Here is a 57,671-nt window from a genome sequence, read left to right as displayed (position 1 = left end):
AGTTGGCTCTATGAATTTAGGAGTGAAAGCGCACTTTACAAGTCCTAATTTTGCGATGAATTTCTTTGGCTTTGGAAATGAAACACCAAATTATGAAGCCGATGATAATGATGGTTTTGAGGCCGATTTAGATTATAATCGTGTAAAAATTAGATTGCTTAAAGTAGCGCCTTCCTTAATTTGGCGTGGGCGTTTTGGAGCGAGTTTTGAAATTGGTGCTTCGTATGAATATAACGAAGTTGAAAAAACCGAGGGACGATTCATTAATTTAGTTTTAAATGAAATAATTGAAGAGGGTGCTAGTTTTTATGGAATGAATGTGAAATATCAATATTCAAATTCAGATAATGAGGCGTTTCCAACTTTAGGCTTGCATGTGGCTTTAGAAACGGGTTTTAAAAATAATGTAGATAGCTCTAAAGGTTTCGGTTACATCATACCAGAATTGGGTTTCGATTATAAGTTGCTACCAAGTGGCCAACTCGTATTGGCAAGTAAGCTTAAAGCACATATTAATTTGGGTAATGATTTTGAGTTTTATCAAGCGGCCAATATAGGGGCAAACAATGGATTAAGAGGTTATAGAAATGAACGCTTTACAGGTAAAAGTGCCTTTGTGCAAAGCACAGATTTACGCTTAAATTTACGTAAGGTGAAAACAGGTTTGTTGCCATTAAATATTGGTTTGTATGGCGGTGTTGATTATGGAAGGGTCTGGGTTGAAAATGAAGATTCAAATATATGGAATACGGCCGTTGGTGGTGGTGTTTTTGCAAATGCTGCTAATATGATTACGGGAAATTTTTCTGCATTTCACAGTAAAGATGGGCTGCTTTTAGCCTTTAAATTGGGCTTCGGGTTTTAGTGGTCTCGCATAAATTAATTAATTTCAATGTTTTAAATGAGAATACTGGCTTTCATTTTTGTGATTCTTTTTAGTGTTAATAGTGCTTTTTCACAACCGTCAGATGCGGTAACAACCTCGGGAGATGTGTTGTTGTTTGCGATGCCTGTTGTTGCTTTTGGATCGACCTTGGTTTTTAATGATAAGGAAGGTTCTTGGCAGTTTTTAAAGGGATTTGCACTAAATGAAATTACAACCTATGGTTTAAAATTTGTGGTAAATAAGGAGCGTCCAGATAAATCAAACAATCATTCGTTTCCGTCTGGGCATACCTCTACAACTTTTCAAAGTGCATCGTTTCTTCAAAAACGCTATGGCTGGAAATATGGCGTGCCAGCATATGTTTTAGCGAGTTACACAAGTTTTACAAGATTGCAAGCTAATAAGCACGATATAGTCGATTGTTTGGCGGGAGCCATTATAGGTGTGGGAAGTACTTATTTGTTTACAACACCATACCAAGAAGAGCACATGGAACTTAGTTTTTCAAGCGAAGGTGATGTATTCTTAATTGGTTGTAAATTTAAGTTTTAAGGAAACTTGAAGCTATACAAGTACCCGTTAGATCCGTGTCCCTTTTCATCTGTAATATATAACGTGTTTTCGTTCTTAAAACAAATGCCCTCTTTTTGGGAGTTGTGGTCTAGTTCTAGCTCGGTGGCGGTACCACTAAAAAAGTCTGTGCCTTTGTAGTTGGAAAACATCCAAACAGATTTTGAAGTTAAAAGCGCGACTTGTTTGCCGTCTTTACTAATAGCGGCTCCCGTTATCCAAGATTCCATTTTCGAGCCCGTATGGAAGGTCGCTATATATTGTGCGACGTGGCTTCCTGGTGTTGCGGGGATTTTATAAAGACTTGTTTGTCCAAAATTTTTCCGAACCCGACTTTTGGTGAACAAGTAGAAGTTGTCTTGATAATAAAAAAAGGCTTCACAATCAAAATACCAATGCTTCTTTTTAGGTGGAAATTCAGCTTGATCTGAATATTTAAATGAAATGCGTTCAATCTCCACTTTTTTAGTGCTTTTTAAAGATTGGTTGTTTACTTTTAAAATGGCTAAATTTTTTCTGTCATTGTCATTATTACCAAAATCTCCAATGTAAATATGGCCTTCATTGTCCGATGTTAAATCTTCCCAATCATTATTTTTAGCTTTAATGTTTAGTTCTCTTTTTATGGTGCCATTTTCAGTAACAGCATAAAGTTTTGAAGGGTTTCCTCGATCGTTTAGCATCCAGATTAAATCGGAATTTATGACGGTCTGAATACCAGAAACTTCATCAAAAATTGTTGGTAAGTCATACAAAATGACTAAATTTCCCTGATTGCAGGAAATAAGTTGGAGAAAAAGTATTAAGATTAGTTGCTTATGCATAAAATCTGTTTTAATAGTGTTAAATTTACAGAGTTATTTTAAATAAGAATTATAAAAGTGGATAAAAACATGTTAATTATTGGACACAGGGGAGCTAAAGGACACTTAGCTGAAAATACTATAGAATCTATCAAAAAAGCGTTAGCCTTAGGGGTTGATGGTATTGAAATAGATGTTCATAGGTGTGCTTCAGGTCAGTTAGTAGTTTTTCATGATTTCACGATAGATAGAATGACGAATGGTACCGGCGAGGTTTCAAAACAAACACTGAATCAATTAAAACAAGCGGAGGTTAAAGGGCGTTGCCAAATACCAACCTTGTCTGAGGTTTTAACCTTTGTAGATAACAAATGTTTAGTAAATATCGAGTTAAAGGGACAAGATACAGCGGCAGAAGCAAGTCGATTAATCGCTTTTTTTGTTGACAAAAAAGGGTGGGATTATAAAAATATTATAGTTTCTAGTTTTCAAAATGAATTGTTAGAAACGGTTTATAGTATCAATAAAGAGATACCGTTAGGTGTATTAGTAGATACAAATTTAGATGAAGCTGTGGCTTTTGCTAAAGAAATAAAAGCAACAACTATATTTCCAGATTACACTATGTTAACTGAAGAAATTGTTGAGAGTTTAAAAGAAGATTTTAAAGTAATCACCTATACAGTAAACAACTTAAAACCTATAAAACGCATAAAATCTTATGGTGTAGATGGCATCATTTCAGATTTTCCTGATAGGTTATGATTAAAAAGGATGTTATTGTAATTGGCGGTGGTGCTGCAGGTTTTTTTGCAGCTATTAATATTGCTGAACAAAACCCTAAATTAAAAGTTGCCATTTTAGAACGCGGAAAGGAAGGCTTGCAAAAAGTGAAAGTTTCTGGTGGTGGCAGGTGTAATGTAACCCATGCCGAATTTATTCCTCAAGAATTAATAAAGAATTATCCACGAGGTGAAAAGGAACTCTTAGGTCCTTTTCATCAATTCATGACAGGCGATACTATTGAATGGTTTGAAAATCGTGGCGTTGAACTGAAGATTGAAGAAGATGGCAGGATGTTTCCTCTGTCTAATTCGTCGCAAACTATTATCGATTGTTTTCTAAATGAAGCCAAAAAGCATCAGGTAGATGTTTTGTACAACCAAAGTGTTGTAAATATTACTTCGGAAAAGCAACTGGAGGGTTTTCAAATTTCAACAAAAGACCGTGTTTTTTCTTGTGAAAAAGTAATAGTTGCCACAGGTAGTAACCCGAAAATATGGAGTCTTTTAGAAAATTTGGGACACAGTATTTCGCAACCCGTACCGTCCTTATTTACCTTTGATATTAAAGATGAACGCATCCAGGATATTCCAGGAGTGGTGGCTCAGGATGTTGAGGTTAAAGTTTTAGGAACCGATTTGTGGAGCGAAGGTCCCGTGCTTATTACCCATGTAGGGATGAGTGCGCCAGCCATTTTAAAGCTATCCGCTTTTGGTGCCATTGAATTAGCGAAACAAGATTATAAATTTCAAATAGAAATTAATTTTATAAAACAGTCGATTGAAGATGCTTTAGATGTTTTAAAAACATTAAAACACGATTTGGCTAAAAAAACAGTCTATAAATCAGCGCAATTTGACTTGCCAAAACGCTTGTGGTACAAATTGGTATTGGCTTCAAGTATGAATCAAGAAACCCGTTGGGCAGATTTAAATAAAAGTCAGTTAGAAGATTTGGCATCACAACTTACACAGGCCGTATTTCAGGTTTCAGGCAAGAGTACGTTTAAAGAGGAATTTGTAACTGCTGGTGGGGTCGATTTAAAAGAAATCAACTTTAAAACCTTTGAAAGTAAGCTTCAAAAAAACTTATATTTTGCAGGTGAAGTCATTAATGTTGATGCTGTTACAGGCGGTTTTAACTTTCAAAACGCGTGGACAGGTGCTTTCATTGTGGCGAAATCGATTTCAAAATGCTAACATACATCGCGCTTTTACGAGGTATAAACGTTGGTGGGCATAAAAAAGTGCCCATGGCAGCATTGAGAACCTTGTTAAGTAATTCGGGGTTTCAAAACGTTCAAACCTATATTCAAAGTGGTAATGTTGTTTTTCAATCAACAGAAAAAATAAATCTATTAGAGAATAAAATTCAAGAACTTATACGTAATCATTTTGGATTTGAAGTTCCAGTTATTGTGAAAACGGATAGCCAGTTGCAGGGCATTATTGATGCGTGTCCTTTTTCAATAGAAAAAAAAGAAGCAAGTTATTTTATATTATTAAGTACTATCCCAAATAGCCTTTTGGTGAAAGAAATAGCCGAAATAGCTATTGAAAATGAGGAAGTTATAATTAAAAAAGACTGTCTTTATTTTTATAGTGCGACGGGTTATGGAAGAACGAAGTTCAATATGACGACTTATGAACGCAAATTAAAAGTTGTTGGTACATCAAGAAATTATAAAACCATGACAAAACTAGTATCTTTGTCTGCTGAAAATTAAGAAATGACAGAACAACAATTTATTCCTAAAGCATATATAAAAACGGTTGAAAGCGGAAAAGTAGCCTGGGAGTCGCCTAGTAATATCGCTTTGGTTAAATATTGGGGTAAAAAGAAAGACCAAATACCAGAGAACCCCTCAATAAGTTTTACACTAAATAATTGTAAAACAATTACAAACTTGACTTTTTCTAAAAAGGAAGATGAGTCTGATTTTGAATTTGAAGTGTATTTGGATGGCGATAAAAAAGACGATTTTAAACCAAAAATTGACACTTTTTTTAAACGTGTAGAAGTATATCTTCCTTTTTTAAAGGATTATAGGTTTAAAATTGAAACCTCAAATACATTTCCGCATAGTTCAGGAATTGCATCATCTGCAAGCGGAATGAGTGCTTTGGCTTTGTGTTTAATCAGTATTGAAAAACAATTTAGTGCTGAAATGACAGATGCCTTTTTTAATGAAAAAGCATCCTTTTTAGCACGATTAGGTTCAGGTTCTGCATGTAGAAGTATTGAAGGTGATTTAATTGTTTGGGGACAAACGGAGGCTGTTGAAGGAAGTAATGATTTATTCGGTGTGAAATACCCGTATAAAGTGCATGAAAATTTTAAAGATTATCAAGACACCATTTTATTGGTTGATAAAGGTGAAAAACAAGTTAGTAGTACGGTGGGGCATAATTTAATGCATAACCACCCGTATGCTAAGAACAGGTTTGTGCAGGCGCACGATAATCTTGAAAAGCTGAAACCTATTTTAGAGTCTGGTGATTTAAAATCTTTTATAGCATTGATAGAAAGTGAAGCGCTTACGTTGCACGCTATGATGATGACTAGTATGCCTTATTTTATTTTAATGAAACCCAATACTTTGGAAATTATTAATAAAATATTGAAGTTCAGGGAAGAAACAGGTTTGCATATAAGTTTTACCTTAGATGCTGGTGCGAATGTGCATGTTTTATACCCGAAAAACGAGTCGGTTGAAATTTTAGAATTCATTAAAAATGAATTAGTTGCATATTGTCAAAACGGTCATTATATTTGCGACCAAATTGGTTTTGGAGCGCAATTAATTAAAAATTAATAAGTAATAATGAATAATTAAAAGGTTTATATTTAACTTTAATTTATTCATTATGAAAGAAAATATAATTAAAGACAAGAGTTTTCTTTTTGCTGTTGAAATAGTGAATCTTTATAAAGATTTAGCTTATAATAGAAAAGAACATGTCATGTCTAGGCAGCTTTTAAAATCGGGGACATCTATTGGGGCAAACGTTAGGGAAGCAGAGTTTGCGCAGAGTAAAGCAGATTTTATAAGTAAAATGTCAATTAGTTTAAAAGAAGCTAATGAAACGGATTATTGGATAGACTTGCTGCATGCTACCAATTTTTTGAATTCAGCTGAATTTGAAAAATATAAAGCCAAATCACAGGAAATGTTAAGATTATTGGTTAGTATTGTTAAATCATCTAAAGAATAATTCTTAACTTTGCATTATTAATTTTTCATTAAATTGAATGAAAGGACCATTATTTTACTCTAAAATTCTACTCTTCGGAGAGTACGGAATCATTAAAGATTCTAAAGGATTATCTATTCCTTATAATTTTTATAATGGGGCTTTAAAAACAGATAAAAACCCATCGGAAACGGCTATAAAATCTAACGAAAGTTTAAAACGTTTTGTTACTTATTTAGCAGCTGTTAATCCCGAATTGGTGACTTTCGATATTGAGACTTTACAGAATGATGTGAATGCGGGTATGTATTTCGATTCATCTATTCCGCAGGGTTATGGTGTGGGTAGTAGTGGCGCATTAGTGGCGGCGATTTACTATAATTATGCACATAATAAAATCACGGTTTTAGAAAATTTAACTCGTGAAAAATTACTGATTTTAAAATCAATTTTTTCTGAAATGGAATCTTTTTTCCACGGAAAATCTTCTGGTTTAGATCCTTTAAATAGTTATTTAAGTATTCCAATTCTTATCAATTCGAAAGATAATATTGAAGCTACAGGTATTCCTTCGCAAAAAGCAGATGGAATAGGCGCTGTGTTTTTATTGGACAGTGGTATTATTGGCGAAACTGCACCTATGGTGAGTATTTTCATGGAAAACATGAAGCAAGAAGGGTTTCGTAATATGCTTAAAGATCAGTTTATAAAACATACCGATGCTTGTGTCGATGATTTTTTGAAAGGCGATATCAAATCATTGTTTAAAAACACCAAGCAATTATCAAAAGTAGTGTTGAATAACTTTAAACCGATGATTCCTATTCAATTCCATGAACTTTGGAAGAAAGGTATCGAGACCAACGAGTACTATTTGAAACTTTGTGGCTCTGGTGGTGGCGGTTATATTTTAGGTTTTACTGAAGATATAAATAAGGCAAAACAGGCATTGAAAGATTATAAGCTAGAAGTAGTTTATAACTTTTAATCTTCCTTAGGCTTCCTGAATTCTTTTCGGGCAATCTCATCAAAACATTTTTTCATGTTATCCAGAAAACAAAAGCACATACTTCTTAAGTTTTTTAGCATGTTTTCTGTTGTTAGAGGTTATAATATTTTAATTATTGTAATCGCACAATACTTAGCATCTATTTATATTTTGGCACACGATAAACCGTTAAGACAGGTTGTTTTAGATGTTAATTTGTTTTTATTGGTTCTAGCGTCATCAGTTACTATTGCGGGAGGCTATATCATTAATAATTTTTACGATTCAGAGAAAGATTTAATTAACAGACCTTTAAAATCCAAATTAGATAAATTGGTAAGTCAAAATACCAAACTGTCTTTTTATTTCGTGTTGAATTTTTTGGCAGTGGTTATGGTAAGTTACGTGTCTTTTAGGGCTGTTATTTTCTTTTCCATTTATATTTTTGCTATTTGGTTTTATTCACATAAATTAAAAAAGCGGCCTTTTATTGGTAATTTAACCTCGGCTATTTTAACCATCACACCGTTTTTTGCTATTTTTATGTATTATAAAAATTTCGAAACGGTAATTTTTGTGCATGCCATTTTCTTGTTTTTGCTTATTTCGATGCGAGAACTTACTAAAGATTTGGAAAATATTACGGGCGATTTAATTCAGAATTACCAAACCATACCTGTTGTTTATGGTGAAGCAGCATCAAAACGCATGCTTAGCGTATTGGCCATATTAACTTTTGTGCCTATTTATTTGTTGTTGTTTAAATTTGAAATAGGCTACATGTATATTTATTTTTATTTAAGCATGCTGTTAATACTGGTGTTTTTAGTGTTATTATGGAAATCTAAAACCAAATTACACTATTTGTTAGGGCATAGTATTTTAAAATTTATTATTGTTTTAGGCGTTTTTAGTATTTTATTAATAGATATTAGTTTGCTGCTTAACAGGATTTTATAAAATCGTAAATCTAAATTCAAGTTTCGTAATTTTATAGAGTATATTTGTAAAAAATTAAAGTGATGAGTAGAACACAAGGAACAAGCGGAAAAGGGAAGCCTTCTGGAAGAGGTGAGCAAAACGGAAACGCTAAAGGTTCAAGTAGAGGAGATCAAGGAGCGAAAAGTAAGAGCTTTGCTAGAGGCAATGCGCCAATACGCAACGTGAATTCGCCGTCTAAAAAACCGTCGAATCCTAACGAAATAAGATTAAATAAATACGTTGCCAATTCTGGAATGTGTTCACGTAGGGAAGCCGATGTGCATATTGCAACAGGACTTGTAACTGTAAACGGTAAAGTAATTACCGAAATGGGCTATAAAGTAAAGCTTGAAGATGAAGTGCGTTACGATGGTGCCCGTATTAATCCAGAAAAGAAAGCGTACGTTTTACTAAACAAGCCTAAAGGCTTCGCTACAACTACCAGTGAAGGTAAAGGGCGTACTGTAATGGATTTGGTTGCTAATGCAACGACCTCTAGAATTAAGCCTATTGGACGTTTGGGTAGAAACTCAAAAGGTCTATTATTGTTTACAAATGATGATGTTATTGCAGATAAATTCACCAATTCTAAACATGGTGTAGCTCGTTTATTCCAAATAGAATTAGATAAAAATCTAAAACTAGATGATTTAAAAGCAATTCAATCAGGTTTTAAAATTGAAGGAAAACTTATTGCAGTAGAAGAGATTAGCTATATTGATGGTGAAGCTAAAAACCAAATAGGTTTAAAAATCAAGAATATAGGAAACACATTAATAAGAACCATTTTCGATCATTTTAAATATGAAATCGTGAGTTTGGATTGTGTTGCTATTGGACCGCTTACTAAAAAAGACATTCCGCGTGGACACTGGAAACACCTTACCGAGCAGGAATTGAATAATCTTAAAATGCTTTAATACGCATTATTAAAAGTGATTTAGCGTTTTTATTTTTTATAGCTAAGGTATTTGCTTGTTTTTATTTTAAATGGATAAACACGTCGTATTTAAAGTAAAAGCCTTTCGTAATAGCCTTATAGAGCGCTCGATAAGCGTTTCAAAAAAAATCTAAAAAAAAATGCTAAATCACTTTAAAATTAAATTTTTTATATTTCATTTGTAATGTAATTGCTGAACAAATTGAGACGTGTTTGTATGTTCGAGTTTTTGAAATCTAAGAAGTTATTTTCAAAAGCAGCTTATAGGAAAAGTAACCGAATTTTAGAGCTAACTTCTGCTTATACTATTGCTGGTAGCCAGCATATCTATGGTTTTGTTCCAACTACACAAAGCCCCATTCGAATTTGATTAATAGCTAAATATAATTTGTAGAGAAACGAATGTTTCTTAACTTTAAAAAATAATATATAACTATTACATCTAAAAATTAAGAATGAATACCAAATACATTGATTTAATTAATCAATCTTTTTACTTTCCTCAAGAAGAATTTGATCTAAACGATAAACATTTAGAATTTCATGGTATAGACCTTATGGGCTTGGTTGAAAAATACGGGGCACCTTTAAAGTTTACATACTTACCACAAATATCTAACAATATAAATAGAGCTAAAGGCTGGTTTGATAAGGCTATTAAAGCGAATAAGTATAAAGGTAAATACAATTACTGCTACTGTACTAAAAGTTCACATTTTAAGCATGTACTTGATGAGGCTTTAACGAATGATATACATATAGAAACGTCGTCTGCTTTTGATATTGATATTGTTGAAAGCTTAAAGGCTGAAGGCAAGATTACCGATAAAACCTTTGTTATAAGTAATGGGTTTAAAAGAGACCAGTACATAACAAACTTAGCGCGATTAATTAATAACGGACACAAAAACTGTATCCCAATTATTGATAATTACGAAGAGATTGATTTATTGTCAAAAGAAATAAAAGGGAAATTTAATATTGGTATCCGTATCGCTTCAGAAGAAGAACCGAAATTTGAGTTTTATACTTCACGTTTAGGTATTGGGTACAAAAATATTTTACCTTTTTACAGAAATCAGATTAAAGAAAATAAAAAGGTGAAACTTAAAATGCTTCACTTCTTCATCAATACAGGTATTAGAGATAATGCCTATTACTGGAATGAGTTAACAAAATGTTTAAAGGTGTATACCAGCTTAAAACGTATTTGCCCTAGCTTAGATAGTTTGAATATTGGTGGCGGGTTTCCTATTAAAAATTCTTTGGCTTTCGATTTTGATTATGAATACATCGTTGGTGAAATTATCAATCAAATTAAATTAGTTTGTGAAGAGGAGGAAGTAGAAGTTCCTAACATTTTTACCGAATTCGGAAGCTTTACAGTAGGTGAAAGTGGTGGTGCTATTTACGAAGTATTGTACCAAAAGCAACAAAATGACCGTGAAAAGTGGAACATGATTAACTCATCGTTCATTACAACATTGCCAGATACCTGGGCTATTAACAAACGTTTTGTAATGCTACCAATTAATAGGTGGAATGAAAGTTACGAACGTGTATTATTGGGCGGTTTAACCTGTGATAGTGATGATTATTATAATAGTGAACAGCATATGAATGCTATTTATTTACCAAAATACAATAAAGATAAACCTTTGTACATAGGCTTTTTTAATACAGGTGCTTATCAAGAAACTATTGGTGGATTTGGTGGTTTACAACACTGCTTAATACCATCTCCAAAACATATTTTAATAGATAGAGATGCTGATGGAAACATCACAACCGAACTATTTAGCGAACAACAAAAAAGTGAAGACTTACTTAAAATTTTAGGTTATGGCAAATAACACATATGCTGGTATACCAGAGGAATTTGCGAAATTAGAACAAGCTAAAGTTGTTTTAATTCCTGTGCCTTATGATGGAACAAGTGTGGTGCAAAAAGGAGCAGAGAAAGGGCCAGAAGCCTTTTTAAGCGCTTCTAACAACATGGAACTTTATGATATTGAAACAGATACTGAAGTTTACCAACAAGGTGTTTTTTTAGCAGATGCGGTTATAGATAACGCATCGCCAGAAGTTTTGGTTGATGCTGTTCACCAAACAACTAAAAAGTACATCAAAAAAAATAAGTTTGTAAGTGTTTTTGGTGGCGAACATGCTGTTTCTATAGGGACTATTCGTGCCTTTAACGAGATGTTCCCAAGTTTAACGGTGTTACATATTGGTGCACATGCCCATTTACGCAAAAGCCATAATGGGACTTCTATTAATAATGCTTGTGCGTTGCATGAGGCAAGCCAAACAACCAATTTAATACAAGTGGGCATTCGCTCTATGAGTGCGAATGAAAAAACAATAGCAGATACTGAAAAAACCTATTTCGCCCATGAAATGGCGGTAGATGATACGTGGATGGATGCTGCAATAGACCAAATGACTGATAATGTGTTTATCAATTTCAGTTTAAGTGGTTTAGATCTTTCCATTATGCCAAACACCATGGCGCCTTTACCAGGTGGTTTATTCTGGTATGAAACTTTAGATTTCTTAAAACAAGTTTTTGCGGAAAAAAACGTGGTTGGGTTCGATATGGTCGACTTATGCCCGAATGCTAAACAAAAATCTTCAGATTTTTTAGCTGCAAAATTGTATTATAAAATGTTAAGTTATAAATTTATGGACCAAGAAGTAGGCGAAGATTATGATAATGCTTACGATAATTCAAAACAAAAAAATAACGCTACAAAATTTAACGAAGACGATGAGTACTAAAGGACCTATATCAAAATTTATAGAAAACAACTATTTACATTTTAATGCTGCTGCTTTAGTAGATGCCGCAAAAGGCTATGAAACTCATTTGTTAGAAGGAGGAAAAATGATGGTAACTTTAGCTGGTGCGATGAGTACAGCAGAGTTAGGTAAATCGTTAGCTGAAATGATTCGTCAAGATAAAATTCATATTATTTCTTGTACAGGGGCAAACCTTGAAGAAGATATCATGAATTTAGTGGCGCACAATTCATACAAAAGAGTACCAAATTATAGAGATTTATCACCACAAGAAGAAAGAGACTTGTTAGATAATCACTTCAACCGTGTAACAGATACGTGTATTCCAGAGGAAGAAGCGTTTAGACGTTTACAATCACATTTGTTTGATATTTGGAATAAAGCAGATAAATCTGGAGAACGTTATTTTCCACATGAGTTTATGTATCAAATGATAAATTCTGGTGTTTTAGAGCAATATTACGAGATTGATCCAAAAGACTCTTGGATGGTTGCTGCGGCTGAAAAAAACTTACCAATTGTAGTTCCAGGATGGGAAGATAGTACGATGGGTAATATTTTTGCTTCTTACTGTATTAAAGGGGAATTTAAAGCATCAACAACCAAAAGTGGTATTGAATATATGATGTGGTTAGCAGACTGGTATCCAAAAAATTCAGATGGGAAAGGTTTAGGTTTTTTCCAAGTTGGAGGCGGTATTGCAGGCGATTTCCCAATATGTGTGGTGCCCATGTTGTACCAAGATATGGAAATGCACGACATTCCTTTTTGGAGCTATTTTTGTCAAATTAGTGACTCTACGACCAGTTACGGTTCCTATTCTGGAGCAGTGCCAAACGAGAAAATTACTTGGGGTAAATTAGATGTAGATACTCCAAAGTTTATAATAGAAAGTGATGCGACTATTGTGGCACCATTAATTTTTGCATATTTGTTAGACCAATAACACAACCCAAATAGAATGTTACGCAAAATTGTAGATTACAAAAAACTAAATGAAGATATTTTAAATCTTCTTGTGGAGAAGTTTCCTGATGGATACGATGATTCCGATGTTATTTCTTTTAGAAATGCACAAAACGAAATAATTGAAGCAGTCGAGGTTCGTACTGATGACACTATTTATTTAGTAAAAGTTGGTAAACGCCTTGTGCAAGCCATGGAAGACTTCGGTGATGATGAGGTTTCTGATGATGATGCTTCAGGAGTCGATTTTGAAGAAGTTAAGGTGGAAGATGATGCTGAAGACGAGGATAACGATGATGTCGTTGTTAAGAAAAATCAGTCGGATGACGATGAGGACGACGATGACGATATGGACGACTCCGATTCAGATTATGATGAGGACGACGAAGATGATGATATTGATTAATTCTAAGTAGAAATTGATATGAGAACAGCTGTTTTTAAGTCTTACAAAGACGGTTACTTTACGTTTTGGTTTGAAAATGGAGAAGAGTTAGTATTCGAGGAAGTACACCCACGCGTATTGAAACAATATGATTTAAAGAACGATAAAAGTTTTGTAGACCAAAGTTTCAAGATAAATTTTGTTGAAGATTTTGAAGATGATGACAAAGATTTTGTAATTTACAGGGTTGAAAGTCTAAAACCTCTTTAATCTTTTAAATTATGGGCGCATCATTTCATATGTCGTTGCCATGTTTAAGCATAAAAGGAACAGAAAACTTTTATGTAAACAATATTGGTGCTTCCTTGGGAAGGAAAACGCAAAATTGGGTTGATATCGATTTATTTGGCAATCAAATAACATTTATAAAGGCCGATAAATTTAATTTTAACAGTCCTAATTATGTTTTCGAAGGCAAAATATTGCCGGCGTTTCATTTTGGAGTGATCGTAGAATTGGAAGATTGGGAAAAAATTCACTCAAATCTTAAACAACAAAATCTCGACTTGGTTACTCAAGCTCGTTTTTTGGAAGCTAAGGTTGGTGAGCATGTCTCTTTCTTTATAAAAGACCCAAACGATTATATGTTAGAATTCAAGAGTTTTAAAAATTCATCTAATATTTTTAGTAAATAATGTATTCTACAGTTGCTTTTCAAGTAGCGAGTACCATTAATATAAAAGAAAGTAAAAGTCACTTATCATGGAATTTAATGTTCCATGATAGTGACGAACTTTTTTATAAGGTTTCTGATAAATCCTTTGTATATGTTTTTCAATATGGTATCGTAAGTTTCTTTAATGCAAGCGACGACGAAATTGCGCGTGTTTTTGAAGAAATAAAACCCTTTTGCACCAATTATTTTGCGAAGAAATTATCTGAAATAGTAGCAGTTCAGGTAAAAAATGATACCCTGAAAGTAGGCTTCGACAGTGTTATTCTACCTAGTTTAGATGCGGAAATGATACGCTTGGTTATGTTGAATACCTCCCAGTCTGTGGCTTTAAGCAGATACGCAGAAATTACCGAGGACCTGCTAATTGAAACCAATAAGCATACAAGCTTTCTAGAGAAAAAAGGGAAGTTGGATATCTCTGGAAATAATTTAAAGCGTTTTATTGGTAAAGTGCTGAATATAAAAAACAGAATTTCAGAGAATCTCTATATTTTCGATTCCCCACCAATTACTTGGGAGAACGAACAACTCAATAAATTAAATTTAGAGCTAAAAATAACTTTCGATTTAACCGACAGATACCGCCTAATTCACGATCGTATTGAAATCATTAAAGACAACTTAGAGCTCTTTAGGGACATTATGGATCATAAAGAAAGCAGTAAATTAGAATGGATTATCATCATTTTAATTGTTATCGAGGTGGTCGATATGTTTATTGCTAAATTTTTTCTGTAAAAATACTTCCCAAATAAATACGCTATACACTATGGCGTATTCCAAACCTATAATCCATAAGTTTTCGGTGTTATTGGTATTCATGTAAGCTAAATAACTAAGTATAATCGCAAAACTCCAAACCAAAGGGAATTTGTAATTAGTGAAAACAGATAAAATTAAAAGGGTTGCCACGTACCAAGGGTGTACGGTGGTGGCTGTAAAGTAGTAAAAAGACAAAGCAAGTAACATACTTGTAATAATTTGAACCGTGGTTTTGTTTTTTCTTAAAAAGGCCATGGCTAACACAAACAATACCACCAGTAGCGGTGTTATTTTACCAATAGTTGCAATCTCATTATAACCTCGAAAGCTATAACCAATACCGCGCGCTATATAATATAAACTGGCATTAAATTCAAAATCTTGAAACCACAACCCAACGGTTTTAGCATAATTACTCACAAATTGTTTCGAGTAAAAAGGGAGAAACATTAAAAGGGTTGTTAGTAGCGTTATGCTGTAAAAGGCAATCAATTTTAAAAATCCATTATTGTGAATCGGTTTCGACGAAGCAATCGCATCTTGAGAAATCTCTTTTTTCTTCATGAACCACTTAAAAAATAGAGGTAAAAACATTAATGGAATTAGTTTTACCGAAATAGAACAACCTAAAACAACCGCAGCAAACACCCATTTCTGGGAATACAGCAAATACAAACTCCACAATAAAAAGAAAATCATCACGCCTTCAAAATGGAGATTGCTTGTTAATTCAATGATTATAAATGGGTTCAAAATATACCAGAAAATGTTATGCGCAGGTAGGTTTAAACGTTCTAAAAGCTTTTTCCCGAAAAAGAGAGTTCCAAAATCGGCAGCGATAATAAGAAGGCGCATCACCATAACCGAACCCAAAATACTTTTTCCGGCAAATAGGCCCGCAATAGCAAAACACAATTGGTTTATAGGTGGGTAGTTGGTAAAGTGACTTGCGTTAAGTTCGCCCATACCTTGGTGTAACTCTTGAGACTGCACTACAGGAAACTCGCCAATGCTTATAAAAGACACCACGGTGTTTAAGTAGGGGTTAAAACCCTCTAAAAGCATTCTGCCGTCCCAAATAAAGCGATAAAAGTCTTGCGATAGGTTTGGTGTGGCTAAAATAAAAAGCGCTCTAAATATAAAGGCTAGCCAGGTTAGAACAACCACTTGGTTTTTTAAAACTTGTACCAGTTTATAAAATAAAAAAAACAAAGCGGCATATAGCATAATGAGCTTTACATAATCGGTGCGCACCAAACTGTAAGCAAAAGAGAGGTAGAACGCGATGCTGCTAAGTACTAAAAGCAATGGCGTTCTGTATAATTTTATAAAACTGAGGTTTAAAGGCATGTATCGATTATAAAACGGTGGAGTATGTAGGTCGGAAATAAGTGTTATTCATAACGTTTTTTAAAGGCTTCAATCATGTCTTGTGCTGCTTTTATGGGGGCAATTTTAGAACTCGTTATTTTTTGCTCTAATTCTGTTAGTTGCTCTGCCATGTCTTTCGAACCGTAAAATAGCTGTTTTAGTTCGTTATTAATGGTATTATACATCCAACGTATTTGTTGCTGGTTTCGGTTTTCAATAAAGTACCCGTTGTTGGTTGTTAATTGTTTGTACTGTGTAATGGCGTTCCAAATAGCATCAATACCCGTGTTTGTTGTGGAAGAAGCGGTGGTGACTACAGGCGTCCAACCCGAATCAGATTCTGGGAACACGTGCAGCGCGTTTTTATATTGCTGGCAAGCCAACGCACTTTTTTTAATATTGTCGCCATCTGCTTTATTAATAACCAGCATATCGGCCATTTCCATAATGCCCCGTTTTATGCCTTGAAGTTCGTCGCCCGCACCGGCAAGCATGAGTAATAGGAAAAAATCGGTCATGCCATGCACCGCGGTTTCAGATTGCCCCACGCCAACGGTTTCAATTAAAATTATATCGTAACCAGCAGCTTCACAGAGTAGCATGCTTTCGGCGGTTTTGTTAGCAACACCTCCAAGCGTATCGCCAGATGCCGATGGACGAATGTAAGCGCTCTCTAAAGTGCTGAGTGCTTCCATACGGGTTTTGTCGCCTAAAATACTGCCTTTAGAACGTTGGCTACTAGGGTCTATCGATAGAATAGCTACTTTATGTCCTTGCGTGATGAGGTGTTTTCCAAAGGCTTCAATAAAGGTGCTTTTACCCACACCCGGCACTCCTGTAATACCAATACGCATCGAATGGCCCGAAGCCGATAAAATAGCTTGAATAATAGTTTTAGCAAGTGCTTTGTCACTCTCTAAATTGCTTTCTACAATGGTGATGGCTCTAGACAGAATAACACGGTTGCCACTTAAAACACCATCAATATAGGCTTGTGCACTGAGTCTGTTTTTGGGTTTGTTAATGGCCATGTTTATATAGAGAATTACTCGATTTAAAGATACAGATAATGTGAAAACGTGCCATGGTTTATGATGTGTTTTTTATATAAGCTGTATTATGGGTAAAATGTTTTTACTTATCAAATATGTGGGAAAAAAACGCTAAATTGGTTTTTTAAATTTTTAGTATAGTTAAAATGCTAATGTGTTTTTAAAATAGTATTGAACTATCCTGTAAATAAAAATGAACTAATCATCAAAATAACGAATGCAAAGAAAAAATATAGAAATTAAAGATGATTTTGAATATTTTACGGAACTGACCTACGGAGAAAAATCAGTTAAAGAAAATTCTGTCTATTTAGAGCAGAAAGAAACTCATAAAGATTGGCTATCTAAAACAACAAGTATTGAACATTCAACAATAAGTGAAAAAGTGGATTTAACCATCGAAAGAAAAAAAAGTTTTTACAAATATGGAATTAAACTAGCTTGTAAAGACTTTAGTAATGAACCATTTTTCAGGTTTGATTCAGATGGTCCAGCACATCGTAATACTTCCTCTGATATCCCTCTATCAGAACAAAAAGTAACTACTCCACATTTTAATTCATTTGATAAAAACGGATTTGCAATTGCATACAAAACCGATGTGTTAAAAAAAGATAATGAAGCAAAAGCTATAGCTGAAAATATTGAATTTGGATTAAGTCATTTTTTTCAAGAAACAAATATAAATCAAGGAGAAAATGCAAATATTCTAGAAATAGGATTAAAAATTCCAGAGCTTTTTGAATATACAACTGAAACCGACCCTTTAAACGGAGTCAATTTTATAAATTAGCTCGATGGAAAAATTATTAGACATATTTAACGCGGTTAAATCTGATTTTTGTGAGCTTACAACTTACAAGGTAAGAGCTAATAGTGTGGAGATAATAACTCCATTTTCAACTCTGAATAATAAATTTGTTTCTGTTTTTGTCAAAGATTTACATGATCAAATAATAGTGTCTGATGGAGGTTGGATTGATTTAAACTATTACGAAGTAAGTATTAATGAAGAATCAGAAGCAATAATTGACCGGGTTTCTTCATATTATCAACAGAATTATCAAATTAAAAGCACTGCTGATAAAACTGGAACATTATTTTATTATAAATCCTGTAAAAACAAAGAAGATATTTCTTCTGCTGTTTTCGATTTATCGAACTTTATTGTTGGAGTAGTAAATGCTTTAGGTATTACTTATAAAGATGAAAAAGAAGAAAAAGAAAAGGAAACCTTTAGACAAGATGCTAATTCATTTTTATTAACCAATTACAAGGGAGATGTTCAACTAAGAAAATCATTAGACGATTACACTAATATAAAATTCAATGCAATAATTTCAAAGAATTCAGCGATAAACTTAATTACATACGTAACAGGTTCAACTCCATTCTATTTTGAAAATGCGTTGAGTAAAACAATTGTAAACTTTGAAATTTCTCAAAAATCAAAATACAACTCATTAATAAAAGAAAAGATTTCAATTATTAATGATTTAGCAGATGGCTATCACCCAGAAAAATCAGGTAGTATACTGAATTTACTGGCAGAAAAAACATCAAGAGAGCCCGTTAAGTGGACGGAGAAAGAGAAAATATTAGATTTTATATAAGCATTTCTATAAAAGAATTAATTTGTAACTGTGAATATTATATAGCGTTTAATTCTTCAGAATAAAAGTTAATAATATATGTTTATCACGCTGTGTAAACGATGATATTTATGGGTGGTCTGTCTTAGCCTTTATTGATTGAAGTATTCTTCTTTGTAACGAGATGTCTATAACTTGCAATTAAAGCAAACAAACGGCGATTTTTACGTAGCTTACTCCTTCGCAATGAAGTGATGATTGTGTTCGTACGTCATTGCGAGGTACGAAGCAATCTGTTAGTCAGTTAACTAAATCATGATTAGAACTTCAAATAAGAAAGATTGCTTCAGTCGTTCCTCCTTCGCAATGGCGTTAAGAAAAGGTTTAAGCGTAAAGCAAAGCCCTCTACTATTCCTTCAAATAATTATAAAAAAAATCTCAAAACCACTATTTAAAGTTCGTTTTGAGATTTTTTAATTTATATGATGTTGAATGTAAATCTATACTTTCGATGTTAACGATTTAATAAACACATAACCAAAGCCTAAAAATAACATTAGGTGGAATGGGAACAGTCCGAAATCGCCACCTTGGTCTCCTACTATAAAAGCACTGTACATACCGAAAGCAAAATAAGACATAAGTAAACCTTCAAAAATAACGTGAACGGATACGGTTTTCTTAATGTATTTATTCTTTTTCCAACCTTCTTTGATAGAATTGATATTGAATTTTGGTGTGCGTACAAATTCACTTTTCTTACCCCAGTGACCTTCTAATACAGCAATCGAGTTGTGTAGTGAAAAGCCCATTGCGATAGAGAAAAACACAAAAAACATACCTATGTAACGAATGAAGTTTTTAAACCCACCGCCATAAATGTTTTTGTACATAAACCAGTAGCATACAAAAAATATGATAGAGCTTACCACGAAGAAACTCATAACATAGAAGTATGGTTTTAAGTGTGTGTACTCATTTTTTATATAAAGCATCGGGATGCTTAATACAGCTACAATTAGTACGTTTAAAAACATAGTACTATTTAGTAAATGTAATAAGCCGTGTAATTTTGTTTTCGCTGAAATGTTTTCACTTTTTAAAACGCGACCAAGCATTTTTCTAAAGTTTTCTGCACCACCTTTATTCCATCTAAATTGTTGTGAACGGGCTGCACTAATTACGATTGGTAATTCGGCAGGTGTTTCAACATTCTCTAAATATTTAAATTTCCAGTTTTTAAGTTGGGCACGGTAGCTTAAATCTAAATCTTCGGTTAAAGTATCACCTTCCCAGTTTCCAGCATCTATAATACAAGTCTTTCTCCAAAGTCCTGCAGTACCGTTAAAGTTAATAAAGTGGCCTTTACTATTTCTACCTACTTGCTCTAAAGTAAAGTGAGCATCTAAAGCGAAGGCTTGTATTTTTGTAAGAATAGAATAGTTACGGTTTAAATGGCCCCAACGGGTTTGAACCACGCCAATTTTTTCATCCTTAAAATAAGGAACGGTACGTTTTAACCAATCTGCTTCTGGAAGAAAATCAGAATCGAAAATAGCGATGAACTCACCTTTAGCAATTTTTAAACCTTCTTTTAAAGCACCTGCTTTAAATCCAGATCTATCCGTTCTAGTAATGTGTTCAATGTCTATACCAGTGGCACGTATTTTTGCAACATGGGCACGGGTAGACTCAACAGTTTCATCCGTTGAATCGTCTAATACTTGAATTTCTAATTTATCAAGTGGGTAATCCATTTTTGCAATATTATCCAACAGGCGTTCCATAACGTACATTTCGTTATAAACAGGTAATTGAATAGTGACGTAAGGGATTTCTTCTGGATTAGAAAAATCGAATTTTGGTGAATTATCTATAACTTTTTTAGAAGCTAAGTAATTCAACAATAAATTTAATTGCGCGAGTGCATACATGAAAATAAGCAAAAGCGAAATGGTGTAAATAATGATAATGGTTGTTTCTAGAATCATTTCTTGATACTGTATTTAAAAATCCAACTTAAGATTTTTGCGCCTGCAAATATACTACCTTTTATGGTTCCTGAAACTTTCGAGACACCAATTCTATTTCTGTAATTTACAGGCACTTCGGTATAGGTTAATTTTTGTTTTAAAGCCTTTAGTTGCATCTCTACCGTCCAACCATAGGTTTTGTCAATCATATTGAGCGCTAGCAGTTTATCGTATTTTATGGCTCTAAATGGGCCTAAATCGGTAAATGTTGCACCAAAAAAAAGTGTCATCAAAGAGGTTGCTAGCCAGTTTCCAAAAATTTGGGGTCCGGTCATAGAACCTACTTCTCTTAAACTTTTAACCCGGGCTCCAATAACTAAATCGATGTTTTTATCGATTATGGGCGCTACAATTTTTGTTAATTCTTCTGGATAATCGCTATAGTCGCCATCCAAAAATACAATAATATTTGGTTTTTCGGGATTATTGGCAATGTATTGCAAGCCTTTAAGGCATGCGTAACCATAGCCTTTATTTACTTCGGTTAATACCGTGGCACCTGCTTTTTTAGCGTTTTCTTCCGTTTTGTCGGTGGAATTATTATTAACAACAATAATCTCGTTAACAGATTCCGGAATCGCATTAATAACTTTGGTAATAGAATCTGCTTCGTTAAAAGCAGGTATAATTACTTTTATGATGTGCATAAATAATTAACTTTCAGGGTGCAAAAGTACAATACTTTTAATTAGTTATTTAACAAAATATTAGCATTTTGTTAAATTATTTTTTATTGATTAAATCCATCAAATCCACATCGTTACCAAGTAGGATTTCATTAGAATTGATGCGGCCTTCCATGGTATCGTTCTCTAATTTTAGAACACCTCGAGGGCATACGGCAGAACAAACACCGCAACCTACACAACTGGAACGTACTATGTTTTCACCTTTTTGGGCATAAGCACGTACATCAATTCCCATTTCGCAATAGGTAGAACAGTTACCACATGAAATACATTGACCACCATTGGTTGTAATTCTGAATTTTGAAAACATACGTTGTTGGAAACCTAATACGGCCGCCATTGGGCATCCAAAACGACACCAAACACGGTTACCTAAAATAGGGTAGAAGCCTGTGCCAATAACACCAGAGAAGATAGAACCAATATATAAACCGTAAGCCGAACGTAAACTGCTTGCTTTTATAAAGAATATTTTATCGGAAGCTCCCGTATAGTGCATGATGAATAAGGCAGCGATAACCACAAAATACCCTATGGCACCGTAACGTGCGTCTTTGCCCAATTCTTTTCTTTTAAAAATCATGATAACTGCAAAAACAACCGTAAGTAATATGCCTACACTTAATACAAAGGCACCGCGGGTTAACCAAAATTTATTGGGATCGCTTCCTAAATAGGTGTAAATAACCGCCGTGGTCATCAGTACAGAGAATACTAAAACGGTGTGTATTAACCAACGTTCCAATTTCCATGCAGATAGTTTTTTGCTACTTAACTGTCTGAAAGAATCGCCTGCCGTTTCTGCTAAACCACCGCAACCACAAACCCAAGAACAATACCAGCGTTTTCCGTATTTGTATGTTAAAATAGGTGAGACCACAAAAATGGAAACAATACCAAAAAGCAACATCAATAACCCTAAGGAACCTGATGAAAGCAAGCCGTTAATAGACCAACTATCAAATAAATAATAGTTAAGTGGCCACATGCTTTTTAAATCGTAATAGGGTAAATTATAATCGGGACTGGTATTAAGTCGCGACATGAACTCCGGAATAAGAAACGCAAACCCGAGTTGGAAAAACATCACCGAAGCCGTACGTAATTGCTCGTATCTATTATGGCGGTACTTCAACATGAATTTATAACCAAATACTAAAATGGCGACTGTATAGAGCGTGCCATAAACAAACCATTGGCTTGCAGGGTTTCCGCTTAGTATGTTACTTAGTGGGTCGAATAATGAAATTAATCCGGTGTTGGGTTCTCCATTGGCGGATTGCCCCAAATATTGCGGATAAAAATAAAGTACAATATAAAATCCAGTTAGAAAAACACCGGTTACCCAGCCTAACATGCCACGTGATGAGATAGATTTAAACCAAACACCGTCATTCTTAATACCTTCAAGTTTGGTTAAATAGGCATCATTCGCAAATAAAATAGTACCCACAACAATGGCCCCAATGGATAGGGATAGAAATAGTGTTTTATTAGGGAAGTTGGTATTGAAAATGGCTAATCCCATAATGAAAAGCCCAATAATACCTATAACCACCGCTATTTTTTGTTTGCTAGATAAGTTATTAGCTTCGGGTTTTGCTAAAGACATACTATCGTTAAGTTTATTACTCATGTTTAAGCTAATTTTAATTGATTTGTGTAAGTTGCCAAAATGTCCTCTTCGTATCTTTTGTAAAATTCAGGGTCGAAATTTGCTTCTGCCAAATGTTTCATCACATAATCTACATCTCGATTTTCAGTAAGCCACTTATCAAAATGTTCGTGTCTCATGCGTATTCCAAACGTATTAATACCTAGAAAAACATTGGTGTCCTTATTAAAGGCAACGGTAATGCATTTGGTGTCATCGTCATGTTTCCAATGGAAATGCTGTTCATAATCGGGTTTGTTTTGAGTACTGAATACCCACCCGTAAGTTTGGTATTCAATATCTAAAAATTTAGCAGAGTTAAACCAATGTCCCGGCTTGTATGGGGTTTTGTTACCACAAATGGTTTGAGCGACTGTTTCTCCCATCATTCTACCTGTGTACCAAACGGCCTCAATAGGGCGGCGTTGGCCAATGGCTTCATGCTGTTCTGCACAATCGCCAATAGCGTACACATCTTCTATGTTTGTTTCTAAAAGTCGGTTTACTTTAACACCTCTACCTAATTCAATCGGGGAGCCTTTAAGGAAATCTATATTTGGTGCAACACCTGCAGTTAATCCAACCACATCACACGCTATTTCTTCACCTGTTTCTTCAATAATAACTGACTTTACTCGGCCATGTTCATCTGAAATAATTTCTTTTAAATTGGTTGATAAACGTAAGTCGATATGGTGGTTTTTAATATGGCGGTTTATCATGTTGCTTTCACCATCGGGTAATACGCCATCCCAAAAACTAGGTTCTCGCACTAAAAAAGTGACAGGTATGTTTCTAGAATTTAGCATTTCAGCAAGTTCAATACCAATTAAGCCGCCTCCAACAATGACAGCGTGTTTACAAACCTTGTTGTTTGGTGCGTGTAACTCTAAATTTTCTAGATCTTGTTTATGGTACATACCCATAACACCTTTTAAATCTTGACCAGGCCAACCAAATTTATTGGGTTTACTGCCCGTAGCAATAATAAGCGAGTCGTAATTTAGGGTGTCTCCGTCATTAAAATGAAGTGTTTTAGAGTTGGTGTCGACCGTTTTTACGAAACCTTGTTTCAGGTTGATGTTGTTTTTCTCCCAAAACCAATTTTCGTAAGGTTGGGTGTGCTCAAATTTCATATGGCCCATATACACATACATTAAGGCGGTACGCGAGAAAAAATAATCGGTTTCTCCAGAAATGATAGTAATTTTATGGTCTGATAGTTTTCGAATATGTCGTGCGGCTGTTACGCCAGAAATGCCATTACCAATAATAACAATGTGTTTCATAAAGTGGGTGTTATGTTGAAGTCTGTCGAGACTAAAGATAGAAACTTAATTTTTAATGAAGTTTTTCTTTTTTTAAAATACGGTTTAAGCTTCAAAAGCGTGGTTGCTTTTGTAAGTTCTTTAACATTTAGAACGACCTATTGATTGATGTTTTGTTGAAAACTAATGGGTTAGTGTGAAAAGGGAGCCTTTAGTTTAGAAAATGAACCATTAAAATAATAAACAATTAGCACCAAAAATAATATTAAAACCAAACCAAAAAACATGAAGAAATTAGTAACATTAACATTTCTTACGGTTTTTGCTTTCTCAGGATTTTCACAAGAAGACAGCGAAAATCAAAAAAGCAACATACAAACGTATACACCTTCTAAACTATTAAAAAAGGGGCAGTGGGATATTAAGTGGTTCAATAATTTATACACGCAAACTAAGGGCGCTAATGGTGCTGGAGACGTTGCGAAAAATCTACCAAGAGAAACGTACTTCACTTCTAGTCTCGATGTGTTTACAGGCGTATCTAACAGCGATCGTTTTAATGTGGGGGTCTTGCTGGAAGTAAGATCGAATGTTAATAGTGATAGAAAAGCCTTCGATGTGTTTTCCTTTGATGGTGAAACAGGAACGGCACGATCTGGGGTAACGTCTATAGCGCCTGCAATTAAATTTAACCCTTTAAAAAGTGTGAGCAATTTTACCGTACAAACGGCCTTTCACATTCCTTTGGTGGATAACGAATCGGAAAACGGTGTGTATTTAGACCAAACGGCTTATACATTTCAAAATAGGTTTTTTTATGACTATACCTTGCCAAGTGGCGATTGGCAGTTGTTTACCGAGTTAAATACCGAATATAATTTTGGCGATGCAGCCAGTTTTGCAAATAATACCTTTGTGTTGGCACCAGGCGTATTTTTAAGTTATTTCCCAAGTCAAGAATTTACTGTTTTGGGCTTTGTACAGCATCAACAGCGTTTGGGCGATTTTACTCAAAATTACACCGCTTTAGGTTTTGGAGGGAAATACCAGCTTACAAAAACATTAAATTTAGAATTGCTCTATAGTAATTTTGTACGCGGAACTGATACCGGTTTAGGGCAATCATTTAACATGGGCTTGAGAGCCTTATTTTAATGATAAAATAGTAAATTAGGAGTTTGAAACTTGTTTTATATGAATAAAATCAAACTTTTAATGCTCTTGGTGCTAGTAAGTGTGCAGTCTTGCATTACGCAAAGCACCAAAATAAATGGTGTTAGTTTTGTGGCTTCTCGCGATACTATCAAGGATATACATGTAAAACCTGTTGCCAATGTAGGTGCCAACTATGCGGCTATTATGCCTTTTGGTTTTATTCGTGAATTATCACACCCTAATATTATGTATAACACCAATAGGCAGTGGTTTGGTGAAACGAAATTAGGGGTGAAGCAATATGTTGAAATTTTAAGGAAGCACGGCATAAAGGCCATGGTGAAACCTCAAATCTGGGTATCGAAAGGTGAGTTTACTGGCGGTATTAAAATGACTTCGGAAGAAAATTGGAAATTATTAGAAGCATCTTACTCTAAATTTATTTTAGATTTTGCAGAAGCGGCAGAAGAAGTGCACGCTGAAATTTTTTGTATTGGAACCGAATTGGAAGGATTTGTAGACCACCGTCCCGATTATTGGAAACAGCTAATTGTAGAAATAAGAAGCGTATATAAGGGGCAATTAACCTATGCGGCCAATTGGAATGAATATAACCGAACACCGTTTTGGAATCAATTAGATTTTATAGGAATTGATGCTTATTTTCCAGTAAGTACAAGTAAAACGCCGAGTGTTTTAGAGTGTAAAGAAGGTTGGGTTAAGTATTTTGATGAAATAAAAACCATGTCAACTACAACAGGTAAGCCCATTTTATTTACCGAGTATGGCTATCGTAGTGTTGATTATTCAGGAAAAGAACCTTGGAGAAGCGATCGTGATATGACGGTTGTTAATTTGGAAGCACAAAACAATACCACCCAAGCGTTATATGAAACTTTTTGGGATGAAGATTGGTTTGCTGGTGGCTTTGTTTGGAAATGGTTTCATAATCATGAAAATTCTGGAGGACTTGAAAATTCAAGATTTACACCCCAAAATAAACCTGTTGAAGCCCTCATTAAAAGCCGATATTCTGAATAAATGAAGCAACTGCTTTACGTTTTTTGTGTCCTTTTTAGTTGTCATTTCTATGCGCAGCAACGGGTGTCCTATTTAAAAATTCAAGGCAATAAAAGGTTGAAAACATCCTTTGTTGAAAGTATATCTACCATAAAAATGGGTGGTGTTCTTGATTCTTTACAAATAGAGGAAGATATGGTGCGTTTAAAGAGATTGCCTTCTGTGTCTCATGCCTATTTTCAAGTCGTTTTTTCTGAAAATAATAAATATGAAGTGGTTTATAATATTGAAGAAAACTACACATTAATTCCTTCATTAAATGTTTTCACAACCAACCAAGATGAGTTTGCTTACCGTGTAGGACTTTATGAGTTCAATGCCTTTGGAAGAAATATTAGTTTGGGCGGGTTTTACCAAAAGGATAACTATAATAGTTATGCCTTAAACTTTAGAGCGCCTTATTTGTTTTCAAATACGTTTGGACTCGCCATTAATTTACAAAACCTAACCACTTTAGAGCCTGTTTTTTTTGATAATACATCTTCTAATTATAAATACAATAATAGGTCTTTTGAGGTTTTAGGTCTGTGTGAAATCAATTTTCATAATAAAATTGAATTGGGTTTAAATTATTTTATAGAAGATTATGCTTACCAATTTGGTGCGACTAACCCCAATGTTCCCCAAGCTTTGAATGTGAAAAAATGGCTTTTGAAAGGTATTTACGAATATAATAATTTAGATTATTTCTATCAATATGTTTCTGGGTTTAAGAGTCAGTTTAATTTTCAGTATGTTACTTCTACCAGTGATAATTTGCCTGATTTTTTTATAGGTTGGAATGATTTTTTGCTATTTAAACGTGTAGGTGAACGCGGTAATTGGGCGAATAGAATACGTTTGGGGCTTTCTTCAAATAACGAAACTCCTTTTGCGCCTTTTTCAGTAGATAATAATTTGAATGTTAGAGGTGTGGGGAATACCATTGATAGAGGTACTGGTGTGCTTGTTTTAAATACAGAGTACCGACATACGTTTTTTGAAAAAGATTGGTTTGTGCTTCAAGGCAATGCTTTTATTGATGCGGGCACTTGGAGAAACCCAGGTGGTAATTTTAACGATTTAAGCGCCTCTGAAAATATTAAAATATACCCAGGTATCGGACTTCGGTTTATGCATAAAAAAATATACAACGCTATTTTAAGAATTGATTACGGCTACGGCGTTTCAGATAACGCCATGCAAGGTTTGGTTTTTGGTATTGGACAGTATTTTTAATGTAAAGTTAATCACGATATTCTTGTTTCTAATTTTAATCTTTTAGTTTTGCAGAAATTTTTTGATTTATGAGCATATATGCTATTGGAGATATTCATGGTGGGTTAAAAGCCTTGTTACAAGTATTAAATAAAGTAGAAGTTAAAGAAGAAGATACGCTTATTTTTGTAGGTGACTATGTAGATGGATGGAGTGAGTCTGCCCAAGTTATTGCCTTTTTATTAGACCTTTCGGAAAAAATAAATTGCATTTTTATAAAAGGGAATCATGATGTTTGGTGTGAAAATTGGTTGGAGACTGAAGAAGTGAATCCAACATGGTATATGCATGGTGGTAAAGAAACGATGGAAAGTTATGCTGGTATTTCAGATGCTGAGAAAAAGGGGCATTTGGAGTTCTTCCAGAAAATGGCGTTATACCATATGGATGCTGAGAATAGATTGTTTCTTCATGCTGGGTTTACATCGCCGCACGGTGTAGACAGAGAAGCGTTTCAACAAACGTTTTATTTAGATAGAACGCTTTGGGAAATGGCTTTGTCTATGGATAAAAGTATCAAAGAAGATTCGTTAGTATTCCCGAATCGTTTAAAACACTATAAAGAAATTTATATAGGGCATACGCCAACTACCAATTTTAATTGTGATGTGCCTATGCAGGCTTTTAATATTTGGAATATTGATACGGGTGCTGCTTTTAAGGGCAAAATAACGGCTGTAAATATAGAAACCAAAGCAATACACCAAAGTGATGCATTGCCTGGTTTATATCCAAATGAAAAAGGAAGGAATAAATAAAACTTAGCTTAATTTAATTACCAAGTCTTCCGAATTTACCATAAAACCTGGTTTTAGTACCAGTTGTTTTACGGTAGCTTCCTCAGTCGCTGTAATAGTGGTTTCCATTTTCATAGCTTCTATAATAAATAAGGGTTGGTTTTTTACCACCTTATCCCCTTTTTTAACTAGAATATTAGACAGCATCCCTTGTAATGGTGCTCCTATTTGAAATGGGTCTGTTTTATCTGCTTTTGTGTTTTCTATCCTTTCTATCTTAATACTTTTGTCTTTAATGTCAACACTACGTCCTTGTCCGTTAAGTTTGAAATACAGCGTTACCATACCGTCACTATTAGCTCTACTCATAGAATCTAAAGTAATAAGGATGGTTTTTCCTTTATCCAATTCAACAATAATTTCTTCTTCAATCTCCATACCATAAAAGAAATTTTTGGTAGGCAATTTCATAAGGTTATCGTATTTTAAATGGTTGTTGTACGCATCTGTAAATACTTTAGGGTATAATTGATAAGATAGGAAATCGGTATAATCTATCGTTCTACTTAAATCGTGTTCGAATATTTTTTTGAAATCTTTGTACTCCTTTTCTAGATCGAGTGGAGGCATGTGCGCATTCGGTCTATCAGTATAAGGTACTTGATCTTTTAAAATGATTTTCTGAAGTTCCTTTGGAAAACCACCAACGGGCTGCCCTAAGTCACCTCTAAAAAAGTCGACTACCGATTGTGGGAAAGACAACGTGTCTCCCTTTTCAAGTACATCTTGAATGGTTAAATTGTTGCTAACTAGGTATTGTGCCATATCACCAACCACTTTTGAACTTGGAGTTACTTTTACAATATCTCCGAAAAGGGTGTTAACATCGCCATACATTTGGGTGATTTCATGAAAGCGTTCTTCCAAGCCAAGGCCTCTAGCTTGTGGTTTTAAGTTTGAGTATTGTCCGCCAGGAATTTCATGTTTAAAGACTTCACCAGAACCTGATTTTAAACCAGACTCAAACGGGTAATAATACTCTCTTACGGTTTCCCAATAATTAGAATATTCATTTAAAGAATCAATATTTATACTGCTAGCTCGGTCTTGAAATTTCATCATTTCAACAACCGAATTAAAATTAGGTTGTGATGTTAATCCAGATAGACCACCTAAAGCCACATCGACCACGTCAACGCCCGCTTCAATGGCTTTTAAATAGGTAGCCGATTGAATGGATGATGTATCGTGTGTATGTAAATGAATAGGAATTTTTAATTCAGATTTTAATGCGGAAATAAGTTCGTAAGCCGCGTATGGTTTTAATAAACCTGCCATGTCTTTAACGCCTAAAATATGGGCGCCGGCATTTTCAATCTCCTTGGCAAGATCTACGTAGTATTTTAAATTGTATTTTTTGTTGTCAGGATTCAGAATGTCGTTTGTATAACAAATAGAACCTTCGGCTAAACCATTTGTTCTTGTGCGCACATGTTCGATACATGGTGCTAAAGATTTCATCCAGTTAAGCGAATCGAAAATTCTAAAAACATCGACACCACTTTCCCAAGATTTTTCAACAAATTCGCCAATTAAATTATCAGAATAGGCCTTGTAACCCACACCATTCGAACCTCTAATAAGCATTTGTAAAAGTAAATTCGGCATCGCTTTACGTAATAACTTAAGGCGTTCCCATGGGTTTTCTTGAAGAAAACGTAAGCAAACATCAAAAGTAGCTCCTCCCCAAACCTCCATACTAAATATGTCTGGATGGTTTTTTGCATAGCCTTCAGCTACCGCAAGCATATCATATGTACGCATTCTGGTGGCCAATAAACTTTGGTGCGCATCGCGCATGGTCGTATCTGTGAAATGAACTTTCTTTTCATTTACTAACCATTGCGAGAATTTTTCTGGTCCTAATTTGTTAAGTAAATCCTTGGTGCCTTCAGGGAAACGCGCATCGGCATCAAACTTTGGTACTTTGGGTTTTATAAATGTTTTACTTGTATCTATTTTTTTAACATCAGGGTTTCCGTTTACGGTTACCTCGCCTAAATAGGTAAGTAATTTGGTGGCTCTATTTCTAGGGGCCTTAAATTCAAATAAATCAGGATTCGATTTAATGAAATTCACCGTCACTTTCCCTTGTCTGAAGGTATCATGTTTCAAAATATTATCAAGAAACGGCATGTTTGTTTTTACACCTCTAATTCTAAACTCTGCTAAAGCACGACGTATTTTTCTGCTGGCACCATCAAGCGAATTACTGTTCGCTGTTACTTTTACAAGCATGGAATCGAAAAATGGCGAAATTTTAGCGCCTTGATAAATACTTCCTGCATCTAAACGAATACCAAAGCCCGAGGCACTTCGGTATGCCGAAACCGTTCCGTAATCTGGCTTGAAATCGTTTTGAGGATCTTCAGTTGTAATTCGACATTGCAGGGCATAGCCATTAATGCGAATAGATTCTTGACTGGCTATTTTAATTTGGTCGTCGGCTAATTTGTATCCGCCGGCAATAAATATTTGTGTTTTTACTAAATCGATATTAGTAATAACTTCTGTAACGGTATGTTCAACTTGAATTCTAGGGTTTACTTCAATAAAATAGATAGAATCATCATCATCCACCAAAAATTCGACGGTACCAATGTTGTTGTAATTTACAGCTTTGCATATTTTTATGGCATAAGCATACAAGGCGTTTTTAGTCTCGTCTTTCAATCCATAAGAAGGTGCAAATTCAATTACTTTTTGGTAACGACGTTGTACAGAACAATCGCGTTCAAATAAATGCACTGTGTTTCCGTAGTTATCGGCAACAATTTGAATTTCAATATGTTTAGGGTTTTCTACAAATTTTTCTAAAAATACGGTGTCATCACCAAAGGCATTTAAAGCCTCGCGTTTACTTTCGTTGTAGGCGCCTTTAAGTTCGTCTTCTTTTCGAATAACACGCATACCTCTTCCGCCACCTCCCGATGCCGCTTTTAGCATGATAGGGTAGCCTATTTTTTTAGCTTCACTTAAAGCAGTTGCGATGTCTATTAATGGTTTTTCGTTACTTTGAATGATGGGGATCTTATTCGCTACAGCCACCTCTTTAGCCGTTATTTTATCGCCTAAAGATTTTAAAACAGATACTTTAGGGCCAATAAAAATAATGCCGTTATCTTCACATTTTTGAGCTAATGCTGCGTTTTCAGAAAGAAAACCGTATCCAGGATGTATGGCATCTGCGCCACTATCTAGTGCTACTTTTATAATAGCATCTATATTTAAATAAGGTTTTAAAGGCTCGTTATTTTCGCCAATTTGGTACGATTCATCAGCTTTGTATCTGTGTAGTGAGTATCGGTCTTCAAAGGTGTATACGCCAACGGTTTTAATACTAATTTCTGTACAGGCTCTAAAAATTCTAATGGCAATCTCGCCTCTGTTGGCTACAAGTACTTTTTTGATGTTCATATGAATGAAAAAATTTAATTTAGTTTTATTAAATGAAAGGGATGCTTAATGTAATTGTCTGAAATTACAAAAAAATAAATATTAAGCAATATGTTTTAGATAATAAATATAGAGTTCTTCGGCTGAAGCGCCAAACCACTTTTTTAAATAGATTATTCCGAAGTGAAATTGAAGTTTCAAAACCCCGTGTTTTTGGTATAAACGAGCTGAGGTTTTTAGCTTTTTATTAATAACAACAAACTGATTTCTTTCATACAAAGCATTAATAAGAATGTTGTCTTCGTAAATTATATAGCTTTCATTAAAACCGCCAATGTCTTGAAATAAATTTTTGGTTATAAATTGACTTTGGTCACCGCCACGACAAGCGCGCCAATTAAATTGTGTAAACCAACTGGCTATTTGTAGCCACCAATGGGAACTGGCAAATTGCATTCTAAAGCAACCAGCTTCATGACCTTTTTTAACTACTTTAAGGATGAGTTGGTCAAAATGTTTAGGCGGGAAAGAGTCGGCATGTAAAAAATAAAGAATGTTGCCTGTGGCGTATTTTGCGCCCAAATTCATTTGTTTGGCACGCCCTTTTTCAGAATTTAGGATGACGATATTTGAAAATTTGGATACGATGTCTGTAGATCCATCCGTACTGCCACCATCAACTATAATAATTTCTGAAATATTTTCTTTGGAAGAATTTTCTAAAATATGATGTAGCAGATTTTTAATAGTTTCTGCTTCATTTAGAATAGGTATAATGATAGATAATTGATCCATAAATTAGGTTGATGTTGGGCTAAGGTAAATTTAGCACAACATAAGGCTTAATTATTTAATGCCCAATCATAATCTTTATAACTTGTTTTCGCTTTCGCTGAAATTTGAACGCTTGTATATTGGTTTAAAAAATCGATGAGGTCGCCATTCTGTTTAAAATCTTTAGTAAACCACTGAAATATTTTAGATAATTCTAAACGGTTTTTCGTAATGACATTACGCTGTGGGTCTCCTAAAAAATCTTTAGTAGCTTTTGTAAGCTGAAGTTCTAAATTTTTAGAGGTAAACGCTTCGTTTAAAAGTTTCGGACACGAAACAGACGCGCAAACAATCGCGAAATGGATACGAGGTTCGTCCATTTTACGTAATATTTCATGTTCAATATCACTTAAATTGTACATGGTGTTGCCTAATTTCCAAAGACGTTGGTCCCAGGGGTCTTTAATGTCTTTAATACTTTTTATAGGGTAATTGCGTAAAATTAAATCGATGGTTAGTGCGTTATAGGCATTGATCCAATAGGCTAATGTTTCACCTCTTGAAAAAGACGCATTGGGCGTATTTTTGCTTAAATATGAAATATATGTTGTTAGCTCTTTCTGGTCTGCTTTAAACGTTTTGTAATTAACTTCTCCCGTGTTGGAAACATGTTTTTTCAAAAGAGTCGTCCATGATGAATGATCGCTGCCTTGAGCTTGAATTGAAACGCTTAGAATGGTGCAAAAAAGGATGCTTAGTAATTTTGTCATTATTTTTTATTAAGAGGGTAAAACTCCTGGTTTATAAAGTCTTTCGGGAATTGTTCGTCCCCATCAAAACCAAGTTCTATGTCTCTTCCGTTGTATGGTACATAGTTTGTTTTGAATAAGTAATCCCAAATACTTAATGTTAGTCCGTAATTAACACCAAACCTAACATGTTCAGGAAGTTCTTTTACATGGTGCCAAATATGCATTTTTGGATTATTGAAAATGTATTTTAAAATCCCATAATCCCAACCTAAATTCGCGTGGTTTAAATGCCCGATAATGATGCTGAAGAAGTAAACAATAGCGACATCTTGCGCATCGAAACCACCAATAATGGCAATGGGAATATATAATAGCGATTTGTAAACTACGGGCTCCATCCAGTGGTAGCGTAGGTGTGCTGCAAAGCCCATTTCTTTTACAGAATGATGCACCTTGTGGAAATTCCACAGAAACGGGATGCGATGCAATAAGCGATGGGTATTCCATTGAACAAAGTCGGATACTAAAAAGAAAACGAATAAACCCAACCATTTTGGCAGATTGTCAACATCAAAAAGTTGAAGACTTGAAACGGAAAGCCCTATTGTTTTTAAAGCATCGTTGAATAAGGCAGCAACCGTATTTGATAAGGCTATAAGTACAATTAAGTTTAATAGGAAGAAATTGAAAAACATATAGAAGGTGTCTAACCAAAAATCTTTCCTGAAAATAGATTGGTTTTTACGCCATGGGAATATAATTTCTAATAGCCAAACAACAAGTGAAATGACGATGAGGCCATAAAAAAAGTTGTCCCAATGGTTTATGGAAATTAACTCGTTTTTTAAATAATTCCAATAGCCAGCGTAGGCGTTTTTTATAATGTTGATGTACTTTTCGATGGTTGTTTTATATTAAAGTTTCTAACAGTTTGTAAATTAAGGCGCTTATAATGGCGGCCGTAGGTAAAGTAAGTACCCAAGATAATACTATTTTGCCTATCATTTTATAATCGGCTTTCTTAGTTACAGTTCCTATACCAAAAATCGAGCCTACCGATACATGAGTTGTTGAAACGGGTAACCCGTGAATACTTGCTGTTGTAACTAAAACTCCCGTTACTAGATTTGCGGTAAAGCCTTGTCCAGAATTCATGGGGGTTATTTTTTTACTCATATTAATGCCCACTTTTTTAGCATTCATTAAACCACCAATGGCCATGATAACAGCAATGAAAAGCATGCTCCAGTGTATTTCTATCACATTCAGAATAAGTAGTAATCCTGCTATTTTAGGGGTGTCATTTAATCCTCTAGCAAAACTAACCACCCCTGCACTTAAAAAGTGAAGCTTATCTAAAATTTGTTGGGAGGAAATACCCAGTAATGTGCCTTCGTAAGTTTTAATACATCCTTTTTTACAGGCAACTATTTCTAAACTGGAAGTCATTTCTAAAGTCATATTTGTGGATTTAACAGGAGAAGGAACTTGGTTCTCAACAACACACAAACAGCTTGATTTGGTAATACCCGACGATTTTCTGAAAAATCTAAAAATGATGTAAATGATATAACTAAATACAGCCGCCATTAATGGGCTTACAATTAGCGGGATAAGGAAGGTGTTTCCTAGTTTTTCAAAGTTGAATTGTGACCCTACAGCCATAACACCTGCCCCAAATAGCGCGCCAACTAGCCCGTGTGTGGTAGAAATTGGCATGCCTACCTTAGTGGCAATAAACACAGTTAATGCGGCACCAAATGCGATGGAAATGGCAAATATAGGCATGGTAAGTAACTCATCTGGAAGCAGTCCTTTTCCTGAGAAGTTTTTAACTAATTCGCCCGCTAAAAATATAGCGGTGATCGATCCTGCAAGTGTGGTTATTGTTGCCCAACTTATAGCTTTTTTGTAATTGCTAGTACCGCTGCCGAATAATGTGGCAACACCTTTAAAATTATCGTTGGCACCATTGCTATAGGCTAAAAAAAGGGCAGAAATAAAAAGCAAGAATAAAATCATGAAGTAGTTTTTAGATTTTATTTTTGACGCTTTTTACAGCGAGAACTTACTGGGTTTATAAATAAAAAGGCGCATTTATTTAAATGCGCCTTTTTATTAAAATGATAACAGGTAGTTAGCAACAGCCACCACCATCATAATGGTATGTAGATTCGCTAATAAAAATGTCGTCTCTGTTTAATGACGCTAAAGCACCTGCGGTTTTATCGCAAATAGCTAAAGGTTGATTTTTTAATAACACGTGTCCTAGTTTGTCATCAAAGTAGTCTTGTTCGCCATAATAAATAGCAGCTTTACCTGTAAATATACAAGGGCCATCACTAGGCATAGGGTCTTTGATTGCTGCGACTTCAATAGATTCAATATATATCAATTCGTCTGTTGGGTAATGTTTTGAATCTAGAATTCTGTATGGTTTTCTAGCTCTAATTTCGATGGTGCCAAAACCAGCATCGGTAAGTGCTTTTACATAGTCCGCAATAGGTAAACTTCCACTTAGACATAAAGCACGTAGGCGATCATCATTTCTAAGTTCTTCATTCATGTCCTGCTCGCAGGTAGGGTCGCTCATTACTAATTTACCGTGAGGTTTTAGTACGCGGTACATTTCGGCAATGGCTTGCTTTAAATCATCTGATTTAAAAATGTTAAAGAGGCAATTTTGGGCAGCAACATCGATACTGTTATCTTCCACAGGAAGATTCATGGCGTCTCCTTTTTTAAGGTCTACAAAATCACTTTTAAACCAATCGTTTTGTGCTTCAGCTTCTATAAAGTTTTTACGAGATGCTTCTAGCATTTCATCTACCACATCAATACCTATGACTCCTCCTTTTTGACGGTTGAAATAGGCGAATTGTAATAATTCCATACCACCACCAACACCAACATAGAGCATTTTTGGATTGTTGGTTAAATCGCGCGCATGTACGGTGCTACCGCAGCCATAATTCATTTCCTGCATGATACGCGGAATTTTTAATCCCGGTAATTCCCAAATAGGGTTGGTAGTACAGCATAAGCCAACATCTGGCGTTAGCGCTGCTTCTTTGTATACATTATGTGTGGTTTCTAAATAACTCATTTATTAGGTTTTTATACTTGTTAGCCAAGTTTTTGAAATTTTAATAGTTTTCGGATAGTCCCGATTACTATAATGTTTTTAATAATTCTTTAAATAGGGTAATCATATCTGGTTCTGCTTTTTCAGCCATGGCGATAATTTCAGAAATATCAACGGGCTTTAGATTGCTTGGGTCGCATTCATCTGTCAAAACTGACACGGCAGCTACATTTAATTTTAAATGGTTGGCTACAATTATTTCTGGAACGGTGCTCATGCCAACAGCATCGGCACCTAGAATTTTTAACATGCGGTATTCTGCACGGGTTTCCAATTGTGGTCCAACAACACTCGCATACACGCCTTCGTGCAAAGTGATGTTATGGGTTTTTGCGATGTTTTTGAATTTCGTATTGATTTCGGCGTTGTAAGGTACGCTCATATCTGCAAAGCGTTCTCCTAATTGTTCAACACCTTTAAATGCTAGGGGAGAACCGCCTTGAAGATTGATATGGTCATCAATAAGCATGAGTTCACCTTTTTTGTAATTTAAATTGATGGCTCCAGAAGCGTTGGAAACTAGTAGGGTTTTAATGCCTAGTTTTTCCATAATGCGAACAGGATAGGTAACATCTTGCAGTGAATACCCTTCGTATAGATGAAAGCGGCCTTGCATAACAATGACGTTTTTACCTTCTAAAATACCGTATATTAATTTACCTTTATGAAACTCGACCGTTGCCGTTGGAAAGTTTGGAATGTGGTTATAACTAACTTCCTTTAAAACTTCAATTTCGTTTATAAGTTGCCCAAGCCCTGTGCCTAATATAATACCAACTTCAGGGTTGTTAAAACCTTTGCTTTGTAAATAGCTTACTGTTTCTTCTATGTCTTTAATCATTTAATTGCTGTATTCTTAGTTTTAGTTTGTTGTTAGATGTGTAGAAATGGGATGCTTTTAAATCATCAAAAGTATCAATGTCATTTAAAGTGTCTAACAAAGTGAAAGATACATTATTTTGCTTTAATTCTGTGAGTGAAACTTCTAGCAAGTGTGGTTGACTCCATGGTTTATTTTGAAAAACGCATTCATGAAATTTTGAAAAACCAACAAGGTAATAGCCGCCATCTAAAGCGGGGCCAAAAACAACGTTATTACTGTTTAATGCTTGTAATCCAGTTTCAATATGATTGGAATTAATGTCTGGCAAGTCGGAACCTATTAAAACGATACGTTCATAACCCGCATCAAAACCTTTTTTGAAGGCGTTTTTCATGCGTTCGCCTAAATCGACTCCTTCTTGAACCGCTTTTTTACAGTGTTCCCATCCGTCTTCAACAATAGCTTCTGAAAAATAAATATGTGTATCTATAGGTAGGTTTTTAGTAGCCTTTTCGGTTACTTTTACTAATTCAGTATAAACCTCAAAAGCAGCTTGGTTGCCAATGGTTTTGGCTAAACGTGTTTTTACTTTGCCTAGTTTTATGTTTTTAACAAAAACGATAACGAGTTCTTTAGTCATAAATCTTTTCTCCTTTTAATAGCCATTTGCTCCACGCTTTAGAAAACGTATGCACTTTTTCGGTTTCTAGGTTATTTGAATCGTAAACAGATAATCCTTGATTTTTCCATTCGAATATACCACCATATAGGTTGAATACATTGGTATAGCCAGCGGCAAGTAGTTTTTCGGCAGTATCTTCAGACCGAATGCCTAAAGAGCAATATACAACAATAGTTTGCTGCTTATTTGGTAGCTGCTTGGTTGTTTGTTGGAGATCGAAATGATCATACCCAACAAATCGAGCGTTTTTGAGATGACTGGTGTCGTATTCTTTTTGTTCGCGTGAATCTAAAAGAATAAAATCGTCACTTTTGTTTACTAGCGTTTCAATACTTATATATGGAATGCTCTCTGTATTCTGTTGTTTAAGTAACTTAGAAAGGTCTTTTTGAGAAAAACCGATGCAAGACATCAGAAGTGTGACGGCAAGCGTTAGTTTTTTCATTTTATGTATAGAAATATTAGTCATGGTTGTTTTTTAAGCAACACTTCCTTGGCAACTACTTCCTGCGCCTGCGGTACAGCCGTAGCAGTGTTGTGAAATGACGATTGTTCTACCTTCTAATAAATCTTCGTTATAATCTGAAATATGTTTCACTTTACTGTTTACAGGAAGTTCAAGCATTTGGTTGAAGTCACAATCAAATAAATAACCATCCCAACTTATGGAAAGCGTATTGGTGCACATAACACTTGCTACTGCGGCTGGGTTGTAAGCCTCAACTAAAGAATACATATAATCTTCGTAATTTTCTGAAGCAATTAAATAATCCAAAAACCTGCTAATAGGTAAATTTGTGATGGCAAATAAATTATGGAATTCGATGTTGAATTCTCCTAGAAGCGCCTTTTTAAAATCTTTCTCTAGTGATTTTTGATTCCCAGGTAAAAAGGCTCCTGATGGATTGTAAACCAAATCTAAGCGCAAAGTACTATCTGGCATGCCATAGCCAACAGCATTAAGCATCTTTAAGGCTTCAATGGATGCGCTAAACACACCGTCTCCACGTTGTTTGTCTGTTTTTCCTTGAGTCCAATGCGGCATCGAACTTACAACGTGTACATTGTGTTTCTTGAAAAACTCTGGTAAATCGTTGTATTTTTTATTGGCAGTAATAATGGTTAAGTTAGAACGCACAATAAAATCTTTAATACCCGCTTTGGAAGCTTCTTCAACAAACCAACGGAAATTCGGGTTCATTTCTGGAGCACCTCCCGTTAAGTCTAAAGTATGAGCGCCTGTGTTTTTTATAACGTCTAGACATTGGGTCATGGTTTCGCGCGTCATAATTTCTTTACGGTCTGGACCTGCATCGACATGGCAATGGGAGCACACTTGGTTACACATGTAACCTACGTTAATTTGTAAAATTTCAAGTTTTTTAGCTTTAAGCGGAAATTGGCCAGTTTCAGATATTTTATCCTTAAAAGTTGGTAATTCTCCATTTTGGAAAATACCATTCGATAAAATTTCTAATTGCCTATTGCTTTGTGCTAATTCGCTTTCGCGTTTATGTAGGGATTTGATCATTTAAAATTTTTGAGTTTTAGAGCTTCAGTGTTTTTGTGAATATGATACTGTCTTCTTTTATCTTCAGTCTTTCAATTTAATTACATGTCTAACTTATTCACTTTATTCATCATTTGTACACCGTGTACCAATGTGGCGCCACCTCGAATGGCTGCAGCAACATGAAGGGCTTCCATCATTTCTTCTTTTGTAATACCACGTTTTAAACCGTCGCCAGTGTAAGCATCAATACAGTATGGGCATTGAACGGTGTGCGAAACGGCTAATGCAATTAAAGATTTTTCTCTTTCACTTAGAGCGCCTTCTTCAAAAACCTTTCCGTAATATTCGAAAAATTTAGCACCTAGTTCTTCATTCCATTCCGATATTTTTCCAAACTTCTTTAAGTCGGCGGGGTCATAATATGTTTTTTGCATAAAGTGTTTTTTTTCTAAAGATAAAAATCTATTAGTTTTAAGTCGGAGGGTTTTGAAATACTTAACAAAAAAAAGTTCATTATTTATAAAACTAAATAATGAACTTTAAAGTTAAATAATCTTAGGTGTCTACTATTGTTTTATGAGGCTTCTAGAAATTACTATTTTTTGTATTTCAGAAGTGCCTTCGTAAATCTGTGTAATTTTTGCATCACGCATTAATCTTTCAACATGGTAATCTTTTACAAAACCATTTCCACCATGTATTTGTACGGCTTCAACGGAATGTTCCATAGCTACTTTCGATGCGTATAGTTTTGCCACAGCACTCGATACGTCGTAATTATTACCTTGGTCTTTGTCCCAGGCTGCTTTCATTACTAAATGGCGTGCCGCTTCAATTTCGGTATACATATCGGCTAATTTAAAAGCGATGGCTTGGTGGTTGCAAATTTCGGTTCCAAAAGCTTTGCGTTCTTTAGAGTATTTTAGAGCCAATTCGAAGGCGCCAGAAGCAATACCTAGGGCTTGTGAAGCAATACCAATACGACCGCCAGAGAGTGTTTTCATGGCGAATCTAAATCCAGAGCCATCGGCACCAATTCTATTTTCTCTAGGAACTTTTACGTCGTTAAATTGTAATGTATGGGTGTCGCTTCCGCGAATACCTAATTTATTTTCTTTGGGTCCAATATGAAAACCTTCCATGCCTTTTTCAACAATAAAAGCATTGATGCCGTGAGACCCTTTGTCTCTATCGGTTTGTGCAATTACTAAATAAACATCAGACCGTCCGCCATTAGTAATCCAGTTTTTTGTGCCATTTAATAAGTAATGGTCACCTTTATCTATTGCTGAGGTTTTTTGAGATGTCGCATCACTACCAGCTTCTGGTTCGCTTAGGCAGAAGGCTCCAACAAATTCACCTGTAGCTAATTTTGTTAAATATTTTTGTTTTTGTGCTTCAGAACCAAAAGATTCAAGGCCATAACAAACCAATGAATTGTTAACCGATACAATAACAGAGGCTGATGCATCAATTTTCGATAATTCTTCCATAATTAAAATATACGATATTGCATCCATACCGCTACCGCCGTATTTTGGATCTACCATAATGCCTAAAAAACCTAAGTCGCCCATTTTCTTTACGAGTTCTTTAGGAAAGTGCTGAGCTTCATCACGTTCAATAACACCTGGTAATAATTCAGTTTGAGCAAAATCGCGAGCGGCATCGCGTATCATAATGTGTTCTTCGGAAAGATTAAAATTCATAATTCTCAGTTAAGATAATGATTCGTTATAAAATATTTACAAATATAGCTTTTTAGTGTTAATTATTCAATGAGGATTGTTATTTTTGTTGAGTATGATAAAAAACGAGTATAAGGTTGTTGGTGTCATGTCTGGCACATCGCTAGACGGGATAGATTTTGTTTACGCATCCTTTCAATTTGATGGTACTTGGCATTTTGAAATAATTCATTCTGAAACCATTTCGTATAGTTCGCAATGGGTGGAAAACTTAAGGAGTCTCGTTTCTTTTTCTATGGAAGAGTTAAAAGAAATGGATAATAATTACACCAATTATTTATCATTACGAATTAATGAGTTTATAAACAAATTCAAGATTGAAGATGTTGATGCCGTTTGTTCGCATGGCCATACTGCATTGCACCAGCCAGATAAAGGGCTTACTTACCAAATAGGCAATATGTCGCATTTAGCCGTATTGTTAGAACAGTTGGTGGTCTGTAATTTTAGAGTTCAGGATGTCTCCTTAGGTGGTCAAGGTGCGCCTTTAGTGCCTATTGGTGATAAATTATTATTTTCTGAATATGATTTCTGTTTGAATCTAGGTGGCTTTGCTAATATTTCTATGGATATGCAACGAGATCGAATTGCTTATGATGTGTGTCCGGTAAATATTGTTTTGAATCGCTATGTGAAAGAATTGGGGCTCGATTATGATGATGGTGGTAAGATTGCGTCAACAGGAGCTATTAACAACGAGTTGCTTGAAAAATTAAATAGCTTAGAGTTTTATGAGGCCAATTACCCTAAATCTTTAGGTTTGGAATGGGTAGATAAAAATATTTTCCCGCTAATTGATTCCTATCAATTAGAAATAAAAGACATTTTAAAAACATTTGTAGAACATGTTGCTATTCAGTTAGCTTCAAAAATTAACGAGAAGCACAAGGTTTCTGTTTTAATTACTGGCGGTGGTGTTTATAACGCTTATTTAATGGAGCGCCTAGAAAAATATTCGAATAATAAAATCATCATACCTTCAAAAGACATCATAGAATTTAAAGAAGCCTTAATTTTTGGGTTCCTGGGCGTGTTAAAATTGCGTAATGAAGTTAATTGCTTAAAAAGTGTTACAGGTGCTAGTGCAGATCATAGTTCTGGTGTGGTTTTTCTTTCATAAAAAATAATATAAAATTAACCTTGGCGGATTTTAGTTTTTTATATTTGTTAAATTAATAATGTAACATCTTTCTTGAAATGACTCAACTTTAGCTACCCTCAAAGAAATTCTATACCTAAACAGTGAAATTTAAAGCTAAAAATGAATCAATCTAAATAATTAGAAATGAAAGAATTATTAAAAAAGTACGAAAATAAATCTCCAGAAATAATCTTTAATTGGAAAGACCCTGAAACCGAAGCAGAAGGTTGGGTGGTTATAAATTCTCTGCGCGGTGGTGCAGCTGGAGGAGGAACTAGAATGCGTAAGGGCTTGGATATGAACGAAGTGCTGTCGTTAGCAAAAACGATGGAAATTAAATTTACAGTATCTGGTCCTGCCATTGGTGGTGCTAAATCTGGAATTAACTTCGACCCAAAAGACCCGCGTAAAAAAGGAGTTTTAGAGCGTTGGTATAAAGTAGTGGCGCCCTTATTAAAAAGATATTATGGTACGGGTGGCGATTTAAATGTAGATGAAATTCATGAAGTAATCCCAATAACAGAAGAAAGTGGTGTTTGGCACCCGCAAGAAGGTGTTTTTAATGGGCATTTTAAACCCACGGAAGCTGATAAAATTAACCGCATTGGGCAGTTAAGACAAGGGGTTATTAAAGTAATTGAAAACCCTATATATTCACCAAGTGTAGCCAGAAAATATACGGTTGCAGATATGATTACGGGTTTTGGTGTCGCTGTTGCTGTTAAACAGTATTATGCGATTCACGGAGGTTCTATAGAAGGGAAACGTGCTGTAATTCAAGGCTTTGGTAATGTAGGGGCTGCGGCTGCATTTTATTTGTCCCAAATGGGTGCAAAAGTGGTTGGAATTATCGATATTGCAGGCGGTTTAATTAATGAGGAAGGCTTTACTTTTGAAGAGATTACGAACTTGTTTTTAGCTAAAACTGGAAATACTTTAGTTGGTGATAATTTAATTCCTTTTGAAGAGATTAATGATAAAATTTGGTCAATTAAAACCGAGATATTCGCACCTTGTGCAGCGTCACGCTTAATCACTACGCATCAAATAGATGAAATGATTGATAGTGGTTTAGAGGTGATTTCTTGTGGTGCTAATGTGCCTTTTGCCGATAAAGAAATTTTCTTTGGACCCATCATGGAACATACTGATAACCGCGTGAGTTTAATACCAGACTTTATTTCAAACTGTGGCATGGCGCGTGTGTTTGCCTATTTTATGGAACGCCGTGTACAAATGACTGATGAGGCCATATTTAATGACACATCAAACAAAATTGGAGAAGCAATAGAAAACGTATATAGTAAAAATCAATCTAAAACCGGCATTAGTGCAACAGCTTTTGAGATAGCATTAAGCCAACTTATATAATTTATTAAATTTTTTATGGAAGCAGCAATTATTTTAGTATTTGTAATCGGTTATTTAGCAATCACGCTAGAACATAACCTAAAGGTGGATAAACTAATCCCGGCATTAGTTATGATGGCTATCTGTTGGGCATTAATATCCTTAGGTTTGGAAAGTTTTCCAAATTGGTTTGATTCGGCTAACCATTCACTCGTAGAAGGTTTTGCTGGTTTTGCACCAGAGGAAAAACTTCATTTAATGGAAGAAACCTTATTGCACCATCTAGGAAAAACTGCCGAAATATTAGTATTCTTATTAGGTGCAATGACAATTGTTGAAATTATTGATTATTTCGATGGGTTTGCTACTATTAAGAGTTTCATAAAAACTAAAAAGAAAGTAAAAATATTATGGCTTTTTGGCTTTTTAGCATTCGTTTTATCTGCTATTATTGATAACCTTACTGCTACCATCGTACTTATTTCAATTCTTCAAAAAATTGTAAAAGATAGAGAAGTACGTATTTGGTTTGCTGGTTTAATTATCATTTCGGCCAACGCTGGAGGTGCTTGGTCTCCTATTGGAGATGTTACAACCACCATGCTTTGGATAGGTAAAAAAGTATCTACAGGTCATTTAATGGGCTATTTATTATTACCGTCATTCTTATGTATGGCTGTACCAACGTTTATAGCATCTTTTCTACCTGCCTTTAAGGGTGATTTAGAAATTGAAGAGGAAGAAGTAGGACAAAAGAAATCGAAATTTGGTAGCACGATGTTGTATTTAGGGTTAGGTGCTATTGTATTTGTGCCTATTTTTAAAATGGTAACACATTTACCTCCTTATGTAGGTATGATGTTGTCTTTAGGTGTTGTGGCTGTTTTTGCAGAAATGTACAGCTCATCTAAATTTAGTTTAAGCGATTTTAACGATGCCGCTGAAAGTGATGCGCATGCACATCACAGTCCAGTACATAGCTCTTTATCAAAAATTGAATTACCTAGTATTTTATTCTTCTTAGGTATCTTAATGGCAGTTGCAGCTTTAGAATCTTTAGGTATTTTGTTTCAATTTGCTGATTCTTTAAAAGAAGGTATGCCAATGCTTGGTACGGAATTACACCACTCAGGAGTGTCTGATTTAGTGATGTTATTATTAGGAGTAGGTTCTGCAGTTATTGATAACGTGCCATTAGTAGCCGCAAGTTTAGGGATGTTCTCTGAACCAATGGATAATGAACTTTGGCATTTCGTAGCTTTTTCTGCAGGAACAGGAGGTAGTATGTTAATTATCGGATCTGCCGCTGGTGTTGTTGCAATGGGAATGGAGAAAATTGACTTTTTCTGGTATTTGAAAAAGATTTCATGGCTTGCTGCAATTGGGTTCTTAGTAGGTTCAGCAGCATTTATGGTAACTAGAACTTGGTTCTAAAAAGCTTTTCATTCTTAAATTAAAAAGAATTAAAGCAAAAAGTATTTTTATATACTTAAACACAAAAAGAACCGTTATACTGTTCAAGAAATATATTTTTTATGTTAAACATATTATTACAAAATACACAAGAGACTGCAGAGGTGCTTACTGATGTGGAGCAGCCTGTTGAAAAAACACTTTCCATTATAGAGCTAATTAGTAGTGGTGGTGTTGCAGGGCAATTAATTATTGCGTTGCTTTTTTTAATGCTTGTAGGTGCTATTTATATTTATTTTGAGCGCTTGTTTGCTATTAAAGCAGCCTCTAAAATGGATGCGAATTTTATGAATCAAATAAAAGACCATGTGTCTCATGGAAAAATTGATTCAGCTCAAATACTTTGTGCTCAAGTAAACTCACCGGTGTCTCGATTAATAGGGAAAGGGATTTCAAGAATTGGAAAACCTTTGGCAGATATTAATACAGCTATTGAAAACGCAGGCCGCTTAGAAGTTTACGGTTTAGAGAAAAATGTAAGTATGTTAGCAACTATTTCTGGTGCAGGACCCATGATTGGGTTTCTTGGTACCGTAATAGGAATGATATTGGCCATATTTGAACTTGCAAATGCAGGTGGAACTATTCAAATGGATGTTTTGGCTAGTGGTCTTTATACGGCTATGACAACTACTGTTGCGGGGTTAATTGTTGGTATTGTTGCTTTTATGGCATATAACCATTTGGTTGTAAAAACCGATAAAGTAGTGTATCAAATGGAAGCTAATTCATTAGAGTTTCTTGACCATTTAAACGAACCATCATAGTATGAATATTAGAGGGAGAAATAAAGTTTCACCAGAATTCAATATGTCATCCATGACAGATATTGTGTTTTTGCTGCTAATATTTTTTATGATTGCTTCTACTTTAGTTTCTACAAATGCTATTGATATTTTATTGCCAAAAGCAAGTGGGAAAACAGAGAATAAGAAATCTATAGCGGTGAGCATAAAGGCAGATTTAACCTATTATATAGATCAAAAGCGTATTGGCGAAAGTGTGTTGGAAAACGAATTATTGGCAGTATTAGCTTCAGAAGAAAATCCAACCATCGTTTTAAGGGCTGAAAAATCAGTCCCTGTTGAAAATGTAGTAAAGGTTATGGATATCGCAAACAGGAATAAATTCAAAGTTATTTTAGCTGTAAAACCTAATTAATTCGCTTTCGCGGAAAACGGCACGATTTTAGTTCGTCTCAATCAAAGAAATCATGAATACAAAATGAAGTATTTCGAAACCAAACATGAGAGAGATTCAGCGAAATTAACAACATTAATTTCTGTTATCATATTATTGTTGTTGTTTGTTGTTGGGGCGCCGTATATGGACCCGCCAGAAGAATACGGTGTTGCCGTGAATTTTGGTACAACCGATTTTGGTTCTGGAACCGTACAACCGCTCAAACCTATAAAATCGGAACCCGTAAACATCAATAAACCTGCAGAAGTGGAACCTGTTAAATCGGAGCCTACTAAAGCAGCCGAAACTAAAGAAGAAGTTTTAACTGCTGATAATTCTGAGGAAATCGCCATAAAGAAACAAAAAGAAGCAGAAACCAAAGCAAAAGCTATTGCCGATGCTAAAGCGAAAGCCGAAGCTGAAAGGGTTGCTAAAGAAAAACGTGAACTAGAAGAGAAAAAACGAAAGTTAGATGCTTTAATAGGTGGCGTTAGTAAATCGGAAGGTACTGCTACAGGTGGTGAAGGTGATGATAATAAAGCAGGTGATAAGGGCCAATTAGATGGTGATCCTTATGCGCCAAGTTATTTTGGTTCTGGTGGTTCTGGAAGTGGTGGTGTAGGTTACGGATTAAACGGAAGAGGAGCAGCTTCATACCAAACGCTTAAACAAGATTGTAACGAATCTGGAATGGTGATTGTTAGAATTGTTGTAAATAAGAACGGTAATGTTATTGAAGCAAGTCCAGGTGAAAAGGGCACTACAAATACGTCCGCTTGTTTGTTAGAGCCAGCAAAAAAAATAGCCTTATCTCATAAATGGCGTGCAGACCCTAATGCGCCTACAAAGCAAATAGGTTTTGTGAAAGTAAACTTCAAATTAGGTCAATAAACATGACATATCAAGATACATTAGATTGGATGTTTTCTCAACTGCCAATGTATCAAAGGCAGGGGCAGTCTGCATTTAGAAAAGATTTATCAAATACTATAAAGTTAATTGAGCACTTAAAGCATCCTCATAAAAATTTCAAGACTATTCATGTCGCTGGAACCAATGGAAAAGGATCTACAAGCCATATGCTGGCTTCTATTTTGCAAGAAGCGGGCTATAAGGTGGGCTTATATACCTCGCCGCATTTAAAAGACTTTAGGGAACGTATTAAAATTAATGGGCAAGTTGTAAGTGAGCAATTTGTTACGGGCTTTATAGAACAGCATAAGTCATTTTTTGAGGCGAATTCACTGTCGTTTTTTGAAATGACCGTAGGTATGGCTTTTGAGTATTTCGCAAAAGAGCAGGTTGATATTGCTGTGATTGAAGTAGGTCTAGGAGGTAGGTTGGATTCTACGAATGTGATTACTCCTGAGGTGTCTGTAATTACTAACATAGGTTTAGACCATACACAGTTTCTTGGAACCACGCTAGAAGCTATTGCTTTTGAAAAGGGAGGTGTTATAAAACCGAATGTTCCTGTGGTTATAGGGGAGACTCAAGAAGAAACGACACCTGTGTTTGTGAAATTGGCTGAGACTAACAATTCAAAAATAATTTTTGCAGATCAAGAAGCGACTGAAACGTATATATCAGACTTAACGGGTATTTATCAAGCAAAGAATATAGTAACGGTTGTTCATGCTGTAAAAGAACTTCAACAGAAAGGTTTTAATATAACAGATCAAAACATAAAAGAAGGTTTGTTACAAGTGGTGAAAAATACGGGTTTAATGGGGCGTTGGCAAACTTTACAAACCAATCCGAAAGTAGTTTGCGATACAGGCCACAATAGAGATGGATTAAATTATGTAATGAAACAACTATCAAATGAAACTTTTGATGCTTTACATATCGTTTTTGGAGTGGTAAATGACAAGGATATTTCATCGATTATAGATTTATTACCCCAAAAAGCGACTTATTATTTCTGTAAACCAGAAATTCCTCGAGGTTTAGATGCTAATGAGCTAAAAAATATTTTTAGTGCACATAATTTAAAGGGTGAAGCATATAATTCTGTGAATGAGGCATATAAATCGGCTTTAGGAGCCGCTTTTTCGACCGATTTTATTTTTATTGGGGGCAGTACTTTTGTTGTTGCAGAAATAATTTAAAATTTTATTAAAAAAGTTTTTGCAGATTCAAAATCTAGCTTATATTTGCACACCGATAACAAGGGCAATTAGCTCAGTTGGTTCAGAGCATCTCGTTTACACCGAGAGGGTCGGGGGTTCGAATCCCTCATTGCCCACCAAAAAAAATCCTAAAGTTTTATACTTTAGGATTTTTTGTTTTATATCATTTTCTTGTTTTAAGACAGGTTTCTTCATTGTAGTTTGTGTGTTTTTTTATAAAGTAGTATCTTAACATCATTACAATACTTTTACATTAATAGTTGACCTATTGTAGGTTTTATTTTTGAGATATGGATATTAGTGAAATAAAGGGTCTCTACAAGGAAGTCTTTAAATCGTATGCGCATCCTTCACTTGAAGAACATGTTCAGAAGATTATTGAACTGGATGCTTATTTGCCTTATAGTTCCACCTTTTTCTGCATTACCAATACCAGAGATTTAACTTTTGAATATGTTAGTAAAAACATGGGCTCCTGCTTAGGTTTAGATAAAAATTTATTCGAAACACAGGGTATGCGCTATTTTTGGAGTAGAATGCATCCTAAAGATATAGAAATTTGGATTGGTGCATTAAACGATTTAATGATTTTTACTTTAAATGAAATTTCGGTGGAAGATAGAAGTAAAATGAGCTATACCTGGAACTACCGTGTAAAGGATTCTAAAGGCGTTTATGTGAATATTATACAAAACACAACTCCTATAGAGTTTGATGCCGATAATAAACCTATTATAGGGTTAGCGCATTATACGGTGCTTGATAGTCGGGTGAAAATGGAAATATGTGCCTCGGCAAAGCTTTTGAACGAGAATAATGAATATGAGACCAAGTATTTTAATAATTTCTCTCAAAAGCTACTGTCCGATCTTATAAGTAATAGAGAGCGTGATGTGATACGGCTTTTAATTTTAAGCCACTCAAGTAAATCAATCGCTCAAAAACTCAATATTAGTCCGAATACAGTCGATACCCATCGGCGTAATATTCTTAAAAAATTCAATATTTCTTCAACAGGTGAGCTTATAGGTATTCTTAAAATGAATAGTAGCATCATCTAGATTGGTACTTTTAAGAATTAAAATGTAATATAAAACCTTCTGCATGTAAATAAAAGCTGTAAATACTCAAATTGAGTATTGGTAATTACTTGTATAATCTCGATATTTGTTTTGCTATTAATTAGTTCTTAGGGAGAATTAGAAAAGAGTATCTATTTGTTGTATTTGATATAACAATTTAGGTGCTTTTTTTGCTTGGTAGTGAAAGTGAATTTTTGCAGCGAACAGTTCTTTAGTATGCTTTAGGGCTGTTGCGTAAGTGTGATAAATTGAATTCAGCTGAATTATAGGAAACTATTGTTTGGAGTGTTTGTTTTGTCTTTGTAACTCATAATGAGTGCTTTATATGGTTGTTTTTTCGGCGAAACACACATATATACGATTTCAAGTAAGGTTCTTTCGTTCCTTTTTTTGTAATTTTACAAGGCATGCTATTAACCAAGAAAACCAATAGATATGAAAAAACTTTTTTAATTAACTCTCTTTACTACTCTCCTTAATTTAGTCTCCCACTTGGTTATAACGAATCATTTTTATAACTTAAAAGTATAGCGCAATTTTTTAAGCAATGTCACATTGTTTAACCATCCAAAACTACTTATAGAAACAATATTAAATTGTATCTAAAAGCCAAACCTATGTCTTGTTTTAATCAAATTAATTAACCAATTAAAACGTATTATTATGAAAACAAGTACATTATTTTTAAAAAACATGCTATGCTTTGTTATAGGAATCATGACCTTAAGCCTAAGCGCACAAACTATTATAAATATAGATAACAACCCCGGTTCTACAACCACACATCAAACGTTGCAAGATGCTTTAGATGATATAACAACAAACAATATTACTGACGCTGTTATTTATGTACAACCTTCGGGCAGTACTTATGGCAACGGTGTTATAGATACCCCAGTTACCATTGTAGGCCGCTCGCATTCCGAGCCTGGTAAAAAATCTATTGTTAGCAGGATAAACCCACGCGCCTCTAACATTACGTTAAAAGGCTTAGAAATTAGTTCATGTTATCCAACTGGCACCGGACCAACAGCCCCTCCTTACAGTGGGTTAAATATTTTTGAATGTGAAATAAATAGCACCTTTTATTTAGGCACCAGTAGTAGCCAAGCTGCCGCAACGTATATTGATGGTGTTTTTGTTAGGGGCTGTGTTATTCAGTCTACACTCACTATTTATGGAGATACTAATGATGTTTTAATTTCTAACAATATTTTTGCAGGTAATAATCCTATAAATACTTATAATGCAGCAACAACCGTGGTTACAAACAATGTTTTTAAATATTGGTCTTCCCAAATAATCTTTTATAATTATGCTCCTAGCAGCACTCTATTACTGTTTAATAATATGTTTATTTTTAATTATGGTGCTGACGCTAATATTTTATTTCCTCAAGGAGATTTTAATTTAACTAATAACCTTACCTATAACTATTCTGTAAGTGGTGATGTTAATATTTCTACCTCCAGTGGTGGCTCATATCTTGATTCCTTTACCCTTGCCAATACAGACCCTCTATTTAAGAATGTCGATCCTGCTGTAAGCCAAAGTTTTGCTGATAACAGTAGTTATTACCCTTACGCTCGTTTAGAAGATGATTTAACACTACAAGCTACTGCAAATGGAGACCCTCTAGATTCTCCAGCACTTACTGGCGGTGGTGGCGGTTCAGAAATTGGACTATATAATAATGGCTTTAACTTCAATGTTTTAGGTAACCCCCAAGGCGTACCCACCCTTGATGTTATAAGTTATGATGGCGCTGTAGAAATAGGCGGTAATATTAATGTAACTATTAAAGCTAAAGCGCATTAATTATGAGAGCGCTATTAACACAATTGCGCTTACCACCTATTAAATACAAATTTTGGATCATACTTTTAACTATTTGGGCAAGCTCAAATACTATAACAGCCCAAAGTATTACCCAATTAGAGTATTTTTTTGGTACCGATCCTGGTTTTGGTAATGGTACCACGGTAAACGTAACGTTAAATACAGGTGAGCTTTTGCAAGAAGCATTAAGCATCCCTACAACGGGTTTAAATAGTGGGTTTCATAGCCTGCAAATTAGAGCTCTAGACGATCAAGGCACTTGGGGTCTATACAACAAGTCTGCTTTTTATGTGGTAGATGATATTAGCGCACCCGGCAGTGATGCCGCATACCCGCTTGCCCGTGCCGAATATTGGTTTGATACAGACCCTGGTTTTGGCAATGGTACAGATATAGTGATTTCTGGCAGCCCAGACAGCGTACAACAAAGCTACGCCATTCCTATAGGTAGTTTAGCAGGTGGATTTCACAGTTTAGGTATCCGCGTACAAAACGAAAATGGGGTTTGGAGTTTATATAGAAAAAGTACATTTTATGTGGTAGATGATATTAGTGTGCCGGGTGGTGATGATGCATTCCCCCTTGCCGGGGCCGAATATTGGTTTGATGCAGACCCTGGACAAGGTGGCGGGACCGCCTTAACCATTTCTGACAGCCCAAATAGTACTACCCAGAGTTATCTAATACCCTTAGACGATTTAACGGGAGGTTTTCATAGTTTAGGTATCCGCGTACAAAACGAAAATGGGGTTTGGAGTTTATACCGAAGAAGCACTTTTTATGTGGTAGATGATATTAGTGCACCAGGAAGTGGCCCTATTGCCAACCTTACACGGGTAGAATACTGGTTTGATAACGACCCAGGTACAGGTAGTGGCACTAAAGTTTCTTTATCTGGAAACCCAAGTACTACAACCGAAAGTTTCCTAATTCCATTAGGCGCTTTAGGTACAGGGTTTCATAAATTAGGCATGCGTATTGAAAATGAAAATGGTACTTGGAGTTTATATGACAGACGGACTTTCTATATTTTTGAAAACGTAAACCAAGGTGGTGATGTTTCGCCGCTAGCGGATGCTGAAGTGTTATTTAATGCTAATTTAGGTTATGGCACCGGTAACGCGGTACCTATTACGCCAACAGGTAATCCAAATGAATATGTTGTAGAAATACCTGGTGATTTGGCATTGTGTGGTATTAGTAGTTTAAGTATTAGCGTTAAAAATGAAGACGGTACATACTCGCTTTACGAAACTATAACAGATATAGAAGTTGAAGATACAGATGGTCCAACCATACGTGTTTTTGAAGATGTTACTGTAGAACTAGGTGAAAATGGAGAAGGTTTTATTACTATAGACGATGTTAACAACGGCTCTTTTGATAATTGCGAATTAGCCTCTGTTGCCTTAGATGAACCACAAATAGATTTTACCTGTGCTGATTTAGGTGCAAATACGGTTACCGTAACGGCAACAGACACTAACGGATCAGAAACTACTTTAGGCGTTACTATTACTGTTGTTGACAGTGTGGCACCAGTGGCGCAAACTCAAAATATTACTGCAGAATTACAAAGCAATGGTAGTGTAAGTATTACAGCAGATCAAATAGACAATGGCTCTACAGATAACTGTGCGATAGCTAACTTTAGTTTAGATATAACTGCGTTTACCTGCGAGAACATTGGAGAAAACATAGTAACACTTACTGTAGAAGATACATCAGGTAATCAACATGCAGCAACTGCTACGGTAAATGTTGTAGATAATTTGGCACCAAATGCTAATGCCAGAAATATTTCAGTAACACTAGATGAAACTGGAAATGCATCTATAACTGTTGATGATATTGATATTTCTTCAGACAATTGTGGTATAACACAAAAGTCTATAGACATTGATACTTTTACATGTGATGATATTGGATTAAATACGGTAACATTAACTGTTGAAGATGCTCAAGGGCAATCTGATACAGATACTGCTATAGTTACGGTAATAGCTCCAGAGATTACTACCAACGATATTACTATAGAGCTCGATGCCAATGGAGAAGCCAGTATCACACCCGCCGATATTAACGGCGTTTTGTCTGAAAATTGTGGTTTTTCCAGTGTTAGTCTAAGTAAATCTACCTTTAATTGTAATGATTTAGGCGGCAATACGGTATCTCTTTTAGTCACCTATACAAATGGAAATACAGGAAGTAGTCCTGCTACGGTGACCGTTGAAGACAACATGAACCCAGTAGCAATCACTAAAAATATTTCGGTGTCACTAGACGCTTCTGGAAATGCTTCTATTACAGCAAATGATGTAGATGACAATTCAACAGATAATTGTAGTATTACTTCGCGTTCCATTGATATTGATAGTTTTACTTGTGCTAATTTAGGCGCTAATACGGTTACGCTTACCGTAGAAGATGCTTCTGGTAATAGCGACTCAGCAACGGCAATTGTAACTATAGAAGACAACACCAACCCTAATGTACTTACACAACCGGTAACTATTGTTTTAGACGCTACCGGCAATGCAAGTATATCTGTTAACGATGTAGATAATGGTTCTACAGATAATTGTGGTATAACTTCAAGAAGTTTAAGTCAAACCAATTTCTCTTGTAATAATTTAGGTACTAATTCAGTCTCTTTATTTGTTACAGACCAAAGTAATAATACTGTAAATGGTATTGCTATTATAACAGTCTTGGAAGGAGCAGCTAATTGTTCATCTACTTTAGATTCTGATGGAGATGGTGTAATAGATACTTTAGATTGCGCACCTAATGATGCAACTATAAGTGCGACTATAACATATTATGTAGACAACGATGGTGATGGTTTTGGAACCACTCCAGAGGATATTTGTTCTAATACAGCACCTACAGGCTATGCAACTGTTGATGGCGATTGTAATGATACTGATGCTACTGTAAACCCAGGAGCTACAGAAGTTGCTTATGATGGTATTGATAATGATTGTGATCCTGCTACGTTGGATGATGATTTAGATGAAGACGGATTTGTACTTGCAAATGATTGTGATGATACCGATGCCAGTATTAGCAACACAGTAACTTACTATGTTGATGCTGATGGCGATGGTTTCGGGTCTACTTTAGAAAACATCTGTTCTAACATTACTCCTGATGGTTATGCAACTGTTGGAGGGGATTGTGATGATACCGACAACACTGTAAATCCTAACGCTATTGAGATAGCTGGTAATGGTAAAGATGATGATTGTAATCCGGATACACCAGATAGTGCATCAGATATAGATGATGATGGTGATGGATTTACAGAAAACCAAGGTGATTGTGATGACACTGATGCCGATATTAACCCAATTGCGCAGTTCTTTGCGTTCTCTGGTAACCCAGGTTTTGTTGCTACTATTATTGATCCATTAGTTGGTGCTCCAATAGACGATTATAATTTGGAGGTAATCTTCACTGATACTAGAAACATAATACCCCAGTTTGGTTATCCAAGAGTCATATTTGATTATGATGCCGATGGCGTATTTAATACTGCCAATGATAAGACTATAGTGTTAACTGAAGGAAATGCGACAGACACCAATATAGCAGATGGTAAATTATATGTAGGTACTATTTCACCGCTTGAGGCAAATACTGAATATGAAATTTTTACTGAAGTAGTAATAGATGGTTGTTCAACCATATTTGGCCCATTTGATGCGCCAGATGTATTAACACAATCAGATATTGAAATCTTTGCTAATGATATCGTATTTGACAATCCAAATCCAGAGCCTTCGAGCCTGTTACAAATCACTGCTACAATTCATAATGCTAGTGATTTGCCAGCGGAGAATTTCTTTGTAGGATTATTGAATGAATGGGATCCAACAATTCCTTATCCAGACTTACTGGTGCCATATATTGCACCAAATAGTAGTGAGCAAGTGGTATGGAACATTACAACTCCAGATGAAATAGGTTGGATGCCAATGCGTGTATCTATTGATGTTACTAATGTTATTAACGAGAGTAATGAATTAGATAATAATGCGGTAAGACCATTTACTAATGGCGATTACAATGTTCCAGGAACAATAGTGGTTGATGTAAATGTTACGCCTTCTATAGTGAATATTAATTATCCAAGTGTAAGAGTGAGTGGTTATGCATACTATGATGATACGGCTGTTGAACTTGAAGACCCAAGTGTTGCGGGTGCTACCGTCGATATCTTTATAGAAGATTTAAATCGAACCATTCAAGTACATACAAATAGTAATGGTATTTTCTCGACTTCATTTAGTGCTAGTAATAATGTTGGAACGTATACAGTAACAGCAGAAGTTACAGATTACACATTAACAGGAGCAGGATCTGATACCTTTGAAATTGTTTACAACCCAATATCCGATTGGGGGATTTCTGTTGCTTACGATGATAATTCTATTTTAGAAGGAGGAACCACAAGTGGTAAAATCACTGTTTATAATAATGGAGATCAAACCCTTCCAGCAACTACTGTCGATTTCGCCCAATTTGGCGGAGTACCAATATTACCAAATTCTTATGCAGTGCCTGGGTTAATGGAAGATGAAAGCCATATTATTGATTTAGATGTCATGACTTTTGCAACTGCCGGAACGTATAATATTAGAGGTACAGTTATTACACCTAATACAGTTACAGAAGCCTATACAAGCAACAATACAAGTATAGATTACCTTCAGGTTCTCGTAGGGTTACCGGATTTAATACCTTGGTCTGGACCTAGGTCATCGAGTTTCTTTTGTAATTCAAACTTAACACCAACGTTTAGTGTTCGTAATGCAGGTAATGTACCAGCTGGTAGTTTTGATGTTGAAGTAGATATTTATGAAGGTTCAACCTTTATAGGTACGGAAACACATACAATTTCAGGTCTAAATAATGGTCAATCTGCAAGCTTTAGTTTAGCATATACCTATCCATCTGAAGGAAGTTACAACTTCGATGTACGCGTCGATGTACCAATAGCCAGTAATGGAGTAGTAAGTGAATTAAGAGAGAATAATAATATAGCTAGTTATTCAAGAACACTGTCAGAATGTAAACCTGATCTTACTGTTTCAGGCTGTGGTGGAGATATGGTCGTGGAACCAATCGATCCAGGCAATGTAGCAACTAATACTTATAGAACCACTGTGACTAATAGTGGAAATGCTACAGCTATAGCGCCATTTGATGTTCAATTTCAAGTAGTTGGAGGAGCATTTAGTACAGTAACTGTTAGCGATAATATTGAGCCAGGTGGATCAGTATCTGTAGAAGTAGAAATGCCATTTGCTGGCATTAATGAAGAATTAATTGTTACAGCAGATACTGGTGGTATAATTAATGAATTGAATGAAACTAATAATTCGAATAGTAGTCAGTTATGTCATGAATTTTATCTTACGCCACCGTGCGGTGCTTCTGGAGGTCAATTCTGGGGTAAAAATGAATTCATACAATTCTCAACAGTTGTTCCTTGGATTAAGTTGCATAACCAATATTTATATGCTGCTTCAGAGGTAGATGTTAAATTCGAGGTTCAAACGCCTTCTTCAGGAGGTTTCATAGAATTGAGTCAAGAATCAGAAGAAAACATTCTCGGTTGTCACGCAGGTTGTAGCTTAAGTAGAAGCTATGTGATGAACAATTCATTTGTCTTTGCTGAGACAGGAAACTATACCTTTAGATGGACTGCTGACCCAGATGGTGCTTATCAAGAGTGTGATGACACCAATAATGTTTATATCAGAACAATAAATGTGAAAAACTTACCTGATATGCGCGTATTGAGTCAATTCATTAATCCAGACATTCTAAATCCAGCAGTTGGAGAAGCTGTAAGCTTTGATATCACTTATGAAAACATTGCATTCC

52 protein-coding genes and 1 tRNA gene (2 of these 53 cut by a window edge) are annotated in these 57,671 nt (G+C 35.1%); 34 read left to right on the top strand and 19 right to left on the bottom strand.

Translation table 11 applies throughout. The features are described from left to right. Positions 1–865: the end of a metallophosphoesterase gene (locus Q5N74_RS01580; protein WP_369686013.1), read on the top strand. The gene continues 2,828 nt to the left of window position 1, outside the view; 865 of the gene's 3,693 nt are visible here — the last part of the coding sequence; its start codon lies beyond the left edge, outside the window; its stop codon occupies positions 863–865. Positions 866–901: 36 nt separating this feature from the next. Continuing rightward, positions 902–1,438: a phosphatase PAP2 family protein gene (locus Q5N74_RS01575; RefSeq protein ID WP_304386922.1), complete on the top strand. Its 537-nt coding sequence runs from the start codon at positions 902–904 to the stop codon at positions 1,436–1,438. On the opposite strand, the gene Q5N74_RS01570 is transcribed toward Q5N74_RS01575, so the two are convergent. Beyond that, positions 1,435–2,280 carry a hypothetical protein gene (locus Q5N74_RS01570; protein WP_304386921.1) on the bottom strand — a complete coding sequence of 282 codons (846 nt, stop codon included), beginning with the start codon at positions 2,278–2,280 and terminating at the stop codon, positions 1,435–1,437. The two genes, Q5N74_RS01575 and Q5N74_RS01570, sit on opposite strands and share 4 nt — an antisense overlap. A 57-nt stretch (positions 2,281–2,337) precedes the next feature. On the opposite strand from Q5N74_RS01570, the gene Q5N74_RS01565 reads away from it, so the two are divergent. The 15 genes from Q5N74_RS01565 (at position 2,338) to Q5N74_RS01495 (ending at position 14,772) form a co-directional block, all read left to right on the top strand. Continuing rightward, positions 2,338–3,024: a glycerophosphodiester phosphodiesterase gene (locus tag Q5N74_RS01565; RefSeq protein WP_369686012.1), complete on the top strand. Its 687-nt coding sequence runs from the start codon at positions 2,338–2,340 to the stop codon at positions 3,022–3,024. Continuing rightward, positions 3,021–4,241, top strand: a complete 1,221-nt coding sequence (locus Q5N74_RS01560; RefSeq protein ID WP_304386920.1) for an NAD(P)/FAD-dependent oxidoreductase — start codon at positions 3,021–3,023, stop codon at positions 4,239–4,241. The genes Q5N74_RS01565 and Q5N74_RS01560 overlap by 4 nt, the downstream gene beginning before the upstream one ends. Then, a complete protein-coding gene (locus tag Q5N74_RS01555; protein WP_304386919.1) occupies positions 4,235–4,768 on the top strand; it encodes a DUF1697 domain-containing protein in 534 nt (177 codons plus the stop codon). Before Q5N74_RS01560 ends, Q5N74_RS01555 begins: the two co-directional genes overlap by 7 nt. 3 nt (positions 4,769–4,771) lie before the next feature. Further along, on the top strand, positions 4,772–5,857 hold the full coding sequence (locus Q5N74_RS01550) for a diphosphomevalonate/mevalonate 3,5-bisphosphate decarboxylase family protein (RefSeq protein WP_304386918.1): 1,086 nt from the start codon (positions 4,772–4,774) through the stop codon (positions 5,855–5,857). A gap of 52 nt (positions 5,858–5,909) precedes the next feature. After that, on the top strand, positions 5,910–6,257 hold the full coding sequence (locus Q5N74_RS01545) for a four helix bundle protein (RefSeq protein WP_304386917.1): 348 nt from the start codon (positions 5,910–5,912) through the stop codon (positions 6,255–6,257). Between the two features lie 37 nt (positions 6,258–6,294). Further along, positions 6,295–7,224, top strand: a complete 930-nt coding sequence (locus Q5N74_RS01540) for a mevalonate kinase (protein WP_304386914.1) — start codon at positions 6,295–6,297, stop codon at positions 7,222–7,224. Between the two features lie 54 nt (positions 7,225–7,278). Then, positions 7,279–8,184 (top strand): geranylgeranylglycerol-phosphate geranylgeranyltransferase, encoded by a 906-nt coding sequence (locus Q5N74_RS01535; protein ID WP_304386913.1) that lies wholly within the window; start codon positions 7,279–7,281, stop codon positions 8,182–8,184. 62 nt (positions 8,185–8,246) lie between these two features. Next, positions 8,247–9,125: a pseudouridine synthase gene (locus tag Q5N74_RS01530; RefSeq protein WP_304386912.1), complete on the top strand. Its 879-nt coding sequence runs from the start codon at positions 8,247–8,249 to the stop codon at positions 9,123–9,125. Between the two features lie 475 nt (positions 9,126–9,600). Beyond that, positions 9,601–10,998 carry an arginine decarboxylase gene (locus tag Q5N74_RS01525; RefSeq protein WP_304386910.1) on the top strand — a complete coding sequence of 466 codons (1,398 nt, stop codon included), beginning with the start codon at positions 9,601–9,603 and terminating at the stop codon, positions 10,996–10,998. After that, positions 10,988–11,926: an agmatinase gene (gene speB / locus Q5N74_RS01520; protein ID WP_304386909.1), complete on the top strand. Its 939-nt coding sequence runs from the start codon at positions 10,988–10,990 to the stop codon at positions 11,924–11,926. The genes Q5N74_RS01525 and speB overlap by 11 nt, the downstream gene beginning before the upstream one ends. Next, positions 11,916–12,893, top strand: a complete 978-nt coding sequence (locus Q5N74_RS01515; RefSeq protein WP_304386908.1) for a deoxyhypusine synthase family protein — start codon at positions 11,916–11,918, stop codon at positions 12,891–12,893. Before speB ends, Q5N74_RS01515 begins: the two co-directional genes overlap by 11 nt. Before the next feature lie 15 nt (positions 12,894–12,908). Beyond that, positions 12,909–13,319 (top strand): hypothetical protein, encoded by a 411-nt coding sequence (locus Q5N74_RS01510; RefSeq protein WP_304386906.1) that lies wholly within the window; start codon positions 12,909–12,911, stop codon positions 13,317–13,319. Positions 13,320–13,337: 18 nt separating this feature from the next. After that, on the top strand, positions 13,338–13,568 hold the full coding sequence (locus Q5N74_RS01505) for a hypothetical protein (RefSeq protein ID WP_304386904.1): 231 nt from the start codon (positions 13,338–13,340) through the stop codon (positions 13,566–13,568). A gap of 11 nt (positions 13,569–13,579) precedes the next feature. Next, on the top strand, positions 13,580–13,993 hold the full coding sequence (locus Q5N74_RS01500) for a VOC family protein (RefSeq protein WP_304386902.1): 414 nt from the start codon (positions 13,580–13,582) through the stop codon (positions 13,991–13,993). Then, positions 13,993–14,772, top strand: coding sequence for an RMD1 family protein (locus Q5N74_RS01495; RefSeq protein ID WP_304386901.1), 780 nt, complete (start codon positions 13,993–13,995; stop codon positions 14,770–14,772). The genes Q5N74_RS01500 and Q5N74_RS01495 overlap by 1 nt, the downstream gene beginning before the upstream one ends. On the opposite strand, the gene Q5N74_RS01490 is transcribed toward Q5N74_RS01495, so the two are convergent. After that, positions 14,722–16,146 carry a mannosyltransferase gene (locus Q5N74_RS01490; protein WP_304386900.1) on the bottom strand — a complete coding sequence of 475 codons (1,425 nt, stop codon included), beginning with the start codon at positions 16,144–16,146 and terminating at the stop codon, positions 14,722–14,724. The two genes, Q5N74_RS01495 and Q5N74_RS01490, sit on opposite strands and share 51 nt — an antisense overlap. A 44-nt stretch (positions 16,147–16,190) precedes the next feature. Beyond that, entirely contained in the window at positions 16,191–17,198 is a 1,008-nt protein-coding gene (meaB, locus tag Q5N74_RS01485) for a methylmalonyl Co-A mutase-associated GTPase MeaB (RefSeq protein WP_304386898.1), read from the bottom strand. Between the two features lie 238 nt (positions 17,199–17,436). Here meaB and Q5N74_RS01480 point away from each other — a divergent pair, with 238 nt between their 5' ends. Both Q5N74_RS01480 and Q5N74_RS01475 read left to right on the top strand, forming a co-directional pair. Next, a complete protein-coding gene (locus tag Q5N74_RS01480; RefSeq protein ID WP_304386897.1) occupies positions 17,437–18,012 on the top strand; it encodes a hypothetical protein in 576 nt (191 codons plus the stop codon). 4 nt (positions 18,013–18,016) lie between these two features. After that, positions 18,017–18,832: a hypothetical protein gene (locus tag Q5N74_RS01475; RefSeq protein ID WP_304386896.1), complete on the top strand. Its 816-nt coding sequence runs from the start codon at positions 18,017–18,019 to the stop codon at positions 18,830–18,832. Positions 18,833–19,311: 479 nt separating this feature from the next. Here the strand turns inward: Q5N74_RS01475 and Q5N74_RS01470 are convergent, their stop codons facing one another. From Q5N74_RS01470 to Q5N74_RS01455, 4 genes are all read right to left on the bottom strand, one after another. Continuing rightward, on the bottom strand, positions 19,312–20,802 hold the full coding sequence (locus tag Q5N74_RS01470; protein ID WP_304386895.1) for a cellulose synthase family protein: 1,491 nt from the start codon (positions 20,800–20,802) through the stop codon (positions 19,312–19,314). After that, positions 20,799–21,491: a glycosyltransferase family 2 protein gene (locus tag Q5N74_RS01465; protein WP_304386894.1), complete on the bottom strand. Its 693-nt coding sequence runs from the start codon at positions 21,489–21,491 to the stop codon at positions 20,799–20,801. Before Q5N74_RS01465 ends, Q5N74_RS01470 begins: the two co-directional genes overlap by 4 nt. A 76-nt stretch (positions 21,492–21,567) precedes the next feature. After that, the gene (locus tag Q5N74_RS01460; RefSeq protein ID WP_304386893.1) at positions 21,568–23,169 is read right to left on the bottom strand and encodes a 4Fe-4S dicluster domain-containing protein; all 1,602 of its coding nucleotides are present in this window, start codon (positions 23,167–23,169) and stop codon (positions 21,568–21,570) included. Positions 23,170–23,171: 2 nt separating this feature from the next. Continuing rightward, positions 23,172–24,476: an NAD(P)/FAD-dependent oxidoreductase gene (locus Q5N74_RS01455; protein ID WP_304386892.1), complete on the bottom strand. Its 1,305-nt coding sequence runs from the start codon at positions 24,474–24,476 to the stop codon at positions 23,172–23,174. A gap of 264 nt (positions 24,477–24,740) precedes the next feature. Between Q5N74_RS01455 and Q5N74_RS01450 the strand changes: the two genes are divergently transcribed. The 4 genes from Q5N74_RS01450 to Q5N74_RS01435 all read left to right on the top strand — a co-directional run bounded on the left by Q5N74_RS01450 (position 24,741) and on the right by Q5N74_RS01435 (position 28,705). Beyond that, positions 24,741–25,610 carry a hypothetical protein gene (locus Q5N74_RS01450; RefSeq protein WP_304386891.1) on the top strand — a complete coding sequence of 290 codons (870 nt, stop codon included), beginning with the start codon at positions 24,741–24,743 and terminating at the stop codon, positions 25,608–25,610. Between the two features lie 39 nt (positions 25,611–25,649). Further along, positions 25,650–26,651: a glycoside hydrolase gene (locus tag Q5N74_RS01445; protein ID WP_304386890.1), complete on the top strand. Its 1,002-nt coding sequence runs from the start codon at positions 25,650–25,652 to the stop codon at positions 26,649–26,651. Further along, entirely contained in the window at positions 26,652–27,908 is a 1,257-nt protein-coding gene (locus Q5N74_RS01440) for an outer membrane protein assembly factor (protein ID WP_304386888.1), read from the top strand. Between the two features lie 68 nt (positions 27,909–27,976). After that, entirely contained in the window at positions 27,977–28,705 is a 729-nt protein-coding gene (locus Q5N74_RS01435; RefSeq protein ID WP_304386887.1) for a metallophosphoesterase family protein, read from the top strand. A gap of 3 nt (positions 28,706–28,708) precedes the next feature. Here Q5N74_RS01435 and Q5N74_RS01430 read toward each other — a convergent pair whose 3' ends face one another. The 12 genes from Q5N74_RS01430 to Q5N74_RS01375 form a co-directional block, all read right to left on the bottom strand. After that, positions 28,709–32,161 (bottom strand): pyruvate carboxylase, encoded by a 3,453-nt coding sequence (locus Q5N74_RS01430; RefSeq protein ID WP_304386886.1) that lies wholly within the window; start codon positions 32,159–32,161, stop codon positions 28,709–28,711. Positions 32,162–32,242: 81 nt separating this feature from the next. Then, complete coding sequence (locus Q5N74_RS01425; RefSeq protein ID WP_304386885.1) at positions 32,243–32,935, bottom strand: TIGR04283 family arsenosugar biosynthesis glycosyltransferase; 693 nt, start codon at positions 32,933–32,935, stop codon at positions 32,243–32,245. Between the two features lie 47 nt (positions 32,936–32,982). Next, positions 32,983–33,684, bottom strand: a complete 702-nt coding sequence (locus tag Q5N74_RS01420) for a DUF547 domain-containing protein (protein ID WP_304386884.1) — start codon at positions 33,682–33,684, stop codon at positions 32,983–32,985. Further along, a complete protein-coding gene (locus tag Q5N74_RS01415) occupies positions 33,684–34,568 on the bottom strand; it encodes a sterol desaturase family protein (RefSeq protein WP_304387167.1) in 885 nt (294 codons plus the stop codon). The genes Q5N74_RS01420 and Q5N74_RS01415 overlap by 1 nt, the downstream gene beginning before the upstream one ends. A gap of 7 nt (positions 34,569–34,575) precedes the next feature. Continuing rightward, a complete protein-coding gene (locus tag Q5N74_RS01410; protein WP_304386883.1) occupies positions 34,576–35,688 on the bottom strand; it encodes an inorganic phosphate transporter in 1,113 nt (370 codons plus the stop codon). Positions 35,689–35,803: 115 nt separating this feature from the next. Then, on the bottom strand, positions 35,804–36,772 hold the full coding sequence (gene arsM / locus Q5N74_RS01405) for an arsenosugar biosynthesis arsenite methyltransferase ArsM (RefSeq protein ID WP_304386882.1): 969 nt from the start codon (positions 36,770–36,772) through the stop codon (positions 35,804–35,806). A gap of 67 nt (positions 36,773–36,839) precedes the next feature. Continuing rightward, positions 36,840–37,652, bottom strand: a complete 813-nt coding sequence (locus tag Q5N74_RS01400) for a purine-nucleoside phosphorylase (RefSeq protein ID WP_304386880.1) — start codon at positions 37,650–37,652, stop codon at positions 36,840–36,842. Beyond that, positions 37,645–38,274 (bottom strand): TIGR04282 family arsenosugar biosynthesis glycosyltransferase, encoded by a 630-nt coding sequence (locus Q5N74_RS01395; protein ID WP_304386879.1) that lies wholly within the window; start codon positions 38,272–38,274, stop codon positions 37,645–37,647. Before Q5N74_RS01395 ends, Q5N74_RS01400 begins: the two co-directional genes overlap by 8 nt. Further along, positions 38,267–38,785 carry a rhodanese-like domain-containing protein gene (locus Q5N74_RS01390; protein ID WP_369686011.1) on the bottom strand — a complete coding sequence of 173 codons (519 nt, stop codon included), beginning with the start codon at positions 38,783–38,785 and terminating at the stop codon, positions 38,267–38,269. Before Q5N74_RS01390 ends, Q5N74_RS01395 begins: the two co-directional genes overlap by 8 nt. 9 nt (positions 38,786–38,794) lie before the next feature. After that, entirely contained in the window at positions 38,795–39,847 is a 1,053-nt protein-coding gene (arsS, locus tag Q5N74_RS01385) for an arsenosugar biosynthesis radical SAM (seleno)protein ArsS (RefSeq protein ID WP_304386878.1), read from the bottom strand. Between the two features lie 80 nt (positions 39,848–39,927). Then, positions 39,928–40,263 carry an arsenosugar biosynthesis-associated peroxidase-like protein gene (locus Q5N74_RS01380; protein WP_304386877.1) on the bottom strand — a complete coding sequence of 112 codons (336 nt, stop codon included), beginning with the start codon at positions 40,261–40,263 and terminating at the stop codon, positions 39,928–39,930. Positions 40,264–40,395: 132 nt separating this feature from the next. Beyond that, positions 40,396–41,538, bottom strand: coding sequence for an acyl-CoA dehydrogenase (locus tag Q5N74_RS01375; RefSeq protein WP_304386876.1), 1,143 nt, complete (start codon positions 41,536–41,538; stop codon positions 40,396–40,398). 94 nt (positions 41,539–41,632) lie between these two features. Between Q5N74_RS01375 and Q5N74_RS01370 the strand changes: the two genes are divergently transcribed. The 11 genes from Q5N74_RS01370 to Q5N74_RS01320 all read left to right on the top strand — a co-directional run. Further along, the gene (locus Q5N74_RS01370; protein ID WP_304386874.1) at positions 41,633–42,697 is read left to right on the top strand and encodes an anhydro-N-acetylmuramic acid kinase; all 1,065 of its coding nucleotides are present in this window, start codon (positions 41,633–41,635) and stop codon (positions 42,695–42,697) included. A gap of 165 nt (positions 42,698–42,862) precedes the next feature. Continuing rightward, positions 42,863–44,089, top strand: coding sequence for a Glu/Leu/Phe/Val dehydrogenase dimerization domain-containing protein (locus Q5N74_RS01365; protein ID WP_304386873.1), 1,227 nt, complete (start codon positions 42,863–42,865; stop codon positions 44,087–44,089). A gap of 15 nt (positions 44,090–44,104) precedes the next feature. Continuing rightward, a complete protein-coding gene (nhaD, locus tag Q5N74_RS01360) occupies positions 44,105–45,502 on the top strand; it encodes a sodium:proton antiporter NhaD (protein ID WP_304386872.1) in 1,398 nt (465 codons plus the stop codon). 101 nt (positions 45,503–45,603) lie between these two features. After that, positions 45,604–46,308 carry a MotA/TolQ/ExbB proton channel family protein gene (locus Q5N74_RS01355; RefSeq protein ID WP_304386871.1) on the top strand — a complete coding sequence of 235 codons (705 nt, stop codon included), beginning with the start codon at positions 45,604–45,606 and terminating at the stop codon, positions 46,306–46,308. Position 46,309: 1 nt separating this feature from the next. Continuing rightward, entirely contained in the window at positions 46,310–46,702 is a 393-nt protein-coding gene (locus tag Q5N74_RS01350) for a biopolymer transporter ExbD (protein WP_304386870.1), read from the top strand. 63 nt (positions 46,703–46,765) lie between these two features. Beyond that, on the top strand, positions 46,766–47,614 hold the full coding sequence (locus Q5N74_RS01345) for an energy transducer TonB (RefSeq protein ID WP_304386869.1): 849 nt from the start codon (positions 46,766–46,768) through the stop codon (positions 47,612–47,614). 2 nt (positions 47,615–47,616) lie between these two features. Beyond that, on the top strand, positions 47,617–48,834 hold the full coding sequence (locus Q5N74_RS01340) for a folylpolyglutamate synthase/dihydrofolate synthase family protein (protein WP_304386868.1): 1,218 nt from the start codon (positions 47,617–47,619) through the stop codon (positions 48,832–48,834). A 62-nt stretch (positions 48,835–48,896) separates the two neighbouring features. After that, positions 48,897–48,974: transfer RNA gene (locus tag Q5N74_RS01335), tRNA-Val, on the top strand. Between the two features lie 171 nt (positions 48,975–49,145). Beyond that, the gene (locus Q5N74_RS01330; protein WP_304386867.1) at positions 49,146–49,916 is read left to right on the top strand and encodes a response regulator transcription factor; all 771 of its coding nucleotides are present in this window, start codon (positions 49,146–49,148) and stop codon (positions 49,914–49,916) included. Between the two features lie 684 nt (positions 49,917–50,600). Further along, positions 50,601–51,755: a right-handed parallel beta-helix repeat-containing protein gene (locus tag Q5N74_RS01325; RefSeq protein WP_304386866.1), complete on the top strand. Its 1,155-nt coding sequence runs from the start codon at positions 50,601–50,603 to the stop codon at positions 51,753–51,755. 2 nt (positions 51,756–51,757) lie between these two features. After that, positions 51,758–57,671 carry the 5' portion of a CARDB domain-containing protein gene (locus tag Q5N74_RS01320; protein WP_304386864.1) on the top strand. 3,377 nt of this gene lie beyond the right edge of the window, so only the first 5,914 of its 9,291 coding nucleotides appear in the window; the start codon lies at positions 51,758–51,760; the stop codon falls past the right edge of the window.

The organism is Mariniflexile sp. AS56, from assembly GCF_030552475.1.
Classification (GTDB): domain Bacteria; phylum Bacteroidota; class Bacteroidia; order Flavobacteriales; family Flavobacteriaceae; genus Mariniflexile.
This window is presented reverse-complemented; position numbering and strand designations above follow the sequence as displayed.

Bases quoted from the DNA above. Each gene is read 5' to 3' on its own strand.
- Q5N74_RS01465 (WP_304386894.1), bottom strand. From the start codon at position 21,491: ATGCACATCATAAAAGTAATTATACCTGCTTTTAACGAAGCAGATTCT.
- Q5N74_RS01420 (WP_304386884.1), bottom strand. From the start codon at position 33,684: ATGACAAAATTACTAAGCATCCTTTTTTGCACCATTCTAAGCGTTTCA.
- Q5N74_RS01355 (WP_304386871.1), top strand. From the start codon at position 45,604: ATGTTAAACATATTATTACAAAATACACAAGAGACTGCAGAGGTGCTT.
- Q5N74_RS01550 (WP_304386918.1), top strand. From the start codon at position 4,772: ATGACAGAACAACAATTTATTCCTAAAGCATATATAAAAACGGTTGAA.
- Q5N74_RS01560 (WP_304386920.1), top strand. From the start codon at position 3,021: ATGATTAAAAAGGATGTTATTGTAATTGGCGGTGGTGCTGCAGGTTTT.
- Q5N74_RS01555 (WP_304386919.1), top strand. From the start codon at position 4,235: ATGCTAACATACATCGCGCTTTTACGAGGTATAAACGTTGGTGGGCAT.
- Q5N74_RS01515 (WP_304386908.1), top strand. From the start codon at position 11,916: ATGAGTACTAAAGGACCTATATCAAAATTTATAGAAAACAACTATTTA.
- Q5N74_RS01440 (WP_304386888.1), top strand. From the start codon at position 26,652: ATGAAGCAACTGCTTTACGTTTTTTGTGTCCTTTTTAGTTGTCATTTC.
- Q5N74_RS01540 (WP_304386914.1), top strand. From the start codon at position 6,295: ATGAAAGGACCATTATTTTACTCTAAAATTCTACTCTTCGGAGAGTAC.
- Q5N74_RS01330 (WP_304386867.1), top strand. From the start codon at position 49,146: ATGGATATTAGTGAAATAAAGGGTCTCTACAAGGAAGTCTTTAAATCG.
- Q5N74_RS01395 (WP_304386879.1), bottom strand. From the start codon at position 38,274: ATGACTAAAGAACTCGTTATCGTTTTTGTTAAAAACATAAAACTAGGC.
- Q5N74_RS01530 (WP_304386912.1), top strand. From the start codon at position 8,247: ATGAGTAGAACACAAGGAACAAGCGGAAAAGGGAAGCCTTCTGGAAGA.
- Q5N74_RS01435 (WP_304386887.1), top strand. From the start codon at position 27,977: ATGAGCATATATGCTATTGGAGATATTCATGGTGGGTTAAAAGCCTTG.
- Q5N74_RS01325 (WP_304386866.1), top strand. From the start codon at position 50,601: ATGAAAACAAGTACATTATTTTTAAAAAACATGCTATGCTTTGTTATA.
- Q5N74_RS01425 (WP_304386885.1), bottom strand. From the start codon at position 32,935: ATGGATCAATTATCTATCATTATACCTATTCTAAATGAAGCAGAAACT.
- meaB (WP_304386898.1), bottom strand. From the start codon at position 17,198: ATGGCCATTAACAAACCCAAAAACAGACTCAGTGCACAAGCCTATATT.
- Q5N74_RS01535 (WP_304386913.1), top strand. From the start codon at position 7,279: ATGTTATCCAGAAAACAAAAGCACATACTTCTTAAGTTTTTTAGCATG.
- Q5N74_RS01455 (WP_304386892.1), bottom strand. From the start codon at position 24,476: ATGAAACACATTGTTATTATTGGTAATGGCATTTCTGGCGTAACAGCC.
- Q5N74_RS01345 (WP_304386869.1), top strand. From the start codon at position 46,766: ATGAAGTATTTCGAAACCAAACATGAGAGAGATTCAGCGAAATTAACA.
- nhaD (WP_304386872.1), top strand. From the start codon at position 44,105: ATGGAAGCAGCAATTATTTTAGTATTTGTAATCGGTTATTTAGCAATC.
- Q5N74_RS01510 (WP_304386906.1), top strand. From the start codon at position 12,909: ATGTTACGCAAAATTGTAGATTACAAAAAACTAAATGAAGATATTTTA.
- Q5N74_RS01470 (WP_304386895.1), bottom strand. From the start codon at position 20,802: ATGATTCTAGAAACAACCATTATCATTATTTACACCATTTCGCTTTTG.
- Q5N74_RS01350 (WP_304386870.1), top strand. From the start codon at position 46,310: ATGAATATTAGAGGGAGAAATAAAGTTTCACCAGAATTCAATATGTCA.
- Q5N74_RS01480 (WP_304386897.1), top strand. From the start codon at position 17,437: ATGCAAAGAAAAAATATAGAAATTAAAGATGATTTTGAATATTTTACG.
- Q5N74_RS01430 (WP_304386886.1), bottom strand. From the start codon at position 32,161: ATGAACATCAAAAAAGTACTTGTAGCCAACAGAGGCGAGATTGCCATT.
- Q5N74_RS01400 (WP_304386880.1), bottom strand. From the start codon at position 37,652: ATGATTAAAGACATAGAAGAAACAGTAAGCTATTTACAAAGCAAAGGT.
- Q5N74_RS01505 (WP_304386904.1), top strand. From the start codon at position 13,338: ATGAGAACAGCTGTTTTTAAGTCTTACAAAGACGGTTACTTTACGTTT.
- Q5N74_RS01390 (WP_369686011.1), bottom strand. From the start codon at position 38,785: ATGACTAATATTTCTATACATAAAATGAAAAAACTAACGCTTGCCGTC.
- Q5N74_RS01365 (WP_304386873.1), top strand. From the start codon at position 42,863: ATGAAAGAATTATTAAAAAAGTACGAAAATAAATCTCCAGAAATAATC.
- speB (WP_304386909.1), top strand. From the start codon at position 10,988: ATGGCAAATAACACATATGCTGGTATACCAGAGGAATTTGCGAAATTA.
- Q5N74_RS01525 (WP_304386910.1), top strand. From the start codon at position 9,601: ATGAATACCAAATACATTGATTTAATTAATCAATCTTTTTACTTTCCT.
- Q5N74_RS01340 (WP_304386868.1), top strand. From the start codon at position 47,617: ATGACATATCAAGATACATTAGATTGGATGTTTTCTCAACTGCCAATG.
- arsS (WP_304386878.1), bottom strand. From the start codon at position 39,847: ATGATCAAATCCCTACATAAACGCGAAAGCGAATTAGCACAAAGCAAT.
- Q5N74_RS01370 (WP_304386874.1), top strand. From the start codon at position 41,633: ATGATAAAAAACGAGTATAAGGTTGTTGGTGTCATGTCTGGCACATCG.
- Q5N74_RS01475 (WP_304386896.1), top strand. From the start codon at position 18,017: ATGGAAAAATTATTAGACATATTTAACGCGGTTAAATCTGATTTTTGT.
- Q5N74_RS01450 (WP_304386891.1), top strand. From the start codon at position 24,741: ATGAAGAAATTAGTAACATTAACATTTCTTACGGTTTTTGCTTTCTCA.
- Q5N74_RS01490 (WP_304386900.1), bottom strand. From the start codon at position 16,146: ATGCCTTTAAACCTCAGTTTTATAAAATTATACAGAACGCCATTGCTT.
- Q5N74_RS01445 (WP_304386890.1), top strand. From the start codon at position 25,650: ATGAATAAAATCAAACTTTTAATGCTCTTGGTGCTAGTAAGTGTGCAG.
- Q5N74_RS01575 (WP_304386922.1), top strand. From the start codon at position 902: ATGAGAATACTGGCTTTCATTTTTGTGATTCTTTTTAGTGTTAATAGT.
- Q5N74_RS01460 (WP_304386893.1), bottom strand. From the start codon at position 23,169: ATGAGTAATAAACTTAACGATAGTATGTCTTTAGCAAAACCCGAAGCT.
- Q5N74_RS01570 (WP_304386921.1), bottom strand. From the start codon at position 2,280: ATGCATAAGCAACTAATCTTAATACTTTTTCTCCAACTTATTTCCTGC.
- arsM (WP_304386882.1), bottom strand. From the start codon at position 36,772: ATGAGTTATTTAGAAACCACACATAATGTATACAAAGAAGCAGCGCTA.
- Q5N74_RS01500 (WP_304386902.1), top strand. From the start codon at position 13,580: ATGGGCGCATCATTTCATATGTCGTTGCCATGTTTAAGCATAAAAGGA.
- Q5N74_RS01380 (WP_304386877.1), bottom strand. From the start codon at position 40,263: ATGCAAAAAACATATTATGACCCCGCCGACTTAAAGAAGTTTGGAAAA.
- Q5N74_RS01375 (WP_304386876.1), bottom strand. From the start codon at position 41,538: ATGAATTTTAATCTTTCCGAAGAACACATTATGATACGCGATGCCGCT.
- Q5N74_RS01495 (WP_304386901.1), top strand. From the start codon at position 13,993: ATGTATTCTACAGTTGCTTTTCAAGTAGCGAGTACCATTAATATAAAA.
- Q5N74_RS01545 (WP_304386917.1), top strand. From the start codon at position 5,910: ATGAAAGAAAATATAATTAAAGACAAGAGTTTTCTTTTTGCTGTTGAA.
- Q5N74_RS01410 (WP_304386883.1), bottom strand. From the start codon at position 35,688: ATGATTTTATTCTTGCTTTTTATTTCTGCCCTTTTTTTAGCCTATAGC.